53 protein-coding genes (1 of these 53 running past the window's edge) are annotated in these 57671 nt (G+C 38.6%); 30 read left to right on the plus strand and 23 right to left on the minus strand.

Features of this window, described 5'->3' with window-relative positions; all coding sequences use genetic code 11:
• Positions 1 to 250: 250 nt before the first annotated feature.
• Positions 251 to 1282: a uroporphyrinogen decarboxylase gene (hemE, locus tag G9H60_RS01975; RefSeq protein ID WP_223142446.1), complete on the plus strand. Its 1032-nt coding sequence runs from the start codon at positions 251 to 253 to the stop codon at positions 1280 to 1282.
• A 155-nt stretch (positions 1283 to 1437) separates the two neighbouring features.
• Here hemE and guaB read toward each other — a convergent pair whose 3' ends face one another.
• The gene (gene guaB, locus G9H60_RS01980) at positions 1438 to 2907 is read right to left on the minus strand and encodes an IMP dehydrogenase (RefSeq protein ID WP_223142447.1); all 1470 of its coding nucleotides are present in this window, start codon (positions 2905 to 2907) and stop codon (positions 1438 to 1440) included.
• 195 nt (positions 2908 to 3102) lie between these two features.
• Here guaB and G9H60_RS01985 point away from each other — a divergent pair, with 195 nt between their 5' ends.
• The 14 genes from G9H60_RS01985 (at position 3103) to G9H60_RS02050 (ending at position 15423) form a co-directional block, all read left to right on the plus strand.
• On the plus strand, positions 3103 to 4008 hold the full coding sequence (locus G9H60_RS01985) for an FAD:protein FMN transferase (RefSeq protein ID WP_223142448.1): 906 nt from the start codon (positions 3103 to 3105) through the stop codon (positions 4006 to 4008).
• A gap of 13 nt (positions 4009 to 4021) precedes the next feature.
• Positions 4022 to 4984 (plus strand): formylglycine-generating enzyme family protein, encoded by a 963-nt coding sequence (locus G9H60_RS01990; RefSeq protein WP_223142449.1) that lies wholly within the window; start codon positions 4022 to 4024, stop codon positions 4982 to 4984.
• 25 nt (positions 4985 to 5009) lie between these two features.
• Entirely contained in the window at positions 5010 to 6359 is a 1350-nt protein-coding gene (locus tag G9H60_RS01995; RefSeq protein ID WP_223142450.1) for a Gfo/Idh/MocA family protein, read from the plus strand.
• A 65-nt stretch (positions 6360 to 6424) separates the two neighbouring features.
• Complete coding sequence (locus G9H60_RS02000; RefSeq protein WP_109322263.1) at positions 6425 to 6793, plus strand: NADH-quinone oxidoreductase subunit A; 369 nt, start codon at positions 6425 to 6427, stop codon at positions 6791 to 6793.
• A gap of 49 nt (positions 6794 to 6842) precedes the next feature.
• Positions 6843 to 7391 carry an NADH-quinone oxidoreductase subunit B gene (locus tag G9H60_RS02005; protein WP_129026350.1) on the plus strand — a complete coding sequence of 183 codons (549 nt, stop codon included), beginning with the start codon at positions 6843 to 6845 and terminating at the stop codon, positions 7389 to 7391.
• Between the two features lie 11 nt (positions 7392 to 7402).
• Positions 7403 to 7912 carry an NADH-quinone oxidoreductase subunit C gene (locus G9H60_RS02010; protein WP_223142451.1) on the plus strand — a complete coding sequence of 170 codons (510 nt, stop codon included), beginning with the start codon at positions 7403 to 7405 and terminating at the stop codon, positions 7910 to 7912.
• A gap of 21 nt (positions 7913 to 7933) precedes the next feature.
• On the plus strand, positions 7934 to 9169 hold the full coding sequence (locus G9H60_RS02015) for an NADH-quinone oxidoreductase subunit D (RefSeq protein ID WP_223142452.1): 1236 nt from the start codon (positions 7934 to 7936) through the stop codon (positions 9167 to 9169).
• Between the two features lie 3 nt (positions 9170 to 9172).
• On the plus strand, positions 9173 to 9667 hold the full coding sequence (locus G9H60_RS02020) for an NADH-quinone oxidoreductase subunit NuoE family protein (protein WP_223142453.1): 495 nt from the start codon (positions 9173 to 9175) through the stop codon (positions 9665 to 9667).
• 6 nt (positions 9668 to 9673) lie between these two features.
• Positions 9674 to 11014: an NADH-quinone oxidoreductase subunit NuoF gene (gene nuoF, locus G9H60_RS02025; RefSeq protein WP_223142454.1), complete on the plus strand. Its 1341-nt coding sequence runs from the start codon at positions 9674 to 9676 to the stop codon at positions 11012 to 11014.
• 2 nt (positions 11015 to 11016) lie between these two features.
• Positions 11017 to 12177, plus strand: coding sequence for a glycosyltransferase (locus G9H60_RS02030; RefSeq protein ID WP_223142455.1), 1161 nt, complete (start codon positions 11017 to 11019; stop codon positions 12175 to 12177).
• Between the two features lie 40 nt (positions 12178 to 12217).
• Positions 12218 to 13249 (plus strand): 2Fe-2S iron-sulfur cluster-binding protein, encoded by a 1032-nt coding sequence (locus tag G9H60_RS02035; protein WP_223142456.1) that lies wholly within the window; start codon positions 12218 to 12220, stop codon positions 13247 to 13249.
• Positions 13250 to 13251: 2 nt separating this feature from the next.
• Positions 13252 to 14376 (plus strand): NADH-quinone oxidoreductase subunit NuoH, encoded by a 1125-nt coding sequence (gene nuoH / locus G9H60_RS02040; protein WP_223142457.1) that lies wholly within the window; start codon positions 13252 to 13254, stop codon positions 14374 to 14376.
• Positions 14377 to 14380: 4 nt separating this feature from the next.
• A complete protein-coding gene (locus tag G9H60_RS02045) occupies positions 14381 to 14899 on the plus strand; it encodes a NuoI/complex I 23 kDa subunit family protein (RefSeq protein WP_223142458.1) in 519 nt (172 codons plus the stop codon).
• An 8-nt stretch (positions 14900 to 14907) separates the two neighbouring features.
• The gene (locus G9H60_RS02050) at positions 14908 to 15423 is read left to right on the plus strand and encodes an NADH-quinone oxidoreductase subunit J family protein (protein WP_223142459.1); all 516 of its coding nucleotides are present in this window, start codon (positions 14908 to 14910) and stop codon (positions 15421 to 15423) included.
• Between the two features lie 154 nt (positions 15424 to 15577).
• Here the strand turns inward: G9H60_RS02050 and G9H60_RS02055 are convergent, their stop codons facing one another.
• The 4 genes from G9H60_RS02055 to G9H60_RS02070 form a co-directional block, all read right to left on the minus strand.
• Positions 15578 to 16990, minus strand: coding sequence for a glycosyltransferase family 2 protein (locus G9H60_RS02055; protein ID WP_223142460.1), 1413 nt, complete (start codon positions 16988 to 16990; stop codon positions 15578 to 15580).
• A gap of 1 nt (position 16991) precedes the next feature.
• Complete coding sequence (locus tag G9H60_RS02060; protein ID WP_223142461.1) at positions 16992 to 18089, minus strand: hypothetical protein; 1098 nt, start codon at positions 18087 to 18089, stop codon at positions 16992 to 16994.
• Positions 18090 to 18095: 6 nt separating this feature from the next.
• Entirely contained in the window at positions 18096 to 18491 is a 396-nt protein-coding gene (locus G9H60_RS02065; RefSeq protein ID WP_223142462.1) for a response regulator, read from the minus strand.
• A 201-nt stretch (positions 18492 to 18692) separates the two neighbouring features.
• Positions 18693 to 19319 (minus strand): hypothetical protein, encoded by a 627-nt coding sequence (locus tag G9H60_RS02070; RefSeq protein WP_223142463.1) that lies wholly within the window; start codon positions 19317 to 19319, stop codon positions 18693 to 18695.
• A 280-nt stretch (positions 19320 to 19599) separates the two neighbouring features.
• On the opposite strand from G9H60_RS02070, the gene G9H60_RS02075 reads away from it, so the two are divergent.
• Entirely contained in the window at positions 19600 to 20661 is a 1062-nt protein-coding gene (locus tag G9H60_RS02075; protein ID WP_223142464.1) for a sensor histidine kinase, read from the plus strand.
• 4 nt (positions 20662 to 20665) lie between these two features.
• Positions 20666 to 21409, plus strand: a complete 744-nt coding sequence (locus tag G9H60_RS02080) for a LytR/AlgR family response regulator transcription factor (protein WP_223142465.1) — start codon at positions 20666 to 20668, stop codon at positions 21407 to 21409.
• Here G9H60_RS02080 and G9H60_RS02085 read toward each other — a convergent pair whose 3' ends face one another.
• The 8 genes from G9H60_RS02085 to G9H60_RS02120 all read right to left on the minus strand — a co-directional run bounded on the left by G9H60_RS02085 (position 21410) and on the right by G9H60_RS02120 (position 31251).
• Positions 21410 to 23416: a TonB-dependent receptor gene (locus G9H60_RS02085; RefSeq protein WP_223142466.1), complete on the minus strand. Its 2007-nt coding sequence runs from the start codon at positions 23414 to 23416 to the stop codon at positions 21410 to 21412.
• Positions 23416 to 24180, minus strand: coding sequence for a hypothetical protein (locus tag G9H60_RS02090; RefSeq protein ID WP_223142467.1), 765 nt, complete (start codon positions 24178 to 24180; stop codon positions 23416 to 23418). Before G9H60_RS02090 ends, G9H60_RS02085 begins: the two co-directional genes overlap by 1 nt.
• Before the next feature lie 22 nt (positions 24181 to 24202).
• On the minus strand, positions 24203 to 24967 hold the full coding sequence (locus tag G9H60_RS02095) for a glycosyltransferase family 2 protein (protein ID WP_223142468.1): 765 nt from the start codon (positions 24965 to 24967) through the stop codon (positions 24203 to 24205).
• Between the two features lies 1 nt (position 24968).
• A complete protein-coding gene (locus G9H60_RS02100) occupies positions 24969 to 26240 on the minus strand; it encodes a glycosyltransferase (protein ID WP_223142469.1) in 1272 nt (423 codons plus the stop codon).
• Complete coding sequence (gene wecB, locus G9H60_RS02105; protein WP_223142470.1) at positions 26237 to 27340, minus strand: non-hydrolyzing UDP-N-acetylglucosamine 2-epimerase; 1104 nt, start codon at positions 27338 to 27340, stop codon at positions 26237 to 26239. The genes G9H60_RS02100 and wecB overlap by 4 nt, the downstream gene beginning before the upstream one ends.
• Before the next feature lie 29 nt (positions 27341 to 27369).
• On the minus strand, positions 27370 to 28593 hold the full coding sequence (locus G9H60_RS02110; RefSeq protein ID WP_223142471.1) for a glycosyltransferase: 1224 nt from the start codon (positions 28591 to 28593) through the stop codon (positions 27370 to 27372).
• Positions 28590 to 30086: a polysaccharide biosynthesis C-terminal domain-containing protein gene (locus tag G9H60_RS02115; RefSeq protein WP_223142472.1), complete on the minus strand. Its 1497-nt coding sequence runs from the start codon at positions 30084 to 30086 to the stop codon at positions 28590 to 28592. Before G9H60_RS02115 ends, G9H60_RS02110 begins: the two co-directional genes overlap by 4 nt.
• A 61-nt stretch (positions 30087 to 30147) precedes the next feature.
• The gene (locus G9H60_RS02120) at positions 30148 to 31251 is read right to left on the minus strand and encodes a glycosyltransferase family 4 protein (protein WP_223142473.1); all 1104 of its coding nucleotides are present in this window, start codon (positions 31249 to 31251) and stop codon (positions 30148 to 30150) included.
• A gap of 109 nt (positions 31252 to 31360) precedes the next feature.
• On the opposite strand from G9H60_RS02120, the gene G9H60_RS02125 reads away from it, so the two are divergent.
• A complete protein-coding gene (locus G9H60_RS02125; RefSeq protein ID WP_223142474.1) occupies positions 31361 to 32290 on the plus strand; it encodes an NAD-dependent epimerase/dehydratase family protein in 930 nt (309 codons plus the stop codon).
• Between the two features lie 154 nt (positions 32291 to 32444).
• On the opposite strand, the gene G9H60_RS02130 is transcribed toward G9H60_RS02125, so the two are convergent.
• Together G9H60_RS02130 and G9H60_RS02135 are read right to left on the minus strand one after the other, a co-directional pair.
• Positions 32445 to 33146 carry a class I SAM-dependent methyltransferase gene (locus G9H60_RS02130; RefSeq protein ID WP_223142475.1) on the minus strand — a complete coding sequence of 234 codons (702 nt, stop codon included), beginning with the start codon at positions 33144 to 33146 and terminating at the stop codon, positions 32445 to 32447.
• A 2-nt stretch (positions 33147 to 33148) separates the two neighbouring features.
• On the minus strand, positions 33149 to 34261 hold the full coding sequence (locus G9H60_RS02135; protein WP_223142476.1) for a hypothetical protein: 1113 nt from the start codon (positions 34259 to 34261) through the stop codon (positions 33149 to 33151).
• Positions 34262 to 34354: 93 nt separating this feature from the next.
• Between G9H60_RS02135 and G9H60_RS02140 the strand changes: the two genes are divergently transcribed.
• The 6 genes from G9H60_RS02140 to G9H60_RS02165 are packed head-to-tail and all read left to right on the plus strand — an operon-like array spanning position 34355 to position 40829.
• Positions 34355 to 35596, plus strand: coding sequence for a M16 family metallopeptidase (locus G9H60_RS02140; RefSeq protein ID WP_223142477.1), 1242 nt, complete (start codon positions 34355 to 34357; stop codon positions 35594 to 35596).
• 2 nt (positions 35597 to 35598) lie between these two features.
• Positions 35599 to 36078, plus strand: coding sequence for a 2-C-methyl-D-erythritol 2,4-cyclodiphosphate synthase (gene ispF, locus G9H60_RS02145; RefSeq protein ID WP_223142478.1), 480 nt, complete (start codon positions 35599 to 35601; stop codon positions 36076 to 36078).
• 3 nt (positions 36079 to 36081) lie between these two features.
• A complete protein-coding gene (locus G9H60_RS02150; protein ID WP_223142479.1) occupies positions 36082 to 38331 on the plus strand; it encodes a RelA/SpoT family protein in 2250 nt (749 codons plus the stop codon).
• Positions 38332 to 38380: 49 nt separating this feature from the next.
• A complete protein-coding gene (locus G9H60_RS02155; protein ID WP_109322291.1) occupies positions 38381 to 38866 on the plus strand; it encodes a Fur family transcriptional regulator in 486 nt (161 codons plus the stop codon).
• Between the two features lie 21 nt (positions 38867 to 38887).
• On the plus strand, positions 38888 to 40168 hold the full coding sequence (locus G9H60_RS02160; protein ID WP_223142480.1) for an adenylosuccinate synthase: 1281 nt from the start codon (positions 38888 to 38890) through the stop codon (positions 40166 to 40168).
• A gap of 4 nt (positions 40169 to 40172) precedes the next feature.
• Entirely contained in the window at positions 40173 to 40829 is a 657-nt protein-coding gene (locus tag G9H60_RS02165) for a hypothetical protein (protein ID WP_223142481.1), read from the plus strand.
• A 174-nt stretch (positions 40830 to 41003) separates the two neighbouring features.
• Here the strand turns inward: G9H60_RS02165 and tsaD are convergent, their stop codons facing one another.
• Positions 41004 to 42005 carry a tRNA (adenosine(37)-N6)-threonylcarbamoyltransferase complex transferase subunit TsaD gene (gene tsaD, locus G9H60_RS02170; RefSeq protein ID WP_223142739.1) on the minus strand — a complete coding sequence of 334 codons (1002 nt, stop codon included), beginning with the start codon at positions 42003 to 42005 and terminating at the stop codon, positions 41004 to 41006.
• Between the two features lie 70 nt (positions 42006 to 42075).
• Here tsaD and G9H60_RS02175 point away from each other — a divergent pair, with 70 nt between their 5' ends.
• Entirely contained in the window at positions 42076 to 46539 is a 4464-nt protein-coding gene (locus G9H60_RS02175) for a translocation/assembly module TamB domain-containing protein (protein WP_223142482.1), read from the plus strand.
• Between the two features lie 469 nt (positions 46540 to 47008).
• On the opposite strand, the gene G9H60_RS02180 is transcribed toward G9H60_RS02175, so the two are convergent.
• The 3 genes from G9H60_RS02180 to G9H60_RS02190 form a co-directional block, all read right to left on the minus strand.
• The gene (locus G9H60_RS02180) at positions 47009 to 47728 is read right to left on the minus strand and encodes a hypothetical protein (RefSeq protein ID WP_223142483.1); all 720 of its coding nucleotides are present in this window, start codon (positions 47726 to 47728) and stop codon (positions 47009 to 47011) included.
• 170 nt (positions 47729 to 47898) lie between these two features.
• Positions 47899 to 48747 carry a hypothetical protein gene (locus G9H60_RS02185; RefSeq protein WP_223142484.1) on the minus strand — a complete coding sequence of 283 codons (849 nt, stop codon included), beginning with the start codon at positions 48745 to 48747 and terminating at the stop codon, positions 47899 to 47901.
• Between the two features lie 549 nt (positions 48748 to 49296).
• Positions 49297 to 50238: a hypothetical protein gene (locus tag G9H60_RS02190; RefSeq protein ID WP_130924678.1), complete on the minus strand. Its 942-nt coding sequence runs from the start codon at positions 50236 to 50238 to the stop codon at positions 49297 to 49299.
• A gap of 111 nt (positions 50239 to 50349) precedes the next feature.
• Here G9H60_RS02190 and nadB point away from each other — a divergent pair, with 111 nt between their 5' ends.
• The gene (gene nadB / locus G9H60_RS02195; protein ID WP_223142740.1) at positions 50350 to 51933 is read left to right on the plus strand and encodes an L-aspartate oxidase; all 1584 of its coding nucleotides are present in this window, start codon (positions 50350 to 50352) and stop codon (positions 51931 to 51933) included.
• On the opposite strand, the gene udk is transcribed toward nadB, so the two are convergent.
• Both udk and G9H60_RS02205 read right to left on the minus strand, forming a co-directional pair.
• A complete protein-coding gene (gene udk, locus G9H60_RS02200) occupies positions 51919 to 52548 on the minus strand; it encodes a uridine kinase (RefSeq protein ID WP_223142485.1) in 630 nt (209 codons plus the stop codon). The two genes, nadB and udk, sit on opposite strands and share 15 nt — an antisense overlap.
• Before the next feature lie 67 nt (positions 52549 to 52615).
• Positions 52616 to 53152: a class I SAM-dependent methyltransferase gene (locus G9H60_RS02205; RefSeq protein ID WP_223142486.1), complete on the minus strand. Its 537-nt coding sequence runs from the start codon at positions 53150 to 53152 to the stop codon at positions 52616 to 52618.
• 261 nt (positions 53153 to 53413) lie between these two features.
• On the opposite strand from G9H60_RS02205, the gene G9H60_RS02210 reads away from it, so the two are divergent.
• The 4 genes from G9H60_RS02210 (at position 53414) to G9H60_RS02225 (ending at position 56145) form a co-directional block, all read left to right on the plus strand.
• A complete protein-coding gene (locus G9H60_RS02210) occupies positions 53414 to 53593 on the plus strand; it encodes a hypothetical protein (protein ID WP_223142487.1) in 180 nt (59 codons plus the stop codon).
• A gap of 264 nt (positions 53594 to 53857) precedes the next feature.
• Positions 53858 to 54361 carry a gamma carbonic anhydrase family protein gene (locus G9H60_RS02215; RefSeq protein ID WP_130924694.1) on the plus strand — a complete coding sequence of 168 codons (504 nt, stop codon included), beginning with the start codon at positions 53858 to 53860 and terminating at the stop codon, positions 54359 to 54361.
• Complete coding sequence (locus G9H60_RS02220) at positions 54358 to 54834, plus strand: SixA phosphatase family protein (protein WP_223142488.1); 477 nt, start codon at positions 54358 to 54360, stop codon at positions 54832 to 54834. Before G9H60_RS02215 ends, G9H60_RS02220 begins: the two co-directional genes overlap by 4 nt.
• A 369-nt stretch (positions 54835 to 55203) precedes the next feature.
• Positions 55204 to 56145, plus strand: a complete 942-nt coding sequence (locus G9H60_RS02225) for an SPFH domain-containing protein (RefSeq protein ID WP_223142489.1) — start codon at positions 55204 to 55206, stop codon at positions 56143 to 56145.
• Positions 56146 to 56162: 17 nt separating this feature from the next.
• Here G9H60_RS02225 and G9H60_RS02230 read toward each other — a convergent pair whose 3' ends face one another.
• Both G9H60_RS02230 and G9H60_RS02235 read right to left on the minus strand, forming a co-directional pair.
• The gene (locus G9H60_RS02230) at positions 56163 to 56681 is read right to left on the minus strand and encodes a YfiT family bacillithiol transferase (protein ID WP_223142490.1); all 519 of its coding nucleotides are present in this window, start codon (positions 56679 to 56681) and stop codon (positions 56163 to 56165) included.
• 4 nt (positions 56682 to 56685) lie between these two features.
• Positions 56686 to 57671, minus strand: partial view of a D-alanine--D-alanine ligase family protein gene (locus tag G9H60_RS02235; protein WP_223142491.1) — the 3' portion only. 733 nt of this gene lie beyond the right edge of the window; the window shows 986 of its 1719 coding nt (coding positions 734-1719); its start codon lies off the right edge, out of view; it ends in the stop codon at positions 56686 to 56688.

The following is a 57671-nucleotide window of genomic DNA, read 5'->3' on the forward strand; positions in this document are numbered from 1 at the left end:
CTATAAATTCCTTGAGAAAGTTCTTCTAAAACTTGTTGTTTGAAACTTTCACTGTAACGATAAATCCTCTTAATTTTAAGCATAAGTATTCAGTTTATAACTGTCTACTTTTTTCAGGACGGTACAGTAGAATGAAGAATGTAGAATTTGGAGCAACATCTCTCAAACATAATTAAGTTTCTTTTTTCATTTACCATTCACCATTCACAATTTATCATTTCTTGACTACCTTTGTGGCTTGATTAAGCATATGGAAGTTTTACAAAATGATCGCCTAATTAGGGCTGCGAAAGGTTTACCAGTTGATCGAATCCCTGTATGGGTGATGCGTCAAGCAGGAAGGATTTTACCTGAATACCGTGAAGTGAGAGCTAAAGCTGGTTCTTTCATTGGTTTGGCTACGCATCCTGAATGGGCAGCCGAAGTTACTATTCAGCCGGTGGATCGTTTTGATGTGGATGCTGCTATTATATTTTCTGATATATTGGTTGTTCCTGAAGCCATGGGTTTGCCCTATGTGATGGAAGAGCAAAAAGGACCACTTTTCCCTCAGGTTATTCGTTCACAAGCGGATGTTGATGCTTTAAAAACAGCAGTTCCTGAAGAGGATTTGGCCTATGTATTAGATGCTATCAAAATTGTCAAGCGGGATTTATCAGGTAAAATTCCGTTAATTGGTTTCGCAGGAGCGCCATTTACCATCTTCTGCTATATGGTAGAGGGGAAGGGATCTAAAACTTTTTCTCAAGCGAAGAAAATGCTTTATGCTGAACCTACATTGGCTCATGCTTTATTGCAAAAAATCACCGATTCGACTATTGCCTACTTAAAAGCTCAGGTTGCTGTGGGAGCTAATTTAATTCAAGTTTTTGATTCTTGGGCAGGGATATTGTCGCCATCACAATACAGTACTTTTTCTACTCCTTATCTTAAGCAAATTTGTGATGCATTGACAGATGTACCAGTCACTTTATTTGCCAAAGGAGCATTTTTTGCTAGAGAGGAAATGGCGCAATTAAATTGTGCAACCATCGGTTTGGATTGGAATATGGATATTCAAGAATCAAGACGTTTAGTTGGTTCAAATAAAACACTACAAGGTAATTTAGATCCTTGTGCCTTATATGGAGATTTTAAAACGGTAGAAACTGAGACGAAGAAAATGATTGATCAATTCGGAACTCAGCGCTATATTGCTAATTTAGGTCATGGTGTATATCCTGACATTCATCCAGATAAGGTGAAGTGTTTTGTGGATACCGTGCATAATTATCCTGTATAAGTCATTGAATTTTGGATTAACTTAAAAAGGCTCAGGGTTTAAACCCTGAGCCTTTTTGATTATCAATATCTTGGACAATATGTCCTGAATTTCATTCGTTTTTGCAACGCTGTCAAGGTTTCAAACCTTGACAGCGTTAAAGCAAACTGGTATTTTTACTTAGCACTATAGTTAGGTGCCTCCTTGGAAATACTAACATCATGTGGGTGACTTTCTTTCACTCCAGCAGAAGTGATTTTTACAAATTTAGCTTGTTGCATATCTGTGATGGTTCCAGCTCCACAATAGCCCATTCCAGCTTTCAAACCACCCACCATTTGGTATAGGATTTCAGTAACGGAACCTTTGAATGGCACTCGTCCAACGATTCCTTCTGGTACTAATTTTTTAATATCATCTTCCGCATCTTGGAAATAACGGTCCTTTGATCCATCTTCCATGGCTTCTAATGAACCCATTCCGCGATACGACTTGAATTTACGTCCTTCCAAAATGATCATTTCTCCCGGAGCCTCATCTGTACCAGCTAATAAAGAACCAATCATCACCGTGCTAGCTCCACCTGCAATAGCTTTGGCAATATCTCCAGAAAAACGAATACCTCCATCGGCAATTAATGGAACATTGTAAGGTTCTAATGCTTTTGCTGCTTCATAAACTGCGGTTAATTGAGGCATTCCCACACCGGCAATGATACGTGTAGTACAAATACTTCCAGGTCCTACACCTACTTTTACGGCATCAGCACCTGCTTCCGCCAAAGCTTTAGCAGCTTCACCAGTGGCAATATTACCAACGATAACATCTAGGCTTGGGTATGAAGTTTTCACTGCTTTTAAAGCGTCAATCACTCCTTTGGAATGTCCATGAGCTGTATCAATACTAATTACATCGACTCCCACTTGTACCAATGCTTGTACACGATCTAATAAATCAGGTGTAACACCTACTGCTGCCCCAACACGTAAGCGCCCTAAAGAATCTTTGGAAGCTAAGGGGTGGCTTTTGCGTTTTAAAATATCTTTATACGTAATTAATCCAATCAAACGACCATTCTTGTCGATGATCGGTAATTTCTCAATTTTATGTTCTTGAAGAATACTTTCCGCTGCCTCCATGCTAATCCCCTCATTGGCAGTAATCAAATTTACCTTAGTCATGATTTCGTGCACCGGTCTTGCCGTTTCTTTTTGGAAACGTAAATCACGGTTAGTCAAAATTCCCACTAAAATTCCTTGAGTATCTATTACAGGAATTCCACCTATTTTAAACTCCTTCATGATGCGCTGTGCGTCACCTAAAGTCTGAGTATCATGTAAAGTGATAGGATCAATGATCATACCTGATTCAGAGCGTTTTACTTTACGGACTTGTGCCGCTTGCTGCTGAATAGTCATGTTTTTGTGAATGATTCCAATTCCTCCTTCTTGAGCCAAAGCAATAGCTAAATCAGCTTCTGTTACCGTGTCCATGGCGGCAGAAACTATGGGAATGTTCAAACTGATGTTTTTGGTCAGTCGAGTTTGAGTCTTCACATCACGTGGTAAGACTTCAGAATAGGCAGGAAGCAACAGGACGTCGTCGTAGGTAAGTGCTTCGAAAAGGAATTTGGATGAATCAAGCATGGCAAATAAATTGAGTGGGAATTGGATTTATCGGATGAAGGCGAACCGTACCCTTATTTGCCGGACAAAATTACAATAATTTTTCGTAATATTTGAATGATGAATAAAAAATCCCTTATCATCACGGTTTGCTTCATTTGTTGTAGCTTTTTAATACAAGCCCAATGGACGAAATACCGTTTTGAAACCGCCCGAATGGGTTCTCCCTTTCGCATCATTATTTCATGCCAGGATTCTACAGGTTTATCAAAAACCATTCAAAAGGCCCAAGAATTAGCGTGGAATTTAGAAATGCAATTGAGTGATTATCAGGTCAATTCGGACCTGAGTCAGGTAAACCAAAGGGCGGGTTCTGGTCAATTCTATCCCATTCAAGAACCTTTTCGAGCCATTATAAAAGAATCTTTGTTGGCCTATCAATTTTCAGGAGGCGACCTCAATATTTTTATGGGTAAATTGGTGGCTGAATGGAGAATTGCACGTAATACGCGTGTCATGCCAGATAGCACTTTACTACAAAAATGGGTTAAAGCTTTGCAAAGTCCTTGCTTGGAATTTAATTCAGATAGTAGCGCCATTCGTTTAATCAATTCGGATTGCCAAATGGATGTGGGGTCAATTGGTAAAGGATTTGTTGCTCAACGAGTTTTGGATTATTTAGTGAAATCAGGATATCCATACGCTTTAGTGGATGCAGGAGGAAAGATTAGTGCCAGCCAAGTGAATCCTCAAGGTGATGCCTGGAAAGTGGCATTGGAATTTCCTAACTCCAAGAAAATATCCACGGATTATATAGGCATCAAACACCAATCCATTGCTAGTTCGGGTAAGACATACCAACAAGTTGATATTCATGGGAAAAAATATTCCCATGTACTTGATCCCAAAACAGGTATTGGTTTAGAACATGCTCGTTCGGCTACAGCCATTGCAAACGAAGGAGCCAGAGCAGATTGGATAGCTACAGCTGCCACCATCATGGAAATAGATGAAATTAAAGTCTTGCTTCAAAGCTTTCCACAGGTACAGGTGCTTGTATGGGAATACCAAAATGGGGAATTGGAAATATTATTGAATCATGGTATCTTGAAAGTCGATTAGAATTAATACAAGAATGAATAGAAAAATACAAGTAATAGTACTGGCCTTGAGTGTAGGGATTTGTCAAATTGGATTAGGTCAGCAATTGAAATCTTACCGCCAAATCATTCCTAATTCTACCGTTGCTTTTGATATGAAGGCTATTCCTGCCGGAACATTAGTTTTAGGAAGCCCTAGTTCTGAAGTAAGTAGAAATGCCGATGAGGGTCCTCAGCAAAAAATGAATGTAGAGGCTTTTTGGATGGGAAAGACCGAAGTTACTTATGATGAATATCAATTGTTTTTTGAGGAAGATCGTGATCCTGCACCTAAACCAGCCAAAGAAGGTCCTGATGCCATTACCCGTCCTAGTCCTCCTTACATCGATTTTACCCTAGGCATGGGAAAAGTTGGAGGTTTTCCTGCCAACTCCATGCAGCATTTTGCTGCCCTCATGTATTGTAAATGGTTATATGCCAAAACCCAAATTTTTTACCGTTTGCCTACCGAAGCAGAATGGGAATATGCTTGTAGGGCCGGAGGAAAAGGAGCTTATTCTTCTCTCGCTGCGAATGAAAAATTAGAAGATTATGCTTGGATTGCTACCAATTCAGGAGACAAATACCATCTGGTAGCTCAGAAAAAACCCAATGCTTGGGGATTGTATGATATGTTGGGGAATGTTCACGAATGGGTATTGGATCATTATGAGCCAACCTATTCTGCTAATAAACAAGCTCATCAAGCACTCTTTAAAGACAAATATGCGGATGCGGTTGTAAGAGGGGGGAGTTATCGAGATGAAGCTAACATGGCCAGAAGTGCCAGTCGTATGGCCGCTGACCCTGTTTGGAATAGAAGAGATCCGCAGGAACCGAAAAGTAAATGGTGGAACGCTGATGCGCCATTCGTAGGGTTTCGTATCATGCGACCTGTAAAACAACCTAGTCCTGAAGAAGTTCGGGCTTTTTTTGATAAGTATTTAAAAGATTATTAACCTTCAAAATATATACCTAAATAACATGAAAAATTCACGTAGAGAATTTATAGTGCAGTCGAGCCTAGGCGCGGGAGCAATGATAGCTGCTCCGCTACTTGCTCAAGCAAAGCCAGGAGTCAGTTTCAGCCAGAGTAATGTGGGTGATACCTTAAAAGTAGCCTTGATTGGTTGCGGAGGTCGAGGAACAGGAGCTATTATTCAAGCTTTGAGTACCAAAGAAAATATCCAATTGGTGGCCATGGCAGATGCCTTCAAAGATCGTTTGGATGATTGCTATAAAAGTGTGATGAATTCTAGAGCCAAAGATACTTCAGCAAAAGCCGTACCGGTGAATCAGAAAGTCAATGTTTCTGAGGATCATAAATTTGTAGGTTTTGATGGCTACAAACAAGCAATGGCTCTTGCAGATGTGGTGATCTTAACAACTCCTCCGGGTTTCCGTCCTTACCATTTTGAGGAGGCGGTACGACAAGGAAAGCAGATTTTCATGGAAAAGCCGGTAGCCACAGATCCAGCAGGTATCCAACGGGTTTTGGCCGCTGCTAAAATTGCTAAAGAGAAAAAGTTGAATGTGGTAGTAGGTTTACAACGTCATTATCAGAATTCCTACCGTGATTTAATGAAACGTGTGCAAGATGGCCAAATCGGCGATGTTGTTTCCGCTTCATGCTGGTGGAATAATGATGGGGTTTGGGTAAAGCCACGTAAAGAGGGACAAACTGAAATGGAATATCAAATGAGAAACTGGTATTATTTCAATTGGATTTGTGGTGATCATATAACGGAACAACATATTCACAACATCGATGTAATTAACTGGGCGAAAAACGGATATCCAGTTAGAGCAAGAGGTACAGGTGGAAGAGAAGTTAGAAAAGGGAAAGACTACGGTGAAATCTTTGATCACCATATTGTAGAATTTGAATATGCGGATGGAACTATCTTGAATAGTCAATGCCGTCATATTCCAGGAACATGGACTAAAGTTGATGAGCATTTGATTGGAACCAAAGGAAAGATACTTTTTGATTCAGCTAAAATTTTGGATTTGAAAGGGAATGTGAATTACGCTTTTGACAAAAAGACAAAAGAGAATAATCCATATCAAACTGAGCATGATGAATTGTGGGCTACTGTAGCCGCGGGAGAATACAAATTTGCTGATGCAGAAAATGGGGCATATTCTACTATGACTTCTATTTTAGGAAGGATGGCAACCTATTCTGGACAGGTTATCGAATGGGACAAAGCGATTAACTCGGGGATCAATATCGCACCAAGTCGATTTGCTTGGGATGCAGATATGCCATTGAAGCCAGATGCGAATGGTTTGTACCCAGTAGCAGTGCCAGGAAAAACCAAGTATTTTTAATGAAATAATCTTCAAAATTAGATTTTAGTGAGTAAATTGCCGCTTCAAATTTAGCGAAGTACAAGATGAACTATCAACCTCAAGATTTTTTACCCATTTTCGTTCAATTAGCGGCGGCTTTGGCTTTTATCGTATTGGTCATGGTGCTGACTCATGCTTTGGGTCCTAAGCGCCACTCTGCGAAAAAAGATGATTCTTTTGAGTGCGGTATTGAATCCATCGGAGATGCACGTACACCTATTTCGGTGAAGTATTTCTTGGTGGCTATTTTGTTTGTATTGTTTGATTTGGAGATTGTATTTATGTACCCTTGGGCAGTGAATTTCAAGCAATTGGCATGGAACGGTTTTTATGAAATGATCGTATTCATGGGCTTGTTATTGGCTGGATTTATCTACGTAATTAAAAAAGGTATTTTAACCTGGGAAAAATAAACTTTTAGCTTTTTGCTTGGTTTATTTCTAATAGAAAAGAAGATTATATATGAGTGATGCAAAAATTAATATCGTAGAAGCGCCGGCAGGTTTAGAGGGTCAGGGATTTTTTGCTACCAGTTTAGATTCATTAGTAGGGATGGCTAGGGCGAATTCGCTCTGGCCATTGCCTTTTGCTACATCTTGCTGTGGTATTGAATTCATGTCAACCATGGCTTCTCACTATGACATTGGTCGTTTTGGTGCAGAACGTTTAAGTTTTTCTGCTCGCCAGGCCGACGTATTGATGGTGATGGGTACGATAGCTAAGAAAATGGCTCCTGTAGTAAAGCAAGTCTATTTGCAGATGGCTGAGCCTCGTTGGGTTCTATCTGTAGGTGCATGTGCTTGCTCTGGGGGAATTTTTGACACCTACTCTGTATTACAAGGGATTGATCGTGTCATTCCTGTTGATGTATATGTGCCAGGATGTCCTCCGCGTCCAGAGCAAATTTTGGATGGTTTTATGCAAATTCAAGAGCTGGCAAAAAATGAGTCTATTCGTCGTAGAAACCAACCAGAGTATAAAGCTTTGTTGGAATCTTATGGTATTGAATAAGTAAATCGAGCATGGAAAACGTGAGTAATCAACAAATTATAGAGGCCTTACAGGGGCAATTCGGTGAAGAGGCCATTTATGGAATCGCTGAATCCCATGGTATCTTACAAGTCACCACTGAAGTGGAACACATCGTTCCGATGCTTCATTTTCTTTACCAACATCCGGTATTGAAGTTTCAATTTTTGACGGATTTAGGTGGAATTCATTTCCCTGAGGCAAAAGGGCAAGAATTGGGAGTGATTTATCATTTGCACAGCTTAGAGAATAATGTGCGCTTGTGGATCAAAATTTATGTTCCTATTGAAAAGCCAGAAGTTCCGACTGTAACAGGTTTGTTTGCTACCGCCAACTGGATGGAACGCGAAGCTTTTGATTTTTATGGCATTATTTTTGAAGGTCACCCAAATTTGATCCGTATTTTAAACGTAGAGGACATGGATTACCATCCAATGCGTAAGGAATACCCCTTGGAGGATGCCACCCGTCACGATAAAATAGATGAATTATTTGGTAGATAATCTACCTTCAACGAGCGAAACATGTCTGAAGTAGCATTAGTAAATAACCCCAATGTAGGTCTGGATAAGACGCCTAAGAGTGGTCCTTATGTGAACGAGTTGACCACCCTAAACTTAGGGCCTACACACCCAGCCACACATGGTATTTTTCAAAATATCTTGACGATGGACGGGGAAACCATTGTGGATGCAGAACAAACGGTGGGATATATTCACCGTGCATTTGAAAAAATTGCGGAACGTCGTCCATTCTATCAAATTACCACATTAACTGACCGTATGAATTACTGTTCAGCACCTATCAACAATATGGGCTGGCACATGACGGTAGAGAAATTATTAGGAATCGAAGTTCCTAAACGTGCACAATACATCCGTGTTATCATGATGGAATTGGCTCGTTTGGCCGATCATATTATTTGTAATTCCATTCTAGCCGTAGATACAGGAGCTTTAACTGGTTTCTTGTATGTATACCAATGGAGGGAATTTATATATGAAATTTACGAGGAACTTTGTGGGGCTCGTTTAACCACAAACATGGGTCGTTTTGGTGGTATGGAAAGGGATTTAAGCCCAGTAGCCATCGAGAAAATCAAGAAGTTATTAGCAGAGTTGCCAGCAGCTTTGAAAGAATTTGAAAGTATGGTGGTTCGTAACCGTATTTTCATGGATCGTACACAAAACGTAGGAGCTATTTCTGCAGAACGGGCATTGAACTATGGTTTTACAGGACCTAATTTACGTGCAGCGGGTGTGGATTATGATGTTCGTTCATTAAATCCATATTCATCGTATGAAGATTTTGATTTTGAAATTCCAGTAGGAACTAAAGGAGATACTTACGATCGTTTTTTAGTACGTGAAGAAGAAATGTGGCAGAGTTTACGCATCATTCAGCAAGCCATGGATAATTTGCCAACCGGTCCTTATCATGCTGATGCACCACACTACTATTTGCCACCTAAGCAAGAAGTTTACCGCAACATGGAAGCGTTAATTTACCATTTCAAAATTGTGATGGGAGAAATTGATGCCCCAGTGGGTGAGGTTTACCACTCCGTAGAGGGAGGTAATGGAGAATTAGGATTCTATTTGGTTTCGGATGGAGGACGTACACCGTATCGTTTAAAATTCCGTAGACCTGGATATATATATTACCAAGCATTCCCAGAGATGATCAAAGGTTCGACTTTATCTGATGCCATTGTGACGATGTCATCGATGAACGTGATTGCAGGTGAGTTAGATACATAATACATGGAAGGTAAGAATAACATAATTTTTCCAGCAGAAACGCTGGATCTAGTGAAGAAAATCATCGCTCGTTACCCTGAAGGGAAACAGAAATCGGCACTTTTGCCCATTTTACATTTAGCTCAGGCGGAGTGGAAATGGTGTAGTCCAGAAGTGATGGATTATGTGGCTTCCTTATTGTCCATTAAGCCTATTGAGGTATATGAAGTGGCTAGTTTTTATACCATGTTCCATTTGGAACCGGTAGGAGAGCATGTCATTGAATATTGTCGGACTGGCCCTTGCTGCTTGATGGGTGGAGTAGAAGTTTATGACCACTTGAAAAAACGTTTGGGTGTAGAAACAGGCGGAACTTCCGCAGATGGCAAGTTCACGGTGAAAGAAGTAGAGTGTTTGGCCGCTTGTGGTTGGGGACCTGTATTTCAGATTCGTGAGAAGTTTTACATGCACTTGACCAAAGAGAAGGTAGATCAAATCATTGATGAATTAGGAAAATAAGCGAGGATGAAGATATTAACCGAACATATTGAGGTACCAGGAATAGAAACGATTGATGTATATCGTAAGCATGGTGGGTACCAAGCGGTAGAAAAAGCATTGAAAAAAATGACTCCTGATGAAGTTACTGAAGAAGTAAAAAAATCAGGTTTGCGTGGTCGTGGAGGAGCTGGGTTTCCAGTGGGTATGAAGTGGTCATTTTTGGCTAAACCAGAAGGTGTACCTCGTTATTTGGTATGTAATGCCGATGAATCTGAACCGGGTACCTTCAAGGATCATTATTTGATGTGGAAATCTCCTCATACCTTGATTGAAGGTATGATTGTTTCCAGCTTTGCATTAGGAGCAAATACATCTTATATCTACGTTCGTGGAGAGCTGATGTATGTGATCCATATTTTAGAAAAAGCCATCCAAGAAGCTTATGATAAAGGTTTGTTGGGTAAAAATATTTTAGGCTCAGGCTATGATTTGGACTTATATGTTCAATCAGGTGGCGGGGCTTATATCTGTGGTGAGGAAACTGCCTTGTTGGAATCTTTGGAAGGGAAACGAGGTAATCCTCGTAATAAACCTCCATTCCCAGCTGTAAAAGGTCTATGGCAATGCCCTACCGTAGTAAATAATGTAGAATCTATTGCTGCTACTTCATGGATTGTGAATAATGGAGGTGACGCCTATGCGCAAATTGGTGTAGGAAGAAGTACTGGTACGAAATTGATTTCAGCTTCAGGGCATATTCGTAAGCCGGGGGTTTATGAAATTCCTTTAGGAATTACCGTAGAGGATTTTATCTATTCCGATGAATGGTGCGGTGGTATTCGAGAGGGGCATAAATTGAAAGCGGTAGTAGCTGGAGGTTCTTCAGTACCTATTTTACCTGCCGAGATGATTTTAACTACCGCTACAGGTGAAAAGCGCTTGATGACCTATGAGTCATTGTCCGACGGAGGTTTTGCTACAGGAACCATGTTAGGGTCAGGAGGATTTATCGTGATGGATGAAACCACCTGTATCGTCCATAATACTTTAACCTTTGCTCGTTTTTACCACCATGAATCCTGTGGACAATGTTCACCTTGTAGAGAAGGTACAGGTTGGATGGATAAAGTGATTAAGCGTATTGAATTAGGCCAAGGCCGAAAAGAAGATATTGATTTGTTAGTAGATGTAGCTAAGAAAATTGAAGGAAATACGATTTGTCCATTAGGAGATGCAGCCGCATGGCCAGTATCTGCTGCGATTCGTCATTTTAGAGATGAGTTTGAATGGCATATAGAACATCCTGAATTAGCGACTCAACCCGGTGCTGTTTACATGCGTCCAGGTGCTAGCTGGTCTAACTAAAGATGGGAGCCAAAATTCTTTTTGTTGGGCATGATGCCAACCGTGCTGGTGCACAATTGGTATTATTACATTGGCTTAAGGAAAATGCGGCGAACGGAAATAAAGGCTATTTGCTCTTAGAAAAAGGGGGGGATTTACTCGCTAGCTACCGTAAATATGCGGAAGTGTGGGTTTGGAGAAGAGAGCATAACAAGTCTAGAAATATATTTAAGAAAATACCTTTTCTCAAAAGAGAGGAAAGTTCACCAGATCGGGAACCCAACAAAGCAGAAGTTCAAAAGATGCTGAGCGAATTTCGCCAGCAGCATTTTGATTTGATTTTAGGAAATACAGTAGCTTCATTATCCTTAATGCAACAATTATCTTCCTTGAAAGTAGCTTTTGGTGCTTATGTGCATGAATTGAAGTTTTCTTGCGAGACCTATGCCTCGGAAAAAGATATGCTGTTTTTGGTACAGAAAGTGAAGCATGTTTATGCGGTTTCAGAGCAAGTGAAGCTATTATTGAAGGAGAAATACGAAATTCCAAGCGAAAAATTGGCCCTATTGCCACCGGTTGCAGAATTAGCGAAAGCTAAATCTAGTTCTTCTGAGCAAGTTCGGGAACAATTGAATATCCCTGCCTCCAGCCCAATAGTTTTAGGCTGTGGATTGGCAGAATGGAGAAAAGGAACAGATGTGTTTATTCGAGTTGCCAGACAGGTAATTCGATTGAAACCTGAGGTTCATTTTATCTGGTTAGGAATGGGTGATAACCTGTATTCAGCGGAGCTGATCGAAGAGAAAGAGAAATGGGATGTAGGTGCACAAGTGCATTTGATTCCTGCCAAAGCAGATACCAAAGCTTATTTTGAGGCCATGGATTTGTTTTTCCTTTCTTCTCGCGAAGATCCTTTTCCTTTGGTCATGCTAGAAGCTGGGCACCAAGCAAAACCTGTATTAGGTTTTCAGGAAAGTGGAGGTATTGCCGACTTCACCCAAGGTTTATCGGGTTTGTTAGTCGATTACATGGATGAGGGCCAAATGGTTGATTTAATCATTCATTGGCTGAATGCACCCGAGACTGATCGAATAGACATAGGTGAAAAATTGAAAATTAGATCTACCCAGTATACCGTAAAAGCCTTTATGGAACGTTGGGCAGCATTAGAAAAAGATCTTTAATTGAACATAGATCAAGGGCCTAAACCCTTAAAAATAGAAAATGAAAGTAACAATTGATAACATCACGTTAGAGGTAGAACCAGGTACTACCATCATGCAGGCAGCAAGGATGATTGGTCCGGAGATTGCTCCGCCTGCTATGTGTTACTATGAGCCATTGAAAGGAACTGGTGGTAAATGCCGCGGTTGCTTGGTGAAAGTAACGGCTGGTTCTGAAAAAGATCCTCGTCCTATGCCTAAATTAGTTCCTTCTTGTATTACTACAGTTCAAGATGGTATGATCGTAGAAAATACCATCAATGAGCAGGTATTGGAAACGAGAAAAGGCATAGTGGAGTTTTTGTTGTTAAATCACCCATTGGATTGCCCTGTTTGTGATCAAGCAGGAGAGTGTCATTTACAAGACTTCTCATTTGAGCACGGTGTTTCTTCCACGCGTACGGTTGAAGATAGAAATACCTTTGAACCTGTCGATTTAGGTCCTTACATCAAACTAAACATGAATCGTTGTATTCTATGTTACCGTTGTGTGTATGCAGCAGATCAATTGACTGAAGGCCGTGTTCATGGTGTCATGCACCGTGGTGACCATGCAGAGATTAGTACATACATCGAGAAAGCTATTGACAATGATTTCTCTGGTAACATAATCGATGTTTGTCCAGTAGGAGCATTGACCGATAGAACTTACCGTTTCAAGAGTCGTGTATGGTTCTCTAAACCAGAAGAGGCACATTGTGATTGCGATAAATGCTCTGGAAAGGTGACTTTATGGTATCGTGGAGATGAAGTAATCCGCGTAACAGGACGTAAGAACGAGTGGGGTGAGGTGAAGGAATTCATTTGCAATACCTGTCGTTTTGAACGTAAGAAAACTTCAGATTGGGTGATTGAGGGTCCTACTAAAATTGCGCGTCATTCGGTTATTTCAGCCAACAAATATGGAGCTAATTTGATTAATCCATCTTTCCCAATCAAACAAGCAGCTTTGGCCTACAAGCCAATTGATGATGATCGTGATCGTAGTTTTTTACCTGCAAGAAAGAGTCTTCCAAGTTCAGAAAAGAAATAAATATGGAATTAATTACAACTGTTTTTATAGCAAAAGCCATCATCGTAGGAGTCGTATTTGCGATTACTTTAGGGGTTGCTGCTTATTCAACTTATTTTGAACGAAAGATTGCTGCATTTATGCAGGACCGTATTGGTCCAGACCGTGCCGGCCCATTTGGTATTTTGCAGCCATTGGCCGATGCCGTAAAAATGTTCATGAAGGAAGATTTTATTCCTGCCAATTCCAACAAATGGTTATTCATTGCAGGTCCATGTTTATCCATGTTAACCGCCTTGATGACTTCGGCAGTTGTGCCGTTTGGAGATAGTGTGACCATTGGAGGAGCTACCTTTGATTTACAAGGTATTGATGTGAACATCGGTATTTTGTGGGTATTCGGTATTGTTTCTTTGGGTGTATATGGCATCATGATTGGTGGTTGGGCTTCCAACAATAAATTCGCTCTTTTAGGGGCTATTCGTGCTGCTTCACAAAACATTTCTTACGAATTAGCCATGGGTATGGCCATCATCACGATTTTGATGATTACAGGATCATTATCCACGAAAGAGATTGTTGAGGTGCAACAAAATGGTCATTGGAATATATTTTATCAGCCATTAGGCTTCATTATTTTCATCATTTGTGCCTTTGCAGAATGTAATCGTACTCCTTTTGATTTACCAGAATGTGAGACAGAATTAATTGGTGGTTATCATACTGAGTATTCTTCGATGAAATTGGGTTTTTACCTATTTGCCGAATACATCAATATGTTCATTTCAGGAGCAGTGATGGCCACTTTGTATTTTGGAGGTTATGATTATCCAGGTGTTGATTTTGTAACTCAGCAATTTGGAAGTAATGTAGCTAGCTTTGTAGGCGTAGGTGCTTTGATAGGCAAATCATTAGGCTTTGTATTCGTATTCATGTGGGTACGTTGGACCATCCCAAGATTCCGTTATGACCAATTGATGAACTTAGGCTGGACAGGCTTAATTCCTTTGGCTATGTACAACGTGGTTGTAACAGGTTTCGGAATTTTAGTGGGTAAACCATTCATGGTATCCATCGCTGGATTGGTTCTATTAATCGCGGCATTGTTCGTGTATGATCAATTATTAGTAAAGAAAAAAATAGCTTAGGTATATGAAATTAAGCAATAAAACCAAGGTGTTGGAGCAAGGGGAAATGACCCTGGCTGAGCGCATGTACTTACCTGCCATCGTTGGAGGTATGGCCACTACCTTAAAACACTTCTTTTCGAAGCCAGTGACCATCCGTTATCCTGAGCAAACGCGCTATTTAGGTCCAGTTTACCGTGGCCAACATATTTTAAAGCGTGACGAAGCAGGAGCGGAGCGTTGTACAGCTTGTGGCCTTTGCGCCGTGGCTTGTCCAGCAGAAGCTATTTCCATGGTAGCAGAGGAAAGAAAAGCAGGAGAAGAAACCTTATACCGTGAAGAGAAATACGCCAAGGTATATGAAATCAATATGTTGCGTTGTATTTTCTGCGGCCTTTGCGAAGAAGCTTGTCCGAAAGAGGCTATTTTCTTACAACACGACAAGATGGTACCCGTATTCCACCAACGTGATGAAGTCATTTGGGGTAAAGATAAATTAGTTGAAAAAATGGATCATCGCTATCTACGCGATGGTTGGAAATAAATTGACGTATGGAGATTTCTAATATTTGGTACTTTTTATCGGCCTTGACTTTATTGAGTGCTTTGATGGTGATTATGTCTAAAAATCCCATCCACAGCGTGCTGTATTTAGTGTTTACTTTTTTCTGTATTTCAGCTCATTATGTGTTGTTGAATGCTCAGTTTTTAATGGCTGTAAACATCATCGTTTATGCTGGAGCTATTATGGTATTGTTCTTATTTGTGATCATGATGTTTGATCTTAAGAAAAATATACCTGAGTCCAAGAGTTCATTAACTAAATTGGCAGGTTCAGTTGTTGCAGGTACTTTATTGGTTATTTTGATAGCGATTGTTCGTAAAAATAATATTCCAGCACCTTTAGGGGATAAGTTTAATTCACAAACTGGTATGGTAGAAAACCTAGGACAAGTTCTCTATGGAGAGTTTTTACTACCATTTGAATTGGTTTCTATCTTGTTCTTTGTTGCCATGGTAGGTGCTGTTCTTTTAGGTAAAAGAGAAGCAGGAGAGAGAAATTTCTAAGATAAAATCTTGTTGCCTTGATCATTAGGCAAATGTTGAAAAAAAGGCCAAAGGAATTATTCTTTGGCCTTTTTTTGTTCAAACTTTAGGTCAATACTTTATTACGTAATTGGGTTAGGAACCCTACTTATGAAATTTACATTTGTGAATCAACTCAATTCAATCCTTTTCTGCTCATATTTCCCCATGATTTATTGCCTTTGAAATAGCTAATATTACCTCGAATAGCCGCATAAATGTTAATAGGGTGATAAATGATGGGTTCAATAAATATCAGTAGCCAGAGTTTAAAGACGGATCCATCTTCTGGATTTCGACTGTATGAATTTTCTTCAAGCAGGAGCGCAATAACTGATAAAATCCAATAAAAAAGTAATGAACATAAGGCTATTAAAAATAGTAATTTCAGATTAACTAATCCTGATATAATCAGTATCAATGTAGCAAAGAAACCAACAAATTGTATGATAAATGAAAACCATTCAATGATATACCAATAGGGGATGGCAAAGAGACCCAATGCTCCATATTTTCCGTTTAAGAGTAAATCTTTGTGTCTGAGTAGTGTATCAATCGCCCCTCGAGTCCACCTATTTCGCTGACCAATTAAGACATTTACATCTTCTGGGACCTCGGTCCAACATAAAGGTTCCGGTACATAGACCACTTTGGATGGTTTATTCTGCTTTTGTTTGTGCTTTCTCATACGCACAATTAGCTCAATGTCTTCACCCACTGTATCCGTTTGATATGCCCCTGATTCAATGAGTACCTTTTTATTGAAAACACCCAATGCTCCAGAAACCAAAATAAGCGAATTGATACTTGACCAGGATAATCTACCAATTGAAAATGCGCGGATGTATTCTAATACCTGTAATTTGGCTAATAAGGATTGAGGTAATTTGACATCTAAAATCCGACCATTAAATATGGTAGAACTATTAGCTACTTTCACGGCTCCACCTACTGCTATAACATCTTTTCCATGAGTAAGAAATGGTCTAGCTAATTTCAAAAGTACATTATTGTCCAAAATACAATCTACATCGATAGTAGCTGTCAATTCAAATTTAGCGACATTAATACCTGCATTTAGTGCATCTGCTTTACCTCCATTTTCTTTATCCACAACAGTTAGTCGGAAATATAAATGGTTTTTTGAACGATAAATCCCTCTAATAGCCTGCGTATTCAGTTTATTTTGCTGGTAAAAATTTACTTTGACAAGATCAAATTCCTCAATGAGCTGTTGCAATGTCTGATCTTTGCTTCCATCATTCACAACAATAACCTCATACAGGTTGTAGTACAGAGAAAGCAGAGATTTTACATTATAATTGATGTTTAATTCTTCATTGTAAGCAGGAGCTATGATGCTAATTCCTGGAACAAGCGGACTTGAAAGAAGCAAACTGTAATCAATGTAGTCGTTTGCCTTTTTGTATTTTTCCATTTCTCCATAGGCACTGTACACCATCCAAACATAGCACAGAACGACAAATAGAGCATAAAATACCATGATGATGGATAATGCGAATAACAAGATGTCCATGAATATTGCCATATTAAATCAGTCTTTCTTGGGCATGAAGAAACATTTTTTTAATTTTTTCATCAACAACATGGATGTGCTCTAAAGTAAATGTTTGATCAAATTTTTCAGATAAGCGACATGCACTTCGTAATGCCTCAAGCTTAACTTCGTCGACAGTATCGGGATTATTAATGACATCCACCAAATCGTCTAATAAGTCCTTTATTTCTAACAGCTTAATCTGTTTCATCAAATTGACTTGAACATATACGTCTTCTATGTTTTGAATTGTAGCGAGTAATTCTTTAATCAACACATAATTATTTGTTTTAAATAGGAGATTAGCCACGGCAACCGTGATATCGGGGTTGGGGGACTTCAGTAATTTTCTTACGATTTCAGAATCATAGTTTTGTTTAAAATAATCACATAAGATGAGACAAATTTCAACAACATGAATATTGGTGGATGAAAAACCCAGGGAAAAATCAGGGATATTTCTCTGATCTAATTTTTTGCAGCTTTCAATAAAATACTGTTTTTGGCCCTTGTTCATGTGAGTGAAATGCTCAATTCCAACCAGCGGATTATCGATTTGTAATACGAGTAAAGCAACACTAGCTTCTATTTGGATTTCCTTATCATCTTGGTATTTTAAACAGGCTTTAATGAGATCGATGGACTCAATAATTCTCATTTGACCTAATTCCCAAATGATTTTAGGATGGTCATAGGATTTCTTATTTTTCAATAAGTTGAGCGCAATTTGGTCTAGACCTAAGCGAATGTATAAGTCACGAATACGCTCTGAAGCAATGTCTTTTAAGGATCGATGTAACGTGAGTAATTCATGGGTGACTATCTTTCTTTCAAATTCACTTGTATCGATATAGTTTTTTTTGAAGTCTAAAATCAGCTCTAGATTGGGATTAATCCAATCAGGGTGGTACTCTGGATTATTTATTTTAAGGACTAATTCTTCTATTAATTGAATCGTTTTAGTTTTTACAATATCTTTTTTGGTGCGCTGTAGTTTTTTATAGATTCGGATGAAGAATAGGAGTAGACTTAGAATTACAAGAATTGCTGCAAGGCTTACAGAAATATATTGAAGTAGAGATATATACATAGCCTTTTAATTGGACTCTTGGTGAATGTACTGTGTTGGAATCAATCTTTCCTTGACAATTTGATTGATTTCTTGGAGATTATAAGGTTTCAATACTTGTTTTATAGGTATGAAGTTTAGACTTCGTTCCATAAGTCCAGGATTCTCAAAAACGCATAAAAGTAATATGTTTTTGAAAGTGTGGGATTGAACAAAATGATGGATCAAATCGAAACCACTATAAAAAGGTAAAAGGATTTCTGTGATCAAATAATCAACAGGCTCAGATTTAAGTATTTCTAATGCCGTATGTCCATCATGGCACACAAGAATTTTAAATTCATTTTTTTGTAGCACAAAATTGATGGTTTGTGCTAAAATCGTTTCTTCACAGACTAATAAGATAGTAGGTGTAGGAGACATGTTGACATAGGTTTAAATATCCATTTAACTTGGAAAAAATTAAATGTAGGGTTAAAATAGAAATAATAGTCGGGATATTAATTCTGAATTACCCGTAAATGGGAAAAATGAATAAGAGTTATGTCTTTTGAAACGTTTTTTAAAGTAAAACAAAAAGGCGAACCATACGGTCCGCCTTTTTAAGTATTCAGAGAGCAGATATTATTTTTTATTATTAACCTTGTGATTGAAGAATCCCACTTTTAAGCCAACTTGGCCCGAAAATCCAGATAGTTCAGGAAGCTCGTCGTTCCCTATGGCTAGTCGATAATTAGCACCAGCAAACAAGCGGATGTATTTATGAACATTTAATTCAGCATTGATACCTGGTTGTAGACCAAAGGCATTTCGGCCATTTCTCCAATAAAAATTATCGAATCGGCCACCTGGTCCTGGCATAGTAGCAAGCATGGTTTCATCTTGATACCGAATGACACCTATCATTAACGGAAAGCTTAGGTGAACTAATTTATTAGCATTGGGTGTATATGCTAATGATAATGCAGAGAAATTTTGTCTTAAATCATTGGAATAAAATTCGTTTCTGTGACGCATGCTTCCTAAAACGCTTGCTCCAATTTCCCATTTGTTGTTAAGATGCAAGGCTAAAATCCCTCCTTGCTGTGGGCCCAATTGACCGAACTGTACAATGGGAGAAAAAGATAAACCAAAACTTTTGATTTTAGGGGAGCTTCCTCCTTTAAATAAAGTTTTGGTTTCAGATACATCTTTGCTCTCTTTTCTATCTTGTGACGATAGCGTGGTTTGAGCAAAGCTAATTGTTGACATAAACACGGATAAACAGAATACTAGGGGGCGGATTGAATAAAGTTTCATATAACGGTGGTTTGAATTAATGAAACGAATGTAGAAAGCTTTTTTTAGCAAAAAATTTATATTCGATTAGCTTAGTTGAAAGGAGGATGTATCCCCCTATTTTGTCGATAAGTGTAGAAATATTCTTTAGAAGTTGAAATTTGCTCGTTCGTCGATGCATTTTGCTGAGTAGTAGAGTGGATTTCTAATTTGGTATAGATTGGCTAGCTTTGTGGACAATATATCAAGGTGTATGTGGAAGGCTTTATTGCAACCTAAATCTCAACGAACATTTAAAATACTCTTCAACCTCATTTTATGGGGATTATGGATTGGTTTACCCTTATTAAGTCCTGTGCACCAGTCGCACTCCAATGATCATCCACATCCACACCAAAATCCCGAATTCACGGAACATATTTGGTTAGAAATTTGCACTGTAGTTCCTCTGTTCTATACCATCACCTTAGTCTTGATACCTATTGTATTTAGACAAGGTGGTGTTGTTTCCTACATTGTTTCAGTCATTTTATTGGTGATTTCTTTTTGGTTCATTCAGTATTTCGTCATGGCCTATTTATTGCCATTCGATGATCGTGCTTTAGAATGGCCTACATTAAAAGGGTTTTTTCCTTTAATTATGATAACGGGAATTGCCTCTACCTATGGTTTATTGTTGGAATTCATAACCATAGAAGCGAGAAATGAAGAATCAAAAAATGAGCAAATGAAGTCGGAATTGTCTTTTCTTCGTTCACAGATTTCTCCCCACTTTATTTTCAATGTCTTAAATAGTATTGTGTATTTGATTCGTACCAAAGCGGATAAACAAGCGGAGGATGTTACCATCCGTTTATCCAATTTAATGCGCTATATGCTGTATGATTCGGATCAATCCATGATTCCCTTGAATAAGGAGTTGGAATACTTAAAGAATTACATCGACTTGCAAAAAATGCGTTTTGATGATGATGTGAAAATTGAGTTTGAACTAACAGGTACGGTGAAAAATTGCATCATTGAACCCATGTTATTGATTCCATTTGTTGAAAATGCTTTTAAACATGGGGTAGGATTCGTGGTTGATCCGGTGATTAAAATTAGTTTTGGAATTGATGATGGTATTTTGAATTTTAAAGTGGAAAATAAAAAAGGAGATCATGACCCGAATGTAAAGGATGAGAGCTCTGGAATAGGTTTGAAAAATGTTCGTCGACGCTTGGAATTATTGTACCAAGGAAGACATGTACTCAATATTGAGGATTTGGAAAAAGATTTTAAAGTAGGACTGCGATTGAAATTGCATAAATTATAGGCATATGGAAAAGCTACAATGTATTGTTGTTGATGATGAAAACATGGGGAGAAAGTTATTGGAAGAGAATGTCAGACAATTGCCTTTTTTGGAATTGGTGGCATCTTGCAAGAATGCCTTCGAAGCCATGGAAGTTCTTCAAACCCAAACGGTGGATTTAATCTTTTTGGATATACAAATGCCGGGTATGTTAGGGACTCAGTTTTTACAAACCTTGAAAGAAAAACCTTTGACCATTCTAGTCACGGCTTATGATCATTATGCGGTGGAAAGTTATGAATTAGATGTAGTAGATTATTTGATGAAGCCGGTTAGCATTGAGCGCTTTAGCTTAGCAGCTCATAAGGCTTTGGAATTGTTTCAAAACAAGAAAAATAAATTGGATTCTGGATCCAAAGCGGCTATTCCTGAATTAGCTCAGGAAGATTTCTTTTTTGTGAATGTGGAGTATGCCCTGGTTCGCATTTCTATTCCTCAAATCACGCATATAGAAGGATTGAAAGATTATGTTAAAATCTATTTGGAAGGAGAAAAAAGACCTATTTTGACCAAGCTGACGATGAAATCCATTGAAGCCAAAGTAGCGAATCATTCCTTCATGCGTGTACACAAGTCCTTTATTGTGAACATGCGAAAGATAGAATCTATCAAGCAGCAAAGAATCAAAATTGGAACGTTTGAGATACCTGTTAGTGATTCACATGCTAGTGAATTAATGGAAAAGTTGAATTTTACCCGTCCTTCTTAATTAAAAGAAATTCAGTGTTAGACCTCCAGAAAAATTTCTTCCTGGGGAAACATTGTAATATCGTGCACCTACAGCATTTAAGTCGGGACCTGCGCTGTATTTTTCATCTCCAATATTATCTGCCGCAAGCCATAATTCCCAAGTGTATTTAGCCTTATTTTTTCGGTAGGAAATTTTACTATTCCATACTCGACTAGCAGGTAAAACATCTGTATTGGCATCATTCAGATATAAATAATCGGTCATTAGGAACTGCTGATTCCAACTTAAGCCTGGCAATATTTTCCATACCACTAAAAGTGATTGTTGGAATGGACTAGTTCCTGTCAAGAAATTGCCGTTATAGCTTTTGCCTGCCGTACTGTAATCCGTGAATCTGAAGTTCTGCCAGGTGCTTGCAGAAAGGACTTGTAGGTAGGAAGTAGCTGCCCACTGAAGACTTAATTCCATTCCTTGTTGGGTCGTTTTCCCTACATTGTCATAAAAATCAGCGCCATCGGCTGCTCTTCTCAAGACGATGGTTTCGTCCAAATTGAATTGGTATACACTTAGATCCCAGGTTAAATTAGCAGCAGGGCTCCATCCGCGATAACTAAGTTCATAATTCCATCCTTTTTCTGCTCTTAAAGAACGGTTGATGACATTGGTGGAAGGTCTGATTTCAGCGATGCTAGGAGGAGAAAATCCATGGGCAAGCTTAGCTACTAAATTTTGATTAGCACCTAATCTTCTTACAATGGCTAATCTAGGAGAAAATATCCCTTCACTGGATTGGAATTCAGTCCAAAGTTTATTGTAACTACCTGCTAAAGTAAAAGCCCAATTTTTAATTCCATCATATTCCAATTGAGTAAAAATGCCCCCTTGTTGTACACGGGTATTTTGCTCAAATTGTAAAGTATCTTTGACCCCTTTGCGATTGCCATAGGTACGGCTATCAAACTGTCCTATTTGAAATTCGTATCCAAGATCCCATGTAAATTGACCTTTTCCAGCAGCTTGTTTGTAGTGGATAACTCCTCGATTATTTAAGTTAGGTTCTTCTCTAAATTCATAATTTCGGATGGTTGGGTTTTCGATGCTATTAACTTGTACAGCATGAATGGCATCCCAAGCCCAATTGGAATTCCAAGCGTTGGAAACATGTGCTCCTACAAAATAACTCTTTAATTTAAAGGTAGCCATTTGCTCGATAGCTCCTTTATTGATTCCAGCCGCTGGTCTGGCTTGAATGGGATTTTCTTGGTACTGTTTTAGGGTTAATCCACCTGGAGTTTGATAAGCCAAATCACCATAATAAGCAATTAAATTAATGGCTCCAGTTGTACCAAAACTCTTATTCCACTCATAGGAAAACCATTGCTTTTTCATGGCTGATTGATCACGGTAACCCTTTTGTTGCCAAAATGAGGTATAAAAACGATGGGAACTCGTAGGATTTCCCAATCGAATATCCCAGGATTGTTTGTATCCGCCTAAGGAATGAAAAAGTTCTTGATGCTGAACCGAAGGAGCACGGTAGGCTTGACTGGAAAGTAATAATACACCACCTGTTCCTGCTCCATATAGACCTCCACTAGGACCTTTGGATACCACTAATTGTTGGAATTGTTCAGGATCCAGCAGGGAAAAATAAGAGTTATTTCCTGCATCAGTAAAGGACATTTGATTCCAATAAATTTTCACATTTCTAACACCAAAAGGTGCTCGAAGTGAGCTACCTCGTATGGCTAAACGATAACTACCCGGAGAGCGTTCTTCCATTCGAATACCGGCTTGTGAATTTAATGCAGGTAAGAAGCTGAGGGCATTCCCAACTTGCAGTTTACTGGAATCTAGTAATACAATGGCATCAGGTGAACGGAGTGGGTTACGTTTTTTTTCAAAGGCTTGTACTTCTACGTTGGCTAAGGTTTTATTCGAAAATTCATCTTTGCTTTGTGACCAAGCGAGGGTAGGGATGAGTAAGCAAATACAAATCCTGATGGTAGAAATAATGCGTATCATTAAAAATAGTAGGTAAGGTAGGCAGAAAGAAAATGTACACTAGAAGCCGGAATTGATTTAGAATTTGGATTCGAGGACGAGCCCAAGTTAAGCAATTCATACATGAAGGTTGCCCCGATTTGTTGGTGTTTATATTCCAATTTCCCTTTAAAAGAAAGGTCGTTGGCAGTACTTAGGGTTTGAAATGGCACACCTACATAACGTCCAAATAAAGTGACTTCCCGAATGATAGGTTCAAATACTTGTGCCGAAATAGCGAAGTCGTTTTTACCCGGAATTTTTAATCCAAAACCAGCCGTAATACCATGTAAACTGTATTTTTCTTCTTCAATGTATTTATAAGACGGGGTCGAAATTTTTCTAGCCAATGATTTACTATAAATACTTACCATGGGATAGAAGAAAGGATCTACTTTTTTAGCTTTATGCTGCCACTTAATCCCCAATTCTGCTTCTCCACCTCGGTAAGCAGATTCTAATTCATTTAAATTCGTTGGGGTATTTTGAGGTTCAATAAAACTATAATTGGCTAAGTCTACGGGAGAATGATGCGTATTTCCGTAGGTTTTTAATCTCAAGAAAAATAGTTTTTTGGCATTAGGTTTTTGAAAGGTAATTTGTGTAGAGAAATCAATGGTTTGTTGATTTTCATACCACATTATACGGCTACTACCTACACTGCTTTCTAATTTAAACTTTTGGCCCCAAGATATAGGTCCAGAAAGAAGTAAAAAAAGTATGACTAAGTAGTTTAGGTTTTTCATATTCCTGTAAAATTATAAAAGATTACCAGTATTTACCTCTTTTTTGCCAGGTAAAAAGTAGACCTCGAATGATGATAATCAGGTGATTCATGCACGTGGTAAAAAAGCCAAAGTGATTGCTCAATATTTGAAATCTTTCTTTCCAACTTGTTTTTAGATTCTTAACGGAGGCCCCTCCCATTAAGTAGCGACAAATGGGATAGGCTGTTTTCTGGATTCCTTTTGCCAATTTCAAACAATTAATCTCCCAATCAATATCCGAACTCATGCGGTATTCCATGGAAAACGCAGGGGCTAATTCTCTTTTGGCTATGAAGGATTGATGGCATACTAACATGCCTTTATCAAAGTCTTTCCAAGTTAAGTGATCCGGAAGTGGATGTGGACTGACTTCAGAACGTAAGCCAATGGCCTTTCCTGCGGGGTTGACAAATATGGCATCTCCATAAAGTACGTCAGGGTCTTTTTGTAAGTCCAAAAGTATTTGGTGTAAGGTATCTGGACCCGCAAAAGTATCTCCAGCATTTAAAAAATAGAGGTATTTGCCTGTGGCTAATTTCATGCCTTTATTCATGGCATCATAAATTCCTTTGTCTGGCTCAGAAACTATATGTGCAATCTGAGAGGCATAATTTTGTGCCAGCTCTAATGTACGGTCACGGGATCCACCATCCATGATGATGACTTCAAAATCCTGCTCACCTTGGGAGAAAATACTGCGCAAGGTATTTTCAATGTAAGCTTCAGCTTGGTAGGTGACCGTGATAATACTGAGAAGTTTTGACATACTATAGGCTGGTTTGATAAAATTGTAGGTGTTTATTAGCAATGATGGAGGACTCGTAATGAGTGGCCACTTTTTTTCTTGCCTCTTGACCTAATTTTTCAGATTGTGGTAGGATGTAGGAAATGCCTCGACAAAGATCTGCTGCTTGAAGTTTTTGTGCAACATAACCATTGACTTCATGGTCTATCATCTCGGGGATTCCGCCTACTTCAAAACCCAAGCATGGTGTTCCACAGGCCATGGCTTCCATGATGGTATTGGGTAAGTTTTCTTCCAAAGATGGAGTAATAAACATGGCGGATGATTGGTAGGCCTTTATCATCGTTGATACATCCTGTACTTTTCCTAAGGTATGTATGTTCAATGCCAAAGATTGCATGATTTCAGGATCCGAAATTTCACCTACGACTAAAAGTTCGGTTTGTTGAACTAAAAGGGGATGTTCAATGGCCCATTGGTGTAAAGCGGTTTTTAAATAGGAAAAACCTTTTTCTGGGGCAGAAACGCGCATGGCAACAAACAATAAATACTGTTTGTCAGGATTTAGCCCGAGAGAGATTTTGGCTTGAGTCGCATCTCCCGGTTGAAAAATAGCCACATCGATGGGATTAGCGATGGTTTTTATTGGGGTACCATTTAATATACTACTTGATTTAGCCCGATTACCCAACCAATCAGAGCAAGTGATGATTTGTAAGTTGGGATAATGAAATTGCTTCATTTTCTTTGCCCATAATTGATGAGATAAATCTTGAGGTTCTGGTTTGGCTAAAAATTTACAGTGTCCACATGTCTGTTCAAAGCCTTTACAATCTCCACTATGATGGCATCCTCCGGTGAATGCCCACATGTCGTGCAGGGTCCAGAAAACAGGTTTATTCAACTGTAATAGTTTTTCAATGGAGCGGATGGAAAGAAAGCCAAAATTGACCCAATGTAAATGAATGATGTCCGCTTCTTGGATAGCAGGGTGTTGGGAAATATCTTGTCCGAAAATACCGGGATTAAACAAGAAACGAATGGATTTATTTCGTTCAAATCGAGCAAAATAGAGCCTTTCTGCTACAAATCGGAGAAATGCCATCCATTTTTTCACAGCGGAAACAGCTAGTAAAATGGACGAGTCTTCACCAGTTTTCTCTTGAACTAAGGTAGTCACTTGATGGCCTGCTTTTTCCAAAGCGTCATGCAGTCGACCGCAGGCAATCGCTGCTCCACCATTATGATTATGGTAGGAAAGTAGAACGATTTTCAAGGGTCGAGTTTGGCTCATGAATGCGGAAACAATTGGTGGATAATGGCGGCAATTCTTTCTGCAGTATGTCCGTCCCAAAGAGGAGGTACTTCTCCTTTTTTGACTTCACCTTTCAAAATGGCTAATAAGGCAGCATAGGTTTTCTTTGGATCTAAATCCGCCAATAACTGGTTAGTACCTAAAGTGACCGTAATGGGTCTTTCCGTACTATCACGGAAGGTTAAGCATGGAACTCCTAAATAGGTTGTTTCTTCTTGAATTCCTCCAGAATCAGTTAAAATAGCGGAGGCATTGGACATCAATTGAATGAACTCCAAATAACCTAAAGGTTCAGTAAGAATCAAATTCGGAATTTTATTCAGTCGATTCGTTAATTGAAATTTATCCATGTGGGCTCTCGTTCTTGGGTGAATAGGGAAGACCACTTTGGTTTGAGAGGTACTCAATTCCAATAATTCCAAGATAGAATTTAGCCCTTGTTCGGTATCCACATTAGCTGGACGGTGCATAGTGACTACAATGAATTTGTTGGCTTGAACCTGCAAATCCTCCATGATGGAACTCTGTTTGGCTTTTTCACGGTAGCGTTCTAGAGAATCTATCATGACATTACCTACAAAGAATACTTTTTCGGGAGCTACACCTTCATTTTTTAGGTGTTGCATACCACTTTCTTCGGTAACAAAAAGGTAATTAGCCACCGAGTCAGTCAAAATTCGATTAATCTCTTCGGGCATTTTGCGGTCACCACTACGTAAACCAGCTTCAACATGTGCCACAGGAATATCCAGCTTAATGGCTACTAAAGTACAAGCCAGGGTAGAAGTTACATCTCCTACTACAATGATCAAATCTGGCTTTTCGGCTTGAACAATGGGTTCAAAAGCCAACATGATTTTGGCAGTAACTTCAGATTGCGAACCTCCACCTATACCTAAGAAGAAATCAGGTTTAGGTAATTCCAATTGAGTGAAAAATACATCACTCATATTGGCGTCAAAATGCTGACCAGTATGTACAATTTTGGATTCCCAGCCCTCCATGGCCTGTATGGCACGGTGTAACGGTGCTACTTTCATGAAATTAGGTCTGGCACCTACTATTTGTAATACTTTCATGTCAATTTTGTTGTGATGTTTAAATAAAACTACCGCTTATTTTGATGATTTATGGCAAATTTAAAGGCCTCCATGTAATTATTTAATACGGTATGTATATTGATTTCTTGTTCAATAATCTTCTTGGAAGCCAATCCCAATTGCTTGATTTTTTCTGGATGTTGGAATAAATCTGAAACCACATCTACCAAGCTTTTCATTGATCCAGACTCAAAATACCGTCCATTGAGGCCTTCTTTGACTAACCTTTTTTCGGTACCATCGGCTACCGAACAAACTACTGGTTTGCCAAAACACATGGCTTCATTGATGGATAAACCTCCCATACCAGCTAATACATAAATGCCGGAGGCCAAGGTGATTTTTCCTAGCTCTTGCATGTCGTAAATGCCTCCCCAAAAGTGTATATACTCATTAGCGTTTAGGCTTTCAGCTAATTCCTTGAGTGTGTCTAATTCAGGGCCATCACCCACGATGTGTAATTCAGTTAATGGGAATTGAGCTTTAAGCTGTACCGTTGCTTGGATGAGCAAGTCGACCTGCTTCCATTTAACCAATCTCCCCACATGGAGTAATCGGTGCGGGTGAGTTTCAGGTAAGCCTACCTTTTCTATAGCGGCATATTGCTGAGCTATATAATCCGTATCAGGTGAATTGGCAGTAACAAAGACTTTTTCCTCAGACACTCCATAGCTAGCATGTATTTGCTTAGCTTCATCCAAATAATTGATGTGGGCATCCACTAGATTTACAAATCGTTTACGGCTTTCTCTTACCAACCAATATTTTAGGTATGCTAGCAGGGATGTACTTTTCTGATGTTGTTGGTTATTTTCAGTAATTCCACCTCCTCGTAAGTAATAGTCGATGGCCTCTTGATACTGAGGAACCTGAAAAGGAATCTCTTTGGAAATGAGTGCTACATTTTGCTGACGCAAAAAGCGGTACCAGGATGGATAAAAAACATAAGCCAATTGATATGGCCAATTGACCATTAACACATCAGGTTTTTCTTGAAGGATTAAATCTTTTAGGCCTTTAAAGAACTTTTTGCCATAGTACGTCGTGTACTCTTCGGCATAAATCACCTTAAATTCAATACCGCTTTTACTCTCAAAAACACCAGCGCCTAACGTTGCACCATTGCCGGATGGTACTACAACGACTACTTCCACACCAAATTCATGCTGTAATTTATTCAGCACCAAATTATAATAATGAGGAAGGCCACCGGCCAATGACATTAATTTCATTTCTTCAAATAGTTTTTAATCAATTGGTTCATGTCTGGAGATAAATTAAACTTCCAGGCTGCCAATAAAAACAGGATACTCACACTAATCGTTTTAACACTCAGATTTAAAAACCAGCTAATCCATTTTTCTCCACCAATTTCAGGCACTTGCTTGACCAATAGGTAAATGATGCCGCTCACCACTAAGATACCTAGCGTACGGATTTCGAAGGGCTGTAAGCCCATTTTGGCCCAAATGAATACATATTTGATGGCATTGTAAATGAATAATGCTAATAGGCTTGCGAATGCCGCACCATTAAATGAATAAAGTGGGATAAATATGAGGTTACCAATGACCACGATGCTCGCTAAAATGATGTAGAAAAGTAAGTCGTAGCGGTAAAATTTAGAATTAATCAATATTTCCGAATTTAATCCCGTACCCATGTCAATAATCTTACTGATACCCACCATCAAGACCACCCAGCGCCCCGTTTCATACACTTCGGACCTAGGAATGATTTGGTAGATTTGGTCTAGATTGACCCACACCAAAAGAAATAAGAAACAACCCACTAGGAGCAAATTTAATGACGATTTCTTATAAATTTCTTCAATTTGACTCGTGTCATTTCGTTTCCAAGCTTGGGCCAAAAGGGGGGTAGAAATAGCAGCAATCACATTTCTTGGAATAGCAATCATCAAGGCCATACGGGAGTTGATATCAAAAATGGCCGTGGTACCTAAACCTCCAGCATAGGCTGGTAACATGATTTTCTCCACATGTTGAATTAGCGTAAAACTGGCTCCTGCCAAAATTACCCATGCTCCGTAACCCATCATTTCTTTGAAGATTGGTTTTCTCAAAAAGGAGAAATCCATTTTGGTATAGAAGCGTTTTAACTGTTTAATGTAAAGTAATAGCGCCACCACGGCAAGTATATACGAAACAGTGATCCCTTGCACCAATTGATGAAAATTCAGAAATCCAAAGCCATAAGCTACAATCAAAAGAGCATTGGCGATTCGTAAATAAAGCTCACGAATGATGGCAGGAACCACAATCCTTAAATGTACTCTTGCATAGGATTCCAATACACTCATGTACAGAAAACTAGCGGTAAGGGGAATGATATAATAAAAATAAGTAGGTAGCAATGGCGAGTTTTCAGCATAAAACTGATTGAAAACCCCTCTTAGAGCCACATAGCCAAAACTAAATAAAGCCAATCCTACTAAAGGTGAGAGCAAAAGAAAGGTAAAAAATCCACCATGTTGATTTTCAGGATTATCGAAATGAGGGAAAAAGCGTACAGCAATATGGGGTATACCAAAGTGCGTAAACGATGAAAAAATCAAGGGAATACTGACCAATGCACCGGCTATTAAACCTACTTCCGCTTGGGTCAGAAATTTATTGTAGAGAAAAATGACATTGAACGTCCCGATGGCCGTACCTAAATAGGTAACTATTGAGCCTTTTAAACTTTGTCGGATGACGATCCCCATGCGATAATTTTAGAATAATCAACAAATTTACACAATTGCCTTCATTGAATGAATTCAAATTTTAGGCCAATAACTGTTTAATGCTTTGACTTAATTTGCCCACCTCATAATGTTCCTGCATATGGGATCTAGCGGCCATTCCCATTTGTTGGCATAATTCTGGATTTGAAGCCAGGCGAATTAAGGCATTTCCCATCGCCTCCACATCATGTTCATCCACTAAAATACCGGTAACTTCTTCTTTTACTGCTTCTGGTATTCCCGCATGTCGAGTAGAAACTATGGCCAAGCCGGTGGCGGATGCTTCTAAAATAGCCACAGGTGTGCCTTCTGAATCTCCTGAAGGGGTTACAATGGAATGTTGAATAAAGGCATCAGCTTCTTGTAATAAAGGCAAATATTCAGCAGGTGATTTTGCGCCTAAAAAATGGATATTATTCTCCAATTGTTGCGTTTTTACATAATCTTTGGCTTCCTGCCAAAGTGGACCATCGCCCACCATGTTGAATTGAGCATCAGGAAATTGTTTTAGCAGTATTTCAAAGGATTTAATGCTTAATAAGGACCCTTTTTTGGCGGCAAATCGAGCTACTGAAATAAGTTGAAACGCTGTTGATTTTTTCTTTTGGCTAGCAGGATAAAACTGATTTAGATCGACGCCACATGGGATAACATGTAGATTGGGTAAAGGGCCACAGATTTTTTCTAAGGTCGGTTTCATGGCAGAGGCCACAACAATGATGGCCTTGGCTATAGGTAAAACTTGAGCGTATCGAGCACCATAATTTTCCAGAGTTTTGGTTTCATTGGCGTCAAAACCTAAAAAGACGATTCCAAATGGTACTTTTTCAGCTTGACATGCTTCGAAAATATGCGTCCCTAATGGCCCGTAATTAGCTAAAAACGCATCTATTTGATTGTTTCGTAAGTATTTTCTAAGGAAATACGTGTAAATCTTTTGGTATAAATCTGGTAAAATTCGACGGAGACTTCCTCTTACCAGCAACTTATTCAAAGGAAAGGGGTAAATGGAACCACCGCTATACAATCGACTAGGCTGCCAACCTTCATACAAAACGGAATGTGGTTGAAGCTGTTTGATTTGCTCATCAATGAAGGTTTCAGAATAGGAAAAGTAATTGGATCGAGCAATAAGAAGCTTCATCGAATGGGGTTCGAGGTGAATGATTTAACGAAAATACGAAATTATTTTAAAGCCTTCCCGACTAGGTTAATCAAATCTTAGCTCTATTTTTGCAAGGCATTTGACAGGTATGGAAAAAATATTACTCATTGGTGGAGCTGGCTTTTTAGGATTGAATTGGATTCAATTTCTCGAAAATCAAGTAGCAAGCCAAGAAGTAGCATTAACTGTTTTATCGAGGCATCATCATGCCGACTTAGATCGATTCCCTCAAGTGAAATTTGTCCAAGGAGACTATGGGAATATTGATTTATTGAATCGATTATTTCAAGAAGAGCGTTTTACCCAGGTTTTTCACTTTGCTAGTACCATAGTTCCTGCTACTTCTACCCAAAACGTTTCAGAAGATTTAGAGGCTAATTTGACTCCCACGATTCAATTGTTGGAAGTCATGAAGCAGCATGATTGTCGCTTCCTAGTCTATTTTTCTTCGGGTGGTGCAGTGTATGGCCATGCCGGATTGGAGGCATTGAATGAAAACCAGGCCTGTAAGCCAATTTCGTCCTATGGGATCATTAAGCTGGCCGTTGAACATTTCATTCAACTTTATTCCAAAATCCATCAAATTGATTATTTGATTTTACGCTTATCGAATCCCTTTGGGTATTTTCATCATTCAGATCAACAAGGTGTTATCAATATTGCTTTACGTAAGGCACTACGAGGAGAGACGTTTACTGTTTGGGGAGATGGTAGCCAGACCAAGGATTATATTTTTGCGGAGGATATTGCCAAGGCCATATTTCAATTGTGGCAGTCGGGCCATAAAAACGATACCATCAATATCGGATATGGTTCAGCCATCTCCTTGTCGAACATTTTAGACAAAATCAAAGGACTTATTCCGGGTTTTCAAGTAGTATACAAGGAGGCAAAACCTACTGATGTCCCTCATGTTTGCTTGGATATCCAAAAACTAGAATCTCTTATTCCATTCGAAAAAACTGCATTTGATGAAGCCTTGGAGAGAACGTGGAAATGGGAAGAAGGTAATTCATAATTATAAGTTATAGGTTATAAATTATAATGTATTGTTAATCATAAAGAATGATTCTATTTGAATAAAAATGCTCTAAGGTACTCTAATATCGATTTTCGAAGGATTTGACACAAAAGTTTAAAAAAAGCCAAATTTATAATCTATAACTTATAAACTATAATTTCTTAGCTACCAATATAAACGTACAAGCATCTTCTCTTCGGGATTTATTTCCAGCGATTTTATCAAAGAAGATGATGAAAGGTTGCAAGAGCATAGACCAAAGTGGGCGAATGGATTTAGGGAATTTGAATAAAAGGCCATCTTGGAATAATTGAAGTCCCATAGAAGAGCGCGAAAGGATACCTTCAAAATACACTATTTCAAATCCAGCTTCTTTAACAATCTTTTGTAAACCCGCAGAAGTCCAACGCCAGAAGTCGGTTGGGTCGGGATGAAACATCCAATAACCATGAGTAGAAAGAATCAATTTGCCATCTTTTTGTAAAATCCGACAAGCCTCTTTTAGATAGGATGTTGGATCTTCCACATGTTCCAAAACCTGTGTAGATAATACAAAACCCACACTTTCATCGGGCATGTCGATGATGCCTTTAGGGTCTACTACGACATCGGCTTTGGTGTTTATGGCTAAGTCCAGACCAATGTATTGTTCCACAAATGGACCGAAAAGTGGCTCATATGGCTTGTTGCCGCAGCCATAATCTGCCAACAATTGGTGAGGAGAGTTTTTGACAAATAGTTCAATGACCCTTTCCAATTGCTTTCTTAGTTGGATTAGGTAATAATAACGGGCCGACATTCTTCCCCAGATTTTGGGATAAAGACGTTCTACTCCAGCTTCTCTACTTTCCATAATTACAATAGTTTGGATAAGCGATGGTACTCATCCTGCGAATTTTTATATTCAATATACTCCTTAGAAAGGTGCAAATATTTTTTGGCTTTGGCTCTTTGGCCCGACTTATGCGCAATTCGGCATAAGCCCAAATAAGCTAAGCCTCGGATATCTTTAGTAAACCTTTCTTCAAAAGGATAAGCTAAGGCTTTCAAATAATGAGCTTCTGCTTGGGCTAACTTCCTTTTCCCAAATTCGTCCGCTATCCCTCTAAACACACATGCAGCACCGGTATAATAGGGGATTTTTAATTTGTCCAATTTCTCGTTGAAGATTTCCCCTTCTTCAAAATTATTGGTCAAGGCCAAAAGCTCAGCTCTTTGGAGTAAAAATAGGTGGTTACTTGGAAAATCTTCTAATAATGCTTGATTTAATGGAAGTGCTTTGGCAGGTGTACCCTCGTATTTGTTGTAGACATAACCTAAATAAAACCGACCTTCATTTTTCACGAAAATAGTTTTACGCGTACTTTGATCAAGGTAACTTAAACCCGCGCGCTTATTTCCATCTTCAAAAAAGACCATAAATGGTTTAATGACAGGATGAAGCTCCGGGTATACAATGCGGTAATAATTATAAATACCAGCCGAGTACAAAAATTCAGGCTGCTTATCTGTGTTTTTTAGTGCAATTTTTAGAAAGGAATAGGATTTGCGTGTATAAGAAACGGCCTTCATGAAGTTTTGATTATCCGCTTCATAGGCAGCTAAAAATCCAGTAGACGAGATACAAAAGAAGACAGCTTCTAGATCATTTTCATTTTTTTCGTAGGCAGCTTCAGCTAATTCGAAACTCCTTTCCAAATAGGCCAAATAGGCCTTACTTTGATTAAGATGATCTTTTAAGGGAAAGTATTGTTTTTCCCATTGCATTGCCAACAATAAATAACTACTTGGATGCTTTGGGTATTTGGCTTTTAGCGAATTAAAATCCTCGGTGGCCTCTTTGAACTCATGGTTGTACATGTGGTTCAAGCCGTTTGAAATCCAATCTTTAGCTTGATTGTCCGCTAAAATTTGTCCAGAAATATTCCAGGACCATAGACAAAAAAGGACAATAAAAATTCGCCGCATATACGCTCAATTGAATTGCAAAAATACGTAAGTACTGTGGTTTTTGGGCCTAATTTTTTACTTTTGTTTCTATTTTAATATTAAACTTCCCGAATGATTTCATTTCAAGAATTTACCTTAGACAACGGCTTACGTGTGATCGTACATGAAGACCCTAGCACTACATTAGCAGTGATGGATGTGATTTACGATGTTGGTTCTCGAGATGAAGACCCTAGTCGAACAGGATTCGCTCATTTATTTGAGCATCTGATGTTTGGGGGCTCAGAAAATATTCCCAATTACGACAGTCCTTTGCAGCGTGTTGGGGGTGAAAATAATGCATTTACTACACCTGATTTAACGAATTATTACATCAGTTTGCCCTATCAAAATCTGGAAACAGCTTTTTGGTTGGAGTCTGATCGAATGAAGCAATTGGCTTTTAATCCTAATTCCCTGGAAGTTCAAAGAAAAGTAGTCATTGAAGAATTTAAACAACGTTATTTGAATCAGCCTTACGGCGATTTATGGCTGAAGTTTAGGCCTATGATTTACCAACAGCATCCTTACCGATGGGCTACTATTGGAGCTGATATTAAGCATATTGAGGATGCGACACTAGAAGATGTAAAAGCATTCTTTTATCAACATTATGTACCAGCCAATGCGGTTTTGGTGGTTGCGGGAAGGGTGAATTTTGATGAAGTAAAAACATTAGCTGAAAAATGGTTTGGACCTATTCCAGGAGGTGTGAAGCCCCTTCGTCAATTGGTTCAGGAACCTGAGCAGAAAGAAAATCGAAAAATGGAAATTTCTGCCAATGTGCCATCCGACAGAATATATAAAGCATATCCGATGGTAGGGCGATATCAGCCTGGTTTTCATGCCATTGATATGTTGGCCGACTTGATGGGAAGAGGGGAATCTTCTTATTTATATGAACATTTAGTTCAGAATAAACGAATATTTGATTCATTAAATGCCTACCAAATGGGTTCCATGGACCCGGGTATTTTGGTGATTCAAGGTCAGATAAGTGAGGGAGTGGATATTGAAACTGCGGATAATGCCTTGGAAGAGCTAATTCAGGAATTTGTCCAATCAGGAATTGTAGAAAAATCTTTACAAAAAGTAAAAAATCAAGCGGAGGCTAGTTTAGTCTTCATGGAAGTGGAGGTCTTAAACCGAGCGATGAATCTGGCCATGGCTGCCAATGCGGGTGATCCGAATTGGGTAAATACGGAAGCTGAAAAAATCCAAGCCGTTTCATTGTCGGATGTACAATCTTGGGCAAAACGCTTGTTTATTGATGGGAAATCGAATACCTTATGGTATAAGAAAGAAAAAAATTAGACATGAAGATACGCGTAGGACAAGGATATGATGTGCATCGCTGGGTTGAGGGGAGACCCTGTATTTTGGGAGGTATTGAAATAGAATCAGCCAAGGGGCCTTTAGGTCATTCGGATGCTGATTTAGTTTGTCATGTCATTTGCGACGCCTTATTAGGTGCAGCCAATCTACGAAATATTGGTTTTCATTTTTCGGATAAAGATCCACAATGGAAGGGAGTTTCCTCCATTGCCTTATTGATTCGTGTATTAGAAATGATTCGAGAAAAAGGTTGGAAAATTGGCAATGTGGATGTGACCATTATCTTGGATCAACCTAAGTTAAATCCACACATACCTGCTATGCAAGCTAATTTGGCCCAAGTGATGGCAGTAGATTTGGATCAAATTACCTTAAAAGCAACCACTTCCGAGGGAATGGGTTTTGTAGGAAGAGGAGAAGGAATTTCGGCCATGGCAGTGGCGCTAATTACTGCTGAGTAAGCTATGCCTATCAATTTAGAAAAAGAGCGATTAGAGATTTTGAAAAGGTACCGCAAGCTCTTGCGGACAGCCAAACCCTTTTTAAAAGATGATGATGCCAAGCAAATCAAAAAAGCATTTTTGATTTCTGCGGAGGCACATAAAGAGATGCGAAGAAAATCAGGGGAACCTTATATCTACCATCCTTTGGCTGTTGCTCAAATCTGTGTCGAAGAAATTGGTCTAGGTACAACCTCCATTATTTCAGCTTTGTTGCACGATGTGGTAGAGGATACGGACACCACCTTAGCAGATATTGAGAAAGATTTTGGCCCTAAAATTGCTTCCATTATTGATGGATTAACCAAGATTTCTGGGACTTTTGAATACGGGACATCGCAGCAAGCGGAAAACTTCCGCAAAATGCTGTTGACTTTGTCCGACGACATTCGTGTGATTTTAATTAAACTGGCAGACCGTTTGCACAATATGCGAACCCTGTCAAGTATGGCCAAGGAAAAGCAATTAAAAATTGCTTCAGAAACCATTTATTTATACGCTCCTTTGGCACACCGTTTGGGATTAAATGCCATTAAGACGGAATTAGAAGACTTGGGTTTGAAATACACTGAGCCAGAAGCTTTCAAGGAAATTGCCAATAAATTGACAGAGAATAAGCGTAACCGCGAAAGTTTTGTCGATCATTTCATTCGCCCTATCAAAAAATCCTTGGATGAATTGCACTTGCATTATACCATTAAAGGTAGACCTAAGTCGATTTATTCCATTTACAATAAAATCAAAAGTAGCAATACGCCATTTGATAAAATATACGATTTATTTGCGGTTAGGGTAGTGATAGATGTGCCTTTGGAAAGAGAGAAAGCAGATTGCTGGGAGGTTTATTCCATTGTCACAGATCATTATCGCCCTAATCCTAGTCGATTGAAAGACTGGGTTTCTACCCCTAAATCCAATGGTTATGAGTCTTTGCATACCACGGTGATGAGTTTGCCATACGGCAACGATAAAGAGGGGCGTTGGGTGGAAGTGCAGATTCGTACAAAACGGATGGATGAGATAGCGGAAAAGGGGGTGGCTGCACACTTTAAATACAAAGGAACGGACACTCGTACCAGTCAAGCATTTGAATCTTGGTTAAGTCAAGTTCGCGAAGCTTTAGAAACCAATGATAAGAGCCAGTCGGCCGTAGAATTGGTGGACGATATCAAAAACTCACTATACCACGAGGAGGTATTTGTATTTACTCCAAAAGGAAAATTGGTGGTTTTGCAAGTGGGTTCCACTGCCTTGGATTTTGCCTTTGAAATCCACTCCGAAGTGGGGGCCAAATGTATCGGTGCCAAAGTTGGAGGGAAATTGGTGCCCTTGTCGCACAAGTTGAGCAATGGGGATCAAATTGAAATCTTAACTTCTTCCAAGCAAAAGCCATCAGAAGATTGGTTACGTATAGTAACGACTACTAAGGCCAAGGCTAGGATTAAAGACTTTATCAAAGAAGAGAATAAGTCGCACGTCATCAAAGGGCGTGATATGATTGAGCATCGATTGAAGATTTTGGGGTATCCAAGTTTAACTCTGGAAATAACCAATCAACTGCGGGCGTATTACAATGCCAAAGATGCCAATGATCTTTTCTATCGATTTGGAAAAGGATATATCGCCATTGAGCAGTTGAAGCATTGGAAGTCCGACAAAGAAATGCACGAACGGAAGCAGGCGGAAAAAGCCATTCAAGTTCCGATTGTCGATAATAAGAGTTTTACCAAAGAAATGAAACGAGTACAGCATGACCGAAAAGATGCTGATATTCTATTGATTGGTGAAGATATGGACAAGGTAGATTATACTTTGGCCAAATGCTGTAATCCAATCTCAGGTGATGATGTATTTGGTTTTGTGACGATTAATGAAGGCATTAAAATTCACCGTACTAATTGTCCTAACTCCCCTGAGTTATTGTCTCGGCACGGTGATCGGGTGATTAAAGCTCAGTGGGCGAGTCAAATAGCCATGTCATTTGTAGTGGATTTAGTGATTCGAGGTATTGACCGTGTAGGATTGGTGAATGATGTAACTCGGGTAATTTCAGATGAACTCAAAGTGAATATCACGGCATTGAATATTGGGGTGAAAGATGGACTATTTGAAGGACAAATTTCACTTATGATTCAAGATACGGATCACTTAGTTGCCCTAGTAGGGGAATTGGAACGAGTGGCTGGAGTAATTGAGGTTGCTAGGGAAGAATAATAGCTTTTTTCAGTTTTTATAGCTTATTTTACGTCGTTTTTTTCGCTAAATGTCCACAGAAATAGATAAGTTCGATTCGGTTAAGAAAATTTTCACAGCCTACTTGGAAAACAAGGGTCTGCGCAAGACACCCGAGCGATTTGCAATCCTGGAGGAGATCTATTTACGCGATGACCATTTCGATGTGGAGGAGTTGTATATCTCCATGAAAAACAAGAAATACCAAGTTTCCCGTGCTACCGTTTACAATACATTGGATGTATTGGTAGAGTGTGATTTGGTCGTAAAACACCAATTTGGACGTAATCAAGCCCAGTTTGAGAAGTCTTATGGACGTAGACAGCATGATCACTTAATTTGTACAGATTGTCACAAAGTGACAGAGTTTTGTGATCCGCGCGTTCAAACCATCCAAAGTTTAGTAGGAGAAATGCTTCATTTTAACGTGATGCACCATTCTTTGATTTTCTACGGATCATGTACCAACAAGAATTGTGAACACCGAGCTAATTTCCAAGCGAGGTCCCAAGAATAAAAGAATTTAACACAAGTTTTTATGGCAGTTGATGTATTATTAGGCTTACAGTGGGGTGATGAGGGGAAAGGTAAAATTGTAGACGTTTTAGCACCTCGTTATCAGGTTGTGGCAAGATTTCAAGGAGGACCTAATGCAGGTCATACATTGGAATTTGATGGTTTTAAGCATGTTTTGCATCAAATCCCTTCGGGTATTTTCCGTCAGGAAGTGCAAAATATCATTGGTAATGGTGTGGTGTTAGATCCCATCATTTTTAAGAAAGAGATTGAAGGATTGGCTCATTTCAACTTGGATTTGCAGAAAAACTTAGAGATTTCGAAGAAAGCGTCCATCATATTGCCAACGCACCGTTTATTGGATGCTGCTTATGAGCTAGCCAAAGGAAAAGAGAAAATTGGTTCTACATTAAAAGGTATTGGACCAACTTATACAGATAAAATTTCTCGTCAGGGATTGCGTGTAGGGGATATGATTTCACCTAATTTTCCTGAAAAATACAAAACACTAGTCGATCGCCATAAAGCGATTTTGGATGTATATAAATACGAATACGATTTAACTGAGGCTGAAGCTGCGTTTTTTGAAGCTGTAGAATTCATGAAGCAATTTGCCTTAGTGGATTCAGAATACTCAGTGAATAATGCCATTAATTTAGGCAAGACTATTTTAGCTGAAGGAGCTCAAGGGTCATTATTGGATGTGGACTTTGGTTCTTATCCTTTTGTAACTTCTTCCAATACCATTTCCGCAGGAGCATGTACCGGTTTAGGTGTTGCGCCTAAAAACATTGGTGAAGTATTTGGTATTTTTAAGGCATATGCTACTCGCGTTGGATCAGGACCATTCCCTACGGAATTGGAAGATGAAGTGGGAGAAGCAATGCGCCAAGAAGGCCGTGAATTTGGTTCTACAACGGGTCGTCCGCGTCGTTGTGGCTGGATTGATTTACCAGCTTTAAAATATGCTATGATGATCAATGGGGTGACTCAATTGATTATGATGAAAGCAGACGTTTTGAATATTTTTGAAGAGATTCTGGTATGTACTTCTTACGAAATGCCGGATGGTACCGTTACGGATCAAATCCCTTTTGAGATTACGGATATTAAGGTAAAACCCATTTATGCGAGTTTACCAGGATGGCATTGCAGTTTAGAAGGTATGCGTGATTTTAACGAATTGCCTGCAGAATTGACCAACTACATTGCCTTTTTAGAAAAGCATTTGAACTTACCGATCAACTTCATCTCTACGGGCCCAGATCGTGAGGCTTGTGTTTTGAGAGGATCATTGGCATAATAAAATGAAAGCTTCGGATCGAATGGATTTGGCAGAATTGTATAAGTTCGACGAGATTTACTGGATTCCAGCAGATCGACCTAACATTCCATCCGAAGCTACTTTTTTGCCCGCAGAAACTCCAGCATCTACGTTTGAAGAGGAGATTTCTACACCAATGGCTGCTGTCGTAGAAGAAAAAGTCAGTCAAGCAGTACAGGAAATCCCCATGATCCCTCCAGGACCTGGTATACAAGCTAGCTTTGTTGAAGAAGTGAAGGAGGTAGAACCTACTGCTCCTCCAATTTCACCCTCTTTACCTCAAGTGACATGTCGATTGGTGGTCGTAGGAAAGATTAATGCTACTGAAAGAGAGCGATTACAACTCGTATTATCAGCGGCTCCAGTTTCTCTTCAACCCAATGATTGGCAGGTCTTGGAACCAATGGATTCCTTTACTTTAACAGAATTGCTAGAAGGTACTCAAGCCCAAATCTATGTATTCCTAGGTGATCAAATCCCAGCTTGGAAAGAACAATTGCCAGAAGGTAAAATCAGTCAACTCGGGAATAAAGCCATCTACTACTTCCCTCGTTATATCTCTAGCCTAAAAGATTCCGAAAAACCCTTGAAATTGGCGTTTTGGAATAGCATGAAGGAAATTGTAAATTATAATTTATAGATTATAAATGGGGTTTATGTAAATGTCATTCATGCATTCACATTTCACCATTTAATTCAAACTACCTTCCAATATTTCGATGGGATTAACCTTTTAAATAGGGGTTAGATACTAGTTATTAGAATATAGATTGGCAACAGATCCATTTATAATCTATAAATTATAATTTACCATTTATTTCATGTCCATCCTCGGCAGAGGACTTACGTCTTGGCCACAGAAAATACCAGCTTCTGCTTTGAAGTGACCAGCCATAGCAATCATCCCAGCATTGTCAGTGCAGTAGGAAAACGCGGGGATAAAGACATCCCAGTTTTGTTGAGCACCTAACTCTTGAATTCCATTTCTAAGCCCAGAATTGGCAGCAACACCCCCAGCAATAGCAATTTGTTGACAGTTCTTTTCTTTCATCGCCTTTTTCACTTTGCGAAGTAACATGTCGATCAAAGTCTTTTGTACAGAAGCACAAATGTCGGCTTTATTTTCCTCGATGAACTGAGGATTATTCTTCTGTTCCTTTTGTAAAAAATACAAAATGGAAGTTTTGATGCCTGAGAATGAAAAGTCTAAACCTGGCATTTCTCCCAAAGGAAAAGGGAATCGGTTGGGATTACCTTCTCTCGCTAGTTTATCAATCATGGGACCACCCGGATAAGGTAATCCGATGAGTTTGGCTGTCTTATCAAATGCCTCTCCTACAGCATCATCTTGGGTCTCTCCAATGACTTCCATTTCCAATGGACTCTTTACCCAAACTAATTGGGTATGTCCGCCACTGACCGTCAAGCAAAGGAAAGGAAAGCGCGGTTTTGGGTCCTCAATAAAGTGTGCCAAAACGTGTGCTTCCATGTGGTTTACCTCAATGAGAGGAATATCCAAACTCAAGGCCAAAGCTTTGGCAAAGGAGGTTCCAATTAATAGTGCTCCCAATAAACCTGGCCCGCGTGTGAAGGCAATGGCATTCAGTTCATTTTTGTTTATATTTGCTTTTTGCAGAGCTTCTGAAACAACAGGTATGATGGATTTTTGATGTGCTCTGCTGGCTAACTCAGGAACGACTCCACCCCACTGGGTATGGATCAATTGAGTGGATACAATGTTTGACCGAAGTTCACCGTTTACCATAATGGCAGCGGAGGTTTCGTCACAAGAAGATTCAATAGCCAGTAGATTCATAACGGATAAAAAACTCTGCAAAAATAAGGCAAAATATGCCGTAATCGTTGGTTTTTCTGAAAAAGAAAATATGATTAAAACAACCAAAATCTTCGCTAAATCCATTCTTTACGGTTTGGTGGGGATTTTTTTGTTGTTTTTTGTAACGGTCTTATTACTTAGAGTTCCCTCCAATCAAACCTTATTAGCTCAGTATTTTGCGCCGAAAATAGAGAAGGCCATTGGCTATCCACTGACGGTTCGTGCTATCCAGCTCAAGTTTTTTGATGAAATAAGTTTCTGGGGTTTACGGGTCAAAGACCCCTGGGGTAAAGAAATGATCCACATTGAGCGATTGGATGTTAATTTTAATTTGTCCGATTTACTGTTCCAAGGGAGCAATCCTCACCTAGATTATGCCCGTTTGTATCAACCCAAAGTTCACCTGATTTTTGAGGAAAAATCAGGAAAAATGAATTTGGATGAGTTCATTGTTCGGATAGACCATTGGCTTAATCCGGGTCCTAGTGTGGCTGGACCAAGTTCTAAATTTGAAATATTGGATGCCGAAGTCGTGGATGGCTCCTTCATGTTGGATGATCAACAAATCAAGAGTGAAGCTACTGCTAAGCATTTCGATTTGAATCACCTCATTTTTACGCATATTAATGCCAAGGTCAAGGACTTTTTTGTACAAGGGGATACCTTGGGTTTGCAAACCATTGGGCTTAAAGCATTGGATCCAATCAGCGGTTTGAATATTAAGTCTTTGGATACCAAATTCATGTATGCTGACAAGCAGATGCGGTTCGATCAATTGAACTTATTTTTCAATGATTCTCAGATAAAAAACCAGATTGTTTTCAATTATTCAAGTACCCAAGACTTCAAATTTTGGAATAAGAAAGTCAGTATGAATGCCTATTTTGACAATAGTCAAATTCGTGGAGAAGACTTGGGAAGGTTTGTTTCAGATATGTACCAATACAAAGGTATGTACAAGTTGAAAGGAAATTTGGAAGGTCCTGTAGCTCGTTTAAATCTGAAGAATTTTGAAATGGCTTTTGGAAACAGAAGTGTGCTACGGGGAGATTTTAGTTTCAAAGGTTTACCTGAAATTGATAAAACAGTGATGAATTTTGACATGGTGAACTCACTCTTTCACCCACAAGATTTACAAGTCTTTTTATCCAAATCAGCTGTAGAAAAAATGAATATTTTAGGTCCCGTTTCCTTTGGTGGAAAGTTTTCGGGTACCAATAAAGACTTCAATACTTCGGGTAAGTTAAACACGGGTTTAGGTTATATGGAAGGCGATGTAGTGATGAATTTGAGTGATTCCATGGCCTTTTCTAAATACCAAGGTAAGTTGAAGTTGAAGAAATTTAAGCTGGGGAAATTATTCAGTTTGGAGGAATATTTGGGAACTGTTGATTTGGAAGCTCAGGTCAAGGGATCCGGTTTTTCAAGCAATTCAGCCAAAGTTGATTTTGATGGTCAGGTATCTGAAATTAACATCAAGCGCTATGCGTATCGAAGAGTTAGTTTGAAAGGTAATTTGCAAAGGCAATTATTCAAAGGATTGGTCTCTGTTAAGGATAGTAATTTACTGGCACAGATGAGTGGGGAAATCAATTTAAGGCAAGAAAAACCTGTCTACAATTTGGAAGGACGGATAGATCATGTCGACTTGGGAAGGTTGCATATTACAGATACCCCCATGCAGTTGGTGAGTGATTTTCAAGTCAATATCGCTATGAATGATTTGGATGATTTAGAAGGGAAAGCGACTTTTTCTGAGGCCATTTTGGGTACTCCCAAGAAGATGGATTTACCTATACATTTGTTGACATTTAGTTCAGATTTAAAAGGAGTAAAACGTCACTATCGATTAAACTCGGATTTGATTTCGGTGGAGGCAGAAGGTGATTTTGTGCCGTCTCAATTACAAAAAGATATAGGCCAATTATGGGAAGAATATACCTTGTATTTTACCAAAAACGAGAGTGAAAGAACTGCATATTATGCGGCAAAAACCCATGAAACGAGTCGAAAATATGTGTCCGATTTTACCGTTATCTGCCATGATGCCAAGCCTATTTTAACACGCTGGTTTCCAACAATTGACCTAGCGAAGAACACGGTTTTTTCTGGGAGCGTCAATAAAGGAAGGTCAGTTTCTTTGAGTTTGGAGTCTTATCCTGATACGCTGGTTATGGGAGGATATAAGTTTTATCAATCCATTTTTTCCTTCCAAAGTTCCAAGTTTTTAGGTGGCCCTGAGGTTTCGAGTAGCTTGGTTTTTCAATCGAGAAGACAGCATTTGAACTTCCTTACTCCAACGGAAAATTTGAAATTAGATGGACTTTGGGATCAAGATCGCATCAATTTTGAATTGGATTTCAAACAACAAGGAGATGATAATTCTGCTCATTTAGGCGGAGTTTGGCGATTTGAAAAGGATGGTTTGTCACTACGATTTAAAGATACTTATTTACGGATCTTAGGACAAGATTGGGCGGTTGACCCAGAAAACAAAATTTCCATTCAAGGTAAGGAACTGCATGCTGAGCACTTCTTGATCTCAAATCAAAAGCAGTCCATCGCTTTACAAGGAAGCTTGTCCATGGATTCTACGGAGACCTTAAGGTTGAGAGCTAATAAGTTTCAGTTAGGCACCTTAGCACCTTTGTTTTCTTTGAAAGTTCAGGGCGAATTGAATGCAGAAATCAACATTCAAGATTGGTATCAGCATACTCGACTAGACACATGGTTGCTGGTTGATTCCTTGCATTTGAATACTTTTTACATTGGCAATTTACAAGGAGTTGGAACCTACAATGCGGATTTGAAAACGATGGATTTGAACTATCATTTAAATCGTTTAGGGGAATCAGTCATGGAGGTAGATGGAACCTATAAGCCTTTTGAAACGAGGAATAAGCTGGATATTACGGCGGAGTTAAACAAGACCAATCTCAGTATTTTAGAACCATTTACCCAAGGTGTTTTTTCTGGTTTAGCAGGTGATGCTTCAGGTAAATTAAAGGTGAAAGGAACCCTAAATGACCCAGATATTGAGGGTAAAATAGTGCTTCAGAAAGCAAAATTATTTTTTGATTATCTGAAAACTAGCATGGCATTTTCAGATACCGTGGAGTTTAAGACCCGACAAATCATTGGTCGAAATTGGAGGATATCAGACCCTGAAGGTAACACGGCTAAGCTAAATGCCAATTTTGTTTTTCCTGCAGGAAGTCCATTTGAAATGAATATTGAGGCAAATTTAAATCGTTTCAAATTATTAAATACCCAGCGAGATCCTACTTCCTTTTATTATGGAACAGGTTATACTTCAGGGCCTATTTCTATCCGAGGGGCATTGCATGATTTATTGATTACTGCCGACTTGAAGAGTGAAAAAGGAACACGTTTATTCATTCCTTTGGATCGAGAAAGTAGTACGGAAAATGATGAAGACTACGAGTTTTTTAGTAAGTCATTACAAGTAGATTTGACCAATGTGAACCAGCAACTGACATCCAAATTAAAGGAAGGAGGGATAAGTTTGGACTTGGATTTAGCCTTTACGCCGGAAGCTTATGGCGAGGTGCAAATCGATAAAAAGAAAGGTGATTTGATGCGGATTTACGGTACAGGAAACATCAATATGACTTTGGACAAAAAGGGGCAGTTTAGGATGGTCGGCGACTACGCCATTGACCAAGGAGACTATACTTTCACCTTGCAGAATTTGATCAATAAGCGATTTGCGATTCAGCGTGGCTCTAAGATTTCATGGACTGGAGATCCTTTGGAGGCCAATGTGAACATCAAAGCTATTTATACTCAGTATGCTTCATTATTTCCAATATTATTGGATACTACCAATAAATCCAACTTGCCAGAATTCAAAAGGAGATACCCTGTTGATGTGACAATTAATTTGCAAAATCGACTTCTATCACCCAATATATCCTTTGATATTGGTATTCGAGATTACCCCAAAGATGTGCATTTGAATGGTGCTGTGACGGCTTTTACGAATCGAATTAAGACGGATGAGCAAGAGTTAACTCGACAAGTTTCTAATGTCTTGTTGTTTGGGCAATTGGTGTCCCCTTTTGGTGGAAGTGGTATCGCCTTGGGTAATTTAGTGGGTAATTTTACGGAAATGCTGTCCAATCAATTAAGTAATTTGGCCTCTCAAATCAATAAGGATTTGAACATTGATGTGTACTTAGGAGGAGGGAATTTGAATCAAGATATCTTATCTAATTTACAATTGCGCGCTTCATATAATATGAATGACCGCTTACGTATTACCCGAAGTGGGGGCTTTACCGATGCTCGAAATCAGACGAGTCCTTTGATTTTACTGGGCGACTGGGCCTTGGAATATTTTGTGAAAAGAGATGGGTCTCTTCGCTTGAAAACCTATAACCGCAACGTTCAAACCACCCTGCTTGGGTCTTTAAACTCCTACCAAATTAACCAAACCATTGGTGCTAGTTTGTTGTATAACCGAAGCTTTAATAAGCTGTTTGGGAAGTGAGATTAATATAGAATGTAGAATTAGGAATGTAGAATGGAATCCATTGATCATTTATGATTCATCATTTACAATTTTCTCTCTTTCATTGGAATTAACCGTTTAATGTAGAATGGAGAATAAGGGATGGAATCCATTTATCATTTATAATTCATCATTTACAATTTCCTTGCCGCTGTTCGACATATGTTATGTCGAACTACAAATCCAGAGGATCTACATTCCCCACCAATTGTAACCTAAAAGAACATATATTCTGATGAAAGCGAATCGAAGATTCTTTTTATCAACAATTCGACATGCCTTTTAGAACATGTCGAATAGCTGAATTTCGGGCTTGGCGCAGTGGCGGTTTAGAACCGTTAACTGTCAACCAAAAGAGAACTTGATAAGAACGAAAATAATAAAATTTAGCACCTTAACCGTCATTGAGCCAAACGCGTGTTAGCAGCAGTGTTTTCGTTTCAGCAAATTAGTCTATTTTCTCTGGCAAATAACCCTTGTATTCATTAGGTAATAGCCCTTTAGCGATTTCAAAACCATCTCCAATTATTTTTCTGTTATTTGGGTCCTTAACCCATTTGTAAACCTTAGTTACAAAGTTTTTTCTCCATCCAGCTTTTTTTGTTGAGTTCAGAGTTACTTTTAAGTTTTCAATATCTCCAATCAGGTCTTCTATTTGCTTTTCTAGATCTTTTTTATTCTTTGTATTGTGTTCAATTTGCGATTTTAACTCTTCCTCTAGTTTGTTTAATCTTTCTGTTAAGGTAGATACTTCCTCCTTAGAAAAGTATTCGTCAGGTACATCTGATAAGGTTTCAAGTATTTTATTTATGTCTTCCCTTTGTTTGTCAATTTCTTTCACTACAGGGTCTGAACACAATTCACTCCAAATGCAATCCATCCAAAGAGTTATTTTTGTATATAGAACAGACTCTTTATTAAATTTAATTTTTTCTTGAAATGAAAGTGGTCCTGGGGAAAGTGTTCCAGAAAATTCATATGATCCATCTTCTTTAGCTTCATCTGGTACTCGAATACTTAACTCATAGCGGTTATCAAGATTATAAACAATTTTCAACTCCGTCCCTGAATATTCCTTTTTAGTTGTAATTACAAAGTCATTACTATCAAAGTACTGATGTTTGTCAAGTATGTCATTTACATTTTTAATAATTCGTGCTCGTATCATGGCTATTTATATTTTAATTTGTCTGTGCAACTTTAAGATATTTTTTCTGAGGTTTAATATTGCTGCTAACGTTTTCGGGCTTTGCATTCGGGCGGGTTTTGGAGCACAAAGTTTCAATTTATTACTAAAGCTCCAAGTTTGCACGTCTGCCGCCTGAAGCAAAACCCGTGTTAGCACTCGTTATTTTCATCCCCGAATTCGTCTTTCTCCATTTGTAAATATCTTTGGCCAGCTCTGAATGCGGCTTCATTAGCTAATTGGTCTTGTAATGATATTCTGTTTTTGAATCTCAATAGTGTTGTTATTATGCCTTTGTAGTTATAGTTAATAGACTCATTTTCAAATTCAATTTTTAGCAATAGTTCGCCATTGCGAAATACAGCGAATGATTTGTCTTGGATTTCGTCATCTAAGCATTTTTCAACTCTGATATCACCTGTTGTTATTCCCAAAACCATATTTTCAATATTGCTAAGGAGATATTTGTCTATGTAAAGATTATTTCCAGAAATTCCTGCCCTTGAGCCAGATGATTCCATTATATAAGCTTTTGAAAATGCAGTATTCATTTGAAATACGCGAGGGTGATAGGCTACTGCATTATTATCTAAGACAGAAACTGTCGATTCTACATGAGTGTAATTATAACGATGTCCGTATGTTATTATTCCACGTACACCAGGAAAACCAGATCTTGTGTCTCTTGTATTTAAACTTTCATATTCAAGGAGTAAATCATCTAAGACAAGAACTTGTCTTAAAATGTAATTAGGTTTTTTTGAATCAATGTCAAAGTTTGTTATAACGCCATCATTTAAGCTAAAGGTTGTAGTCCCGTGTCTAGATGAGTATTTGTTTGTATAACTTAAGTCTAATTCTGTTATTCTTTTTAATTGATTCATGCATAGATTGTCGTTCAAGTTCCAACCTGAATCCATTAAAGGTTTACCATAACCTAAAAGGTCATACCAAGAACATATGCATTCAATAATTTCAAAATTAGTATTGTCATCTTCCATACATCAATGTGTTTCTTTTATAATGAGTGCTAACTAGTATATACACGCTACTCCATAGCGCAGATGTATGTGAAAATGGGTGTATTGGCACTATTGGCCTAAGTAAATTCAAATATAACTTTTATTGTAAATTATCAAATGGAGAGCAGATATTTTGCTTGCTTTTCGTCCCGACATGGGTGTAAATTTCTGTTGTCTTACTACCCCTGTAATCCAGAAATTTTTAAATATAGCTTAAATCAGTTCCTGCTTCTAATAAATGTGTTGCATAGCTGTGCTGCAATCAATGCAATAGGTTTCTTAATTCCTGTTTTTTGCAAATCTTATTTTTTTTGCTAAAATTTTGAATCATAAACGTGACTTTTAATTTGCTCTTTGGAGGGCTTATATTGCTTAATTTATACTTACAATGAGTTAATAATAATCACCAAGTGAACTATTATTAGGACAAGACATTCTACATTCTCCATTCTCCATTCCCCATTAAAAAAGGAACCACTTTCGCAGTTCCTTCTAATCACTAAAACCTAATATCTAATACCTATTTTCTTATTTCACCTCAAATCCACCTGTTCCAATCGCGAAACCTTCGGAGTATAATTCAATCGTGTATTTGCCTGGTTTGTAAGCCACACCACCACGAGAATAGAATACATCTACCGCCTGGTTATTGTTGGAATAGGTCACCACTTGTTTAGCTGTATACACCATTTCTTTTCCATCTTGAGTGAATTTACCAGAACCAGCTGCTTCGTCAGAAACGATGGCACCATCAGCATCTAATACGCGAACAAAAATAGTTTTGTTCTCTAATTTAGTAATTGGGTTGCTAGCCAAGTTGAACGTGATTTTCAACTTCTCAATTTTCTTACCATTGAAACGAGATTTCTCTGCTTCTTTTCCTTTGCTATTCACGGATAACACGCGTAAGCTTTGCGCTTTTAATGCTGCTGCTATGCTCACTTTTCTAGCTAATTCCTTGTTCTTAGCCGTTACTTCAGATAGCGTATCTACCAAGGTTTTGTTTTCTGTTTTTAGACCAGAATTCTCGGTATTCAAGGTTTGATTTTGTGTAGTCAACACTTGGTTGTTCTCCGTCAAAATTCCATTCTGCTTTTTCAATTCTACAATGTCAGCATCTTTCTGAGTCAACACTAAATCGTATTCTTTGATTTTCGCATCGTAAGAGGCAATCGTAGCGTGGTTCGCTTTTTTCAAAGAGCTTTTATCTTGTTCTAACTGTAATTTTAATGCTTCTAAATCACTCACTTGTCCACCTAAGGCTTTGATCTCCTCAATTTTAGCATCCAATTGAGTAGAAATGGAGTCCAGTTTCATGCGCGTATTCGCTAATTCGGTGGCTTTTTCTTCAATATTGACTGCTTGTTCTTGTGTTAGTTGGTTAGAACGGAAATACAAGACGCCAAGTACAGCGGTTAATACAGCCAGTACAATCAAGGCAATCTTTGAGGTGTTGTTGGAGGTTTCCATTTGCTTCAAATGTTTATTTAAGGGTTTAATTCGTCGCAAATTTAACATTAATATTCAATATTTTCTTTTAAATAGGCTTTTGGTTAATTTGCGCCTCTGAAAGACATGAATATGCCTACGTATGATTTTATTGTGGTGGGTTCTGGAATCGCTGGCTTATCATACACCGTTAAGGTAGCCCAATACTTCCAGGATAAACAGATTCCCATCAAAATTGCTTTAATTACCAAAACGGTTGCCGAGGAAACCAATACCAAATATGCTCAAGGAGGAATAGCTGCGGTTTGGGATAATCAAGATTCTTTTGAAAAACACATTCAAGATACATTAGTAGCTGGCGACTTTGAAAGTGATCCAAACGTAGTGGAATTGGTAGTAAAAGAAGCCCCCGAGCGCTTGAAAGAGCTGATTTCATACGGAACAGACTTCGACCGAAAATCAGATGGTAGTTTTGATTTAGTCAAAGAAGGTGGTCATTCAGATAAGCGTATTTTGCATTACAAAGATTCCACAGGAAATGAAATTGAAAGAGCTTTATTGGAAAAGGTAAAATCTTTCGATTCAGTTGATTTTTTCACCCATTATTTTGCGGTTGACTTAATTACCCAACATCATTTAGGGGAGAAAGTGACTAAGGATACGCCTAATAAAAAGTGTTTTGGGGTGTATGTTTTAAATAAGAAAACTAAAAAAGTAGAAACTTTTATTGGGAAAACGACCTTGTTAGCCACCGGCGGAATAGGTCAAGTGTATCAATCTACCACCAATCCAACCATTGCCACGGGAGATGGTATAGCCATGGCCTACCGTGCCAAAGGTTTTGTGAAAGGGATGCAATACATCCAGTTTCATCCTACAGCTTTGTATCAGCCTGGCAAAAAACCCAATTTCTTGATTTCTGAAGCTGTGCGTGGGCATGGAGGGATATTGAAAAATCTGGATGGGTCAACCTTCATGGAAAAGTATGATGAGCGCCTATCATTAGCTCCTCGGGATATAGTAGCGAGGGCCATCGATTCAGAAATGAAGAAAAATGGTACAGATCATGTTTATCTAGATACTCGACATATTCCCAAAGAAGAAATCATTGCACATTTTCCCATGATCTACCATTACTGTTTGGACCAGTTGGGAATAGATATGTCGCAAGAAATGATTCCTGTGGTGCCTTGCCAACATTATTTATGTGGGGGAATCATTGTGAATGAATACAGCCAAACCAATATTGAGCACCTGTATGCCGCTGGCGAATGTTCTCATACCGGTTTGCATGGCGCTAATCGTTTGGCATCTAATTCCTTATTGGAAGCTATCGTATATGCCCACCGTGCATTTGAAAAATCCATTGGTGAATTTGGTACACAGACCATCCCAGCTGGTATTCCTCATTGGAATGATGAGGGGACTAGAAATCCAGAAGAAATGGTTTTGGTAACCGAGATGACTCGTGAATTGGAGTCCATCATGAGTAATTATGTGGGAATAGTTCGTACTGATCGACGATTGAAGCGGGCCTATGATCGCTTGGAATTGATCTATTTGGAACATGAGGAATTGTACAAACAATCCAAAATCACGGTTCCTCTGTGTGAATTAAGAAACATGATTAATGTGGCATATTTAATCATTAAGCATGCTCGTGCTCAGAGAGAAAATAAGGGATTGCACTATAACTTGGATTTACTTAATGCGTGATTTGAGGTAGTGAACGATCACTTCCAATCCTTTTTCAAAATGGATGTTGTTCGGAATAACAATGTCGCAGCTTTTTTTGTGCGGACGAATAAATTCTTCGTAAGTAGGTTTAACGTGGTATTTCCAACGGTACATCACATCTTGTAAATCATAACCTCTTTCTTCGTTATCACGCTTGATACGACGCTTCAATTTGATTTTGTTTTGTGCGTCAATGAATATTTTCAAGTCCAACAATTTGGCAACTTCAGGAAAATGGAAGACGAAAATGCCTTCTACCACTAAAATTTTTCGAGGATAAAAATGCAAGATATCAGGTACTTTACTCGAGTTATTGAAAGTGTACTCTTCCCGAGTTACAATTTCTCCTGAACGTAATTTTTCTACATCTTTGGCAAAAGCTTCATCGTCAATGGCTCCCGGTAAATCAAAATTCTCAATCCCATTTTCGTCTTTAGTTTGATCCTGCTTGGGGCGGTAATAATTATCTTGAGATAAAAGACAGATTTCTTCGGAAGGAAACTGGGACATGAGCCTTTGTAAAAACAATGTTTTTCCAGAGGCACTTCCACCTGTGATTCCGATGATGTAGGGTCTTTCGTTGGTTGGGGTCATTGATGTAGCGAATTCGAATGCAAATTTGCGAAAAGCATTTAATTATACCTCAAAAAAATACATGTTTTCACCGTTTCACGTATTTTAAATAAAAAGTCTGCTTTTCCTTGACTAGTTTTTGACTCATTTCGAATTCTATGCTAGCCATTTGTAGGTCTATTTCTTCTTGGAAATACAGCTCTTGTGCACAGCCTTCATGGATGCGGCGCTGATCTACCGACAATTCCTCTTCTAATAGAATCCATCCGCCGGGTTTCACTAATCGTTTTAAAACAGGTAGAATCTCTTCTAAAGGAGCTAATTCATGCCAGGCATTGAAAATGAAAATACCATCTATGCTGAGTGGGGTAATTGGAATTTCAGTTATGGGAGAATGAAAAATTTGGACCAGAGTGGAAAAGGATGAAGATTGTTTTTTTTCAAAGTACGCAATGCTTTCTTGTACAGCTTCCAAGCTTAATACTTGAGTATTGAGGTCAATTAGAATGATTTCTCGACAAGGTTGATGCAATAGGAGATTCACCTCCCACCACCCAGATCCACAACCTAAGGAAAGCAAAGTATCAGATGGTTTCCAGGGAAAATGCTCAAGTAATTGTTTCATGCATCAAAGAAAAGGAAAATTGTTGTTAGTGTTGATGGGAAATGTAGAATGTAGAAAGATAGTGATTAGGGTTAAGTTATTAGGTATTATTGGGATTTAGATGGTAGAATGACGCCAATCTCATTTATACTTTATTATTTACAATTTTCTTTCCGCCTTCCGCTTCGCTCATGCTTCGTGCGAATAGTTCAATATAGAATGAAGAATTTAAAATGTGGAATTTTTCATATTTAATCCCGTCGTTCAGCCCAGCGAAATGTGATGAACGCAGCGGTAGACGAGGTTTTGACCTTAGCAAAGGCGATGCGTGTCGGCGTCAAAAGTATAGGCGATAGCGGAGAGAATCACGGTTCTGCGAAGCAGAATTCGCCTTGGCGGAGCGACAAAAAAGGTTTTTTTTGTTTCTTTTTTTTCAAAAAAAAGAAAATCCATGTGAATTAATGAATAGAAAAGTGCTTGATTTTAAATGAAAAGTATTTTTAAATCTTTTAAATTCATCACTTTTTCTGAAGCTTAACTTTCCTTGCTCTTTCTTTTTTTTTCAAAAATAAGAAATACCTAAGTATTGACATTAAAGTAGAGTGTGATATAAAAGAACATGTATAGCTTCAATAATTACATATCAGAAAATGCTAAAGGAAATGGAAAGACAGAAATTAATCTGTAATTTTCGATTAAACTAATATTAAACCTAGATAACCTATAATGGCGATTTTCATTGCACCAACAGCCTCAGTAATGGGACGTGTATTTATTTCTCCTGATGTCTCTATTTGGTATGGAGCAGTCATTCGAGCAGATGTAGAAGAAATACATTTGGGTGAAGGATGTAATGTACAAGATAATGCAGTGTTGCATGCTGATGAGGGCGATAAAACCATCATTGGGAAATTTGTGACAGTTGGGCATTCAGCTATTGTGCATGGCGCAGAAGTAGGAGAGGGTAGTTTAATAGGCATGCATGCAACCGTGTTAAATCGGGCTAAAATTGGCAAGTATTGTTTAATTGGAGCACATGCATTGGTGACGGAAGGGATGGAAATACCCGACTATTCCCTTGTTTTAGGGACACCAGCCAAAGTGGTTAAAACATTGAATGAATCGCAGATAGAGCGATTAAAATATGGTCCACCTCATTACATTAAAATGGGGGAAAAACATGCCAAGGGCGAATATCCACTTATCACTCAAGCTGATTTTGAATCATGATTGATCTTATTTTAATCCGTCATGCCCATTCTGGGCCATATGATCAGCCCGACAAAGACCGTCAATTATCTTTGCAAGGCATGGAAGAAGTAAGCCTTTTGGCCCAAAAGCTTAAATCGGTTCATTTGCCAACTGGTTTATGGTTATGTTCTGATGCCAATAGAACCACGGAAACAGCTACTGCTTTGCGAAGTGAATTGGGGATTATTGGACCAGTTAATTTAGATCCTTGTTGGTATCAAGCTTCGGGCCCAGATTATGTTAAGATGATTGAAAAGCAAAGTAGACCCGTGATTTATTTGGTGGCTCATAACCCTTCCATTTCCTATGTAGCATCTTATTACTCTGGCACGCTGATTCAAATGGAAACGGGTGGTTGTTGTTATCTACGTTTTCAATATGCCGACTCACCCTCGGAATTAAGTAAGGGCGCTGGAGATTTAGTTTTTCATTTTAATCCTCAAGTAGTATAATGAATCAGAATCAAAAAATATTTCGTTGGATACTCATTTTGTTCACATTACTGATGGTTGCCTTAGCCATAGACATGGCAAAAAACACAACGGCCCCTTGGAATAAAAAGAAAGTGGAGAAGGGGAGGTGATAATAAGTTATAAATTATAAGTGTTTAGGGATTAGTGATACTTAGCTTTGTCAAATTAAACTTTGTCAAATTTTCAAAATTTGACAAAGTTCCAATTAGATAACATTACTCCTACCTAAATAAATCAAGAATTTTTCCATTTCCCTGACCCTAATACCACTCATCATTTATTGTCTATTTTCATTGAGGAAAATCCCTAGTTTAGACTGTTTTTGTAATTTTAAATCCCCTAAAAACCATGACTACTTTACTTGTATTTGGAATCATCGGCATCTTACTGATATTCTTTAGTTTGGTGACTGTCCAACAAGGAAATATTGCCGTTATATCCATGTTTGGAAAATACCAGCGTATTCTGCATCCAGGTTTGAATTTTAAAATACCTCTGATTGAAAGCGTCTTTAAAGTGATATCCATCCAAAATCGCTCCATTGAATTGGAATTTCAAGCCATTACGATTGACCAAGCCAATGTGTATTTTAAATCCATGTTGTTGTATTCAGTCATCAATCAAGAAGAAGAAACCATCAAAAACGTGGCCTATAAATTCATTGATGCTCAAAGCCTTATGCAAACTTTGGTCAGAACTGTTGAAGGATCTATTCGTTCTTTTGTAGCCACTAAGCGTCAAAGTGAAATCTTAAGCCTGCGCAAGGAAATCGTTTCTTATGTGAAAGATCAAATCGATCAGGTGATGGAAGAATGGGGCTATCACCTTCAAGATTTGCAATTGAATGACATTACTTTCGACGAAGTCATTCTAAAATCCATGAGCCAAGTGGTAGCTTCCAATAACTTAAAAGCGGCTGCTGAAAATGAAGGTCAGGCCTTATTGATTACCAAAACCAAAGCTGCCGAAGCGGAGGGTAACGCAATTAAAATCTCTGCCAATGCGGAGCGTGAAGCGGCTCAATTACGAGGACAAGGAGTTGCTCTTTTCCGTCAAGAAGTAGCCAAAGGGATGTCAGATGCAGCACGTGAAATGCAACAAGCTAATTTAGATACTTCCGTGATATTGTTTTCAATGTGGACAGAAGCCATCAAACAATTTGGAGAGCAGTCGAATGGTAATGTGATTTTCTTAGATGGTTCCGCCGATAATATGCAAAGAACCATGCAACAAATGATGAGCGTCAACCAGTTGCAAACGATCAAACAAAACAGAAAGAAAGAGAGTTAATCCTCTCTTTCTTTTCTCTATTTCACCGATAAAACATGTGCCAAATGATGGTCACAGTGCCATGCATATATTCCTAATGCTCGGTCTAATGGATATGTAATACCTCTTTCTGGGTTAATATAAGCCTTTTTCCAATCGGTTTCTTGTAAAGTGTTCAATAAATACACCCAGCGTAAATGAACGTATTTGATGCCTTCCAAAGACCATTCTATGGGAGCGTCATTGCCATCAGGTAAATTTGCCCAATCTGCTTCAGAATATGGTTTGATAATTGGATTTTCTTCCGTCAATGCCATTTTGAAACGTATAAACGAATTCATGTGGCTATCATTCACATGGTGAATGACCTGACGAGCTGTCCAACCACCAGGACGGTAATGTTTGGCCAAAGTTTCATCCGACATGCCAGCAACAGCTTGTTTCAATTTATCAGGAAATTCAGCTAATGTCTTGATCCAAGCAGTTCTAATTTCTGAAGTGATGTTCTCCGGAGCTGAAAACTTGCCAACAGGATATTGCAATGGGTTGATTTCCATAAGATTAAGCCGTTTTAATGTTGGTGTAAAATTCGGTTATTTCTTGTGCTAATTGATGGGTTTGGGCAATTAATGGATGTACTCCTTTGGAGATAGATTCCAGCATTTCCACCGCAGAATCTTTATTCCATTGTGCTGTATTTACTGTAATTAAAATCTCTCCTTCTTCTAAAAGCATGGGAGTTTGAACAATAAATGCTTGCTTACCAGTAGCTGATAAAGCATGAGCTTGTTTTTTCACTACTTCAAAACTGGCTTCAAGTTCAACAGAATTGGTTCCTCTAATTTCTAAAATGATTTTCTCTTGTTGTTTCTGAGCATCTAGTTCAACTTGAATAGCAGAATCCAATGATTCTAACTGCTTGCGAATGGCATGATAGTTTTTGCCTGTACGCATTCTTTCTCTTAGCGATTGACGAATGAAATAAGTGATTGAATCGGTAATCGTTAATCCAATCTCAGCCATTTGCTTGAATATCAGGGAGCTAGGTGACATACCTGGAATGGTATTGGGATCATGTAAGACCACAACTCCACCTTCAGATAAAAACCCATCAATGCGAGTACAAACACCAAAGCCTAAATCATCGAATGCCTGACAAACCATTTTTTGGATTTGTTGTAAGTCCGCTAAACTAGCATCCATGGGAATGCGTTTGCGTGTAGCTTTCGATTTGTATTTAGCATTGAAATCAAACACTTCTACGGATTCATCAATGACAATTTCTGTAGGAGGTAATGCTACCGTTTTTCCTTTGGGACTTTGAATGACCCCGCAACTGAACTCATTTCCGTTGACGAAAGATTCCAATAAAATAGCATCTTCTGAATGGATGGAATGAATACTGGCTTTGGTTACACTAAGTTTAAAATATTCTTGCAAACTGGCGAGTAAATCGGCAGGATGCAGGTAGTTTTGGTGATTAAATCGTACAGGAAAACCAATTCCCTCATCGAGATTCACCATTTTTTGTAATAAAACCAATTTAT

The sequence above is a fragment of the Aquirufa aurantiipilula genome, assembly GCF_019923745.1.
Classification (GTDB): domain Bacteria; phylum Bacteroidota; class Bacteroidia; order Cytophagales; family Spirosomataceae; genus Aquirufa; species Aquirufa aurantiipilula.

Bases quoted from the DNA above. Each gene is read 5' to 3' on its own strand.
- hemE (WP_223142446.1), top strand. From the start codon at position 251: ATGGAAGTTTTACAAAATGATCGCCTAATTAGGGCTGCGAAAGGTTTA.
- guaB (WP_223142447.1), bottom strand. From the start codon at position 2,907: ATGCTTGATTCATCCAAATTCCTTTTCGAAGCACTTACCTACGACGAC.
- G9H60_RS01985 (WP_223142448.1), top strand. From the start codon at position 3,103: ATGGGTTCTCCCTTTCGCATCATTATTTCATGCCAGGATTCTACAGGT.
- G9H60_RS01990 (WP_223142449.1), top strand. From the start codon at position 4,022: ATGAATAGAAAAATACAAGTAATAGTACTGGCCTTGAGTGTAGGGATT.
- G9H60_RS01995 (WP_223142450.1), top strand. From the start codon at position 5,010: ATGAAAAATTCACGTAGAGAATTTATAGTGCAGTCGAGCCTAGGCGCG.
- G9H60_RS02000 (WP_109322263.1), top strand. From the start codon at position 6,425: ATGAACTATCAACCTCAAGATTTTTTACCCATTTTCGTTCAATTAGCG.
- G9H60_RS02005 (WP_129026350.1), top strand. From the start codon at position 6,843: ATGAGTGATGCAAAAATTAATATCGTAGAAGCGCCGGCAGGTTTAGAG.
- G9H60_RS02010 (WP_223142451.1), top strand. From the start codon at position 7,403: ATGGAAAACGTGAGTAATCAACAAATTATAGAGGCCTTACAGGGGCAA.
- G9H60_RS02015 (WP_223142452.1), top strand. From the start codon at position 7,934: ATGTCTGAAGTAGCATTAGTAAATAACCCCAATGTAGGTCTGGATAAG.
- G9H60_RS02020 (WP_223142453.1), top strand. From the start codon at position 9,173: ATGGAAGGTAAGAATAACATAATTTTTCCAGCAGAAACGCTGGATCTA.
- nuoF (WP_223142454.1), top strand. From the start codon at position 9,674: ATGAAGATATTAACCGAACATATTGAGGTACCAGGAATAGAAACGATT.
- G9H60_RS02030 (WP_223142455.1), top strand. From the start codon at position 11,017: ATGGGAGCCAAAATTCTTTTTGTTGGGCATGATGCCAACCGTGCTGGT.
- G9H60_RS02035 (WP_223142456.1), top strand. From the start codon at position 12,218: ATGAAAGTAACAATTGATAACATCACGTTAGAGGTAGAACCAGGTACT.
- nuoH (WP_223142457.1), top strand. From the start codon at position 13,252: ATGGAATTAATTACAACTGTTTTTATAGCAAAAGCCATCATCGTAGGA.
- G9H60_RS02045 (WP_223142458.1), top strand. From the start codon at position 14,381: ATGAAATTAAGCAATAAAACCAAGGTGTTGGAGCAAGGGGAAATGACC.
- G9H60_RS02050 (WP_223142459.1), top strand. From the start codon at position 14,908: ATGGAGATTTCTAATATTTGGTACTTTTTATCGGCCTTGACTTTATTG.
- G9H60_RS02055 (WP_223142460.1), bottom strand. From the start codon at position 16,990: ATGGCAATATTCATGGACATCTTGTTATTCGCATTATCCATCATCATG.
- G9H60_RS02060 (WP_223142461.1), bottom strand. From the start codon at position 18,089: ATGTATATATCTCTACTTCAATATATTTCTGTAAGCCTTGCAGCAATT.
- G9H60_RS02065 (WP_223142462.1), bottom strand. From the start codon at position 18,491: ATGTCTCCTACACCTACTATCTTATTAGTCTGTGAAGAAACGATTTTA.
- G9H60_RS02070 (WP_223142463.1), bottom strand. From the start codon at position 19,319: ATGTCAACAATTAGCTTTGCTCAAACCACGCTATCGTCACAAGATAGA.
- G9H60_RS02075 (WP_223142464.1), top strand. From the start codon at position 19,600: ATGTGGAAGGCTTTATTGCAACCTAAATCTCAACGAACATTTAAAATA.
- G9H60_RS02080 (WP_223142465.1), top strand. From the start codon at position 20,666: ATGGAAAAGCTACAATGTATTGTTGTTGATGATGAAAACATGGGGAGA.
- G9H60_RS02085 (WP_223142466.1), bottom strand. From the start codon at position 23,416: ATGATACGCATTATTTCTACCATCAGGATTTGTATTTGCTTACTCATC.
- G9H60_RS02090 (WP_223142467.1), bottom strand. From the start codon at position 24,180: ATGAAAAACCTAAACTACTTAGTCATACTTTTTTTACTTCTTTCTGGA.
- G9H60_RS02095 (WP_223142468.1), bottom strand. From the start codon at position 24,967: ATGTCAAAACTTCTCAGTATTATCACGGTCACCTACCAAGCTGAAGCT.
- G9H60_RS02100 (WP_223142469.1), bottom strand. From the start codon at position 26,240: ATGAGCCAAACTCGACCCTTGAAAATCGTTCTACTTTCCTACCATAAT.
- wecB (WP_223142470.1), bottom strand. From the start codon at position 27,340: ATGAAAGTATTACAAATAGTAGGTGCCAGACCTAATTTCATGAAAGTA.
- G9H60_RS02110 (WP_223142471.1), bottom strand. From the start codon at position 28,593: ATGAAATTAATGTCATTGGCCGGTGGCCTTCCTCATTATTATAATTTG.
- G9H60_RS02115 (WP_223142472.1), bottom strand. From the start codon at position 30,086: ATGGGGATCGTCATCCGACAAAGTTTAAAAGGCTCAATAGTTACCTAT.
- G9H60_RS02120 (WP_223142473.1), bottom strand. From the start codon at position 31,251: ATGAAGCTTCTTATTGCTCGATCCAATTACTTTTCCTATTCTGAAACC.
- G9H60_RS02125 (WP_223142474.1), top strand. From the start codon at position 31,361: ATGGAAAAAATATTACTCATTGGTGGAGCTGGCTTTTTAGGATTGAAT.
- G9H60_RS02130 (WP_223142475.1), bottom strand. From the start codon at position 33,146: ATGGAAAGTAGAGAAGCTGGAGTAGAACGTCTTTATCCCAAAATCTGG.
- G9H60_RS02135 (WP_223142476.1), bottom strand. From the start codon at position 34,261: ATGCGGCGAATTTTTATTGTCCTTTTTTGTCTATGGTCCTGGAATATT.
- G9H60_RS02140 (WP_223142477.1), top strand. From the start codon at position 34,355: ATGATTTCATTTCAAGAATTTACCTTAGACAACGGCTTACGTGTGATC.
- ispF (WP_223142478.1), top strand. From the start codon at position 35,599: ATGAAGATACGCGTAGGACAAGGATATGATGTGCATCGCTGGGTTGAG.
- G9H60_RS02150 (WP_223142479.1), top strand. From the start codon at position 36,082: ATGCCTATCAATTTAGAAAAAGAGCGATTAGAGATTTTGAAAAGGTAC.
- G9H60_RS02155 (WP_109322291.1), top strand. From the start codon at position 38,381: ATGTCCACAGAAATAGATAAGTTCGATTCGGTTAAGAAAATTTTCACA.
- G9H60_RS02160 (WP_223142480.1), top strand. From the start codon at position 38,888: ATGGCAGTTGATGTATTATTAGGCTTACAGTGGGGTGATGAGGGGAAA.
- G9H60_RS02165 (WP_223142481.1), top strand. From the start codon at position 40,173: ATGAAAGCTTCGGATCGAATGGATTTGGCAGAATTGTATAAGTTCGAC.
- tsaD (WP_223142739.1), bottom strand. From the start codon at position 42,005: ATGAATCTACTGGCTATTGAATCTTCTTGTGACGAAACCTCCGCTGCC.
- G9H60_RS02175 (WP_223142482.1), top strand. From the start codon at position 42,076: ATGATTAAAACAACCAAAATCTTCGCTAAATCCATTCTTTACGGTTTG.
- G9H60_RS02180 (WP_223142483.1), bottom strand. From the start codon at position 47,728: ATGATACGAGCACGAATTATTAAAAATGTAAATGACATACTTGACAAA.
- G9H60_RS02185 (WP_223142484.1), bottom strand. From the start codon at position 48,747: ATGGAAGATGACAATACTAATTTTGAAATTATTGAATGCATATGTTCT.
- G9H60_RS02190 (WP_130924678.1), bottom strand. From the start codon at position 50,238: ATGGAAACCTCCAACAACACCTCAAAGATTGCCTTGATTGTACTGGCT.
- nadB (WP_223142740.1), top strand. From the start codon at position 50,350: ATGCCTACGTATGATTTTATTGTGGTGGGTTCTGGAATCGCTGGCTTA.
- udk (WP_223142485.1), bottom strand. From the start codon at position 52,548: ATGACCCCAACCAACGAAAGACCCTACATCATCGGAATCACAGGTGGA.
- G9H60_RS02205 (WP_223142486.1), bottom strand. From the start codon at position 53,152: ATGAAACAATTACTTGAGCATTTTCCCTGGAAACCATCTGATACTTTG.
- G9H60_RS02210 (WP_223142487.1), top strand. From the start codon at position 53,414: ATGAACGCAGCGGTAGACGAGGTTTTGACCTTAGCAAAGGCGATGCGT.
- G9H60_RS02215 (WP_130924694.1), top strand. From the start codon at position 53,858: ATGGCGATTTTCATTGCACCAACAGCCTCAGTAATGGGACGTGTATTT.
- G9H60_RS02220 (WP_223142488.1), top strand. From the start codon at position 54,358: ATGATTGATCTTATTTTAATCCGTCATGCCCATTCTGGGCCATATGAT.
- G9H60_RS02225 (WP_223142489.1), top strand. From the start codon at position 55,204: ATGACTACTTTACTTGTATTTGGAATCATCGGCATCTTACTGATATTC.
- G9H60_RS02230 (WP_223142490.1), bottom strand. From the start codon at position 56,681: ATGGAAATCAACCCATTGCAATATCCTGTTGGCAAGTTTTCAGCTCCG.